Origin of the sequence: Acinetobacter sp. YH12027 (assembly GCF_013420085.1) — a bacterium.
GTDB classification, from domain to species: Bacteria; Pseudomonadota; Gammaproteobacteria; order Pseudomonadales; family Moraxellaceae; genus Acinetobacter; species Acinetobacter amyesii.
Genome location: NZ_VOYW01000004.1, coordinates 1 through 57,671 on the forward strand (window position 1 = coordinate 1; position 57,671 = coordinate 57,671).

At 38.9% G+C, this 57,671-nt stretch carries 47 protein-coding genes, 3 pseudogenes and 1 riboswitch (1 of these 51 running past the window's edge); of the genes and pseudogenes, 22 read left to right on the forward strand and 28 right to left on the reverse strand.

Annotated elements, in window-relative coordinates:
• Positions 1-398, reverse strand: a 398-nt coding sequence (locus FTT94_RS00995) for an IS5 family transposase (RefSeq protein ID WP_180170058.1), incomplete at its 3' end; no start/stop codon positions are given.
• A 62-nt stretch (positions 399-460) separates the two neighbouring features.
• Between FTT94_RS00995 and FTT94_RS01000 the strand changes: the two are divergent.
• From FTT94_RS01000 to FTT94_RS01010, 3 genes and pseudogenes are all read left to right on the forward strand, one after another.
• Positions 461-1,168 (forward strand): annotated as a pseudogene (locus tag FTT94_RS01000) (isopenicillin N synthase family dioxygenase); the annotation flags it as partial.
• Positions 1,165-2,046, forward strand: a complete 882-nt coding sequence (locus tag FTT94_RS01005; protein ID WP_180170059.1) for a hypothetical protein — start codon at positions 1,165-1,167, stop codon at positions 2,044-2,046. The pseudogene FTT94_RS01000 and the gene FTT94_RS01005, both read left to right, overlap by 4 nt.
• Positions 2,047-2,053: 7 nt before the next feature.
• Complete coding sequence (locus FTT94_RS01010; protein WP_117007380.1) at positions 2,054-2,383, forward strand: multidrug efflux SMR transporter; 330 nt, start codon at positions 2,054-2,056, stop codon at positions 2,381-2,383.
• Positions 2,384-2,523: 140 nt separating this feature from the next.
• Here FTT94_RS01010 and FTT94_RS01015 read toward each other — a convergent pair whose 3' ends face one another.
• The 5 genes from FTT94_RS01015 to FTT94_RS01035 form a co-directional block, all read right to left on the reverse strand.
• Positions 2,524-3,324 (reverse strand): sulfite exporter TauE/SafE family protein, encoded by an 801-nt coding sequence (locus FTT94_RS01015; protein WP_180170060.1) that lies wholly within the window; start codon positions 3,322-3,324, stop codon positions 2,524-2,526.
• Positions 3,325-3,543: 219 nt separating this feature from the next.
• Positions 3,544-4,038: a flavin reductase gene (locus tag FTT94_RS01020; RefSeq protein ID WP_111884696.1), complete on the reverse strand. Its 495-nt coding sequence runs from the start codon at positions 4,036-4,038 to the stop codon at positions 3,544-3,546.
• A 104-nt stretch (positions 4,039-4,142) separates the two neighbouring features.
• A complete protein-coding gene (locus FTT94_RS01025; RefSeq protein WP_078193780.1) occupies positions 4,143-5,171 on the reverse strand; it encodes a methionine synthase in 1,029 nt (342 codons plus the stop codon).
• A gap of 269 nt (positions 5,172-5,440) precedes the next feature.
• Positions 5,441-6,430 (reverse strand): putative oxygenase MesX, encoded by a 990-nt coding sequence (locus FTT94_RS01030; protein ID WP_121594132.1) that lies wholly within the window; start codon positions 6,428-6,430, stop codon positions 5,441-5,443.
• A gap of 471 nt (positions 6,431-6,901) precedes the next feature.
• The gene (locus tag FTT94_RS01035; RefSeq protein WP_180170061.1) at positions 6,902-7,789 is read right to left on the reverse strand and encodes an NAD(P)/FAD-dependent oxidoreductase; all 888 of its coding nucleotides are present in this window, start codon (positions 7,787-7,789) and stop codon (positions 6,902-6,904) included.
• Positions 7,790-7,896: 107 nt separating this feature from the next.
• Here FTT94_RS01035 and FTT94_RS01040 point away from each other — a divergent pair, with 107 nt between their 5' ends.
• Positions 7,897-8,337, forward strand: a complete 441-nt coding sequence (locus FTT94_RS01040) for an Rrf2 family transcriptional regulator (RefSeq protein ID WP_180116982.1) — start codon at positions 7,897-7,899, stop codon at positions 8,335-8,337.
• Between the two features lie 145 nt (positions 8,338-8,482).
• The gene (locus FTT94_RS01045; RefSeq protein ID WP_180116984.1) at positions 8,483-9,151 is read left to right on the forward strand and encodes an epoxyqueuosine reductase QueH; all 669 of its coding nucleotides are present in this window, start codon (positions 8,483-8,485) and stop codon (positions 9,149-9,151) included.
• A 96-nt stretch (positions 9,152-9,247) separates the two neighbouring features.
• Here the strand turns inward: FTT94_RS01045 and FTT94_RS01050 are convergent, their stop codons facing one another.
• Genes FTT94_RS01050 through FTT94_RS01060 form a run of 3 tightly spaced genes read right to left on the reverse strand, consistent with a single transcriptional unit; the run spans position 9,248 to position 10,915 of the window.
• On the reverse strand, positions 9,248-10,270 hold the full coding sequence (locus tag FTT94_RS01050) for an ABC transporter substrate-binding protein (RefSeq protein WP_180170062.1): 1,023 nt from the start codon (positions 10,268-10,270) through the stop codon (positions 9,248-9,250).
• Positions 10,267-10,464, reverse strand: a complete 198-nt coding sequence (locus FTT94_RS01055) for a hypothetical protein (protein WP_180035170.1) — start codon at positions 10,462-10,464, stop codon at positions 10,267-10,269. Before FTT94_RS01055 ends, FTT94_RS01050 begins: the two co-directional genes overlap by 4 nt.
• 1 nt (position 10,465) lies before the next feature.
• Positions 10,466-10,915 (reverse strand): ribbon-helix-helix protein, CopG family, encoded by a 450-nt coding sequence (locus FTT94_RS01060; protein WP_180170063.1) that lies wholly within the window; start codon positions 10,913-10,915, stop codon positions 10,466-10,468.
• Between the two features lie 449 nt (positions 10,916-11,364).
• Here FTT94_RS01060 and FTT94_RS01065 point away from each other — a divergent pair, with 449 nt between their 5' ends.
• Together FTT94_RS01065 and FTT94_RS01070 are read left to right on the forward strand one after the other, a co-directional pair.
• Positions 11,365-12,447 carry a putative zinc-binding metallopeptidase gene (locus FTT94_RS01065; protein WP_180170064.1) on the forward strand — a complete coding sequence of 361 codons (1,083 nt, stop codon included), beginning with the start codon at positions 11,365-11,367 and terminating at the stop codon, positions 12,445-12,447.
• Positions 12,448-12,869: 422 nt separating this feature from the next.
• Complete coding sequence (locus FTT94_RS01070) at positions 12,870-14,585, forward strand: triacylglycerol lipase (protein ID WP_306670669.1); 1,716 nt, start codon at positions 12,870-12,872, stop codon at positions 14,583-14,585.
• 8 nt (positions 14,586-14,593) lie between these two features.
• Here FTT94_RS01070 and FTT94_RS16555 read toward each other — a convergent pair.
• Positions 14,594-14,794: pseudogene (locus tag FTT94_RS16555) on the reverse strand (antitoxin).
• Between the two features lie 232 nt (positions 14,795-15,026).
• On the opposite strand from FTT94_RS16555, the gene FTT94_RS01075 reads away from it, so the two are divergent.
• Complete coding sequence (locus FTT94_RS01075) at positions 15,027-18,215, forward strand: hypothetical protein (protein WP_180170065.1); 3,189 nt, start codon at positions 15,027-15,029, stop codon at positions 18,213-18,215.
• A gap of 43 nt (positions 18,216-18,258) precedes the next feature.
• Here FTT94_RS01075 and uca read toward each other — a convergent pair whose 3' ends face one another.
• The 4 genes from uca to FTT94_RS01095 form a co-directional block, all read right to left on the reverse strand.
• Positions 18,259-21,864: an urea carboxylase gene (gene uca, locus FTT94_RS01080; protein WP_180170066.1), complete on the reverse strand. Its 3,606-nt coding sequence runs from the start codon at positions 21,862-21,864 to the stop codon at positions 18,259-18,261.
• Positions 21,865-21,868: 4 nt separating this feature from the next.
• On the reverse strand, positions 21,869-22,531 hold the full coding sequence (locus tag FTT94_RS01085; protein ID WP_180170067.1) for an urea amidolyase associated protein UAAP2: 663 nt from the start codon (positions 22,529-22,531) through the stop codon (positions 21,869-21,871).
• 11 nt (positions 22,532-22,542) lie between these two features.
• A complete protein-coding gene (locus FTT94_RS01090) occupies positions 22,543-23,280 on the reverse strand; it encodes an urea amidolyase associated protein UAAP1 (protein ID WP_180170068.1) in 738 nt (245 codons plus the stop codon).
• Between the two features lie 29 nt (positions 23,281-23,309).
• A riboswitch (guanidine-I (ykkC/yxkD leader) is annotated at positions 23,310-23,421 on the reverse strand.
• Between the two features lie 197 nt (positions 23,422-23,618).
• A complete protein-coding gene (locus FTT94_RS01095) occupies positions 23,619-24,512 on the reverse strand; it encodes a LysR substrate-binding domain-containing protein (RefSeq protein WP_078190935.1) in 894 nt (297 codons plus the stop codon).
• 190 nt (positions 24,513-24,702) lie between these two features.
• On the opposite strand from FTT94_RS01095, the gene FTT94_RS01100 reads away from it, so the two are divergent.
• A complete protein-coding gene (locus FTT94_RS01100) occupies positions 24,703-25,404 on the forward strand; it encodes an HAD family phosphatase (RefSeq protein WP_180170069.1) in 702 nt (233 codons plus the stop codon).
• Positions 25,405-25,493: 89 nt separating this feature from the next.
• Here FTT94_RS01100 and FTT94_RS01105 read toward each other — a convergent pair whose 3' ends face one another.
• The 4 genes from FTT94_RS01105 to FTT94_RS01120 all read right to left on the reverse strand — a co-directional run bounded on the left by FTT94_RS01105 (position 25,494) and on the right by FTT94_RS01120 (position 30,717).
• Entirely contained in the window at positions 25,494-25,811 is a 318-nt protein-coding gene (locus tag FTT94_RS01105) for a hypothetical protein (protein ID WP_111884393.1), read from the reverse strand.
• Positions 25,812-26,034: 223 nt separating this feature from the next.
• A complete protein-coding gene (locus tag FTT94_RS01110; protein ID WP_180170070.1) occupies positions 26,035-27,534 on the reverse strand; it encodes a succinate CoA transferase in 1,500 nt (499 codons plus the stop codon).
• Between the two features lie 133 nt (positions 27,535-27,667).
• Positions 27,668-28,837: a thiolase family protein gene (locus tag FTT94_RS01115; RefSeq protein WP_078193795.1), complete on the reverse strand. Its 1,170-nt coding sequence runs from the start codon at positions 28,835-28,837 to the stop codon at positions 27,668-27,670.
• 101 nt (positions 28,838-28,938) lie between these two features.
• Positions 28,939-30,717 carry an acyl-CoA dehydrogenase C-terminal domain-containing protein gene (locus tag FTT94_RS01120; protein WP_180048936.1) on the reverse strand — a complete coding sequence of 593 codons (1,779 nt, stop codon included), beginning with the start codon at positions 30,715-30,717 and terminating at the stop codon, positions 28,939-28,941.
• Between the two features lie 606 nt (positions 30,718-31,323).
• On the opposite strand from FTT94_RS01120, the gene FTT94_RS01125 reads away from it, so the two are divergent.
• Complete coding sequence (locus FTT94_RS01125) at positions 31,324-31,929, forward strand: TetR/AcrR family transcriptional regulator (RefSeq protein WP_078190941.1); 606 nt, start codon at positions 31,324-31,326, stop codon at positions 31,927-31,929.
• A 67-nt stretch (positions 31,930-31,996) separates the two neighbouring features.
• Here FTT94_RS01125 and FTT94_RS01130 read toward each other — a convergent pair whose 3' ends face one another.
• From FTT94_RS01130 to cysK, 5 genes and pseudogenes are all read right to left on the reverse strand, one after another.
• A complete protein-coding gene (locus FTT94_RS01130) occupies positions 31,997-32,191 on the reverse strand; it encodes a heavy-metal-associated domain-containing protein (protein WP_078190942.1) in 195 nt (64 codons plus the stop codon).
• A gap of 66 nt (positions 32,192-32,257) precedes the next feature.
• Positions 32,258-32,677 (reverse strand): Cu(I)-responsive transcriptional regulator, encoded by a 420-nt coding sequence (gene cueR, locus FTT94_RS01135; RefSeq protein ID WP_111884371.1) that lies wholly within the window; start codon positions 32,675-32,677, stop codon positions 32,258-32,260.
• 1 nt (position 32,678) lies between these two features.
• Positions 32,679-35,117 (reverse strand): copper-translocating P-type ATPase, encoded by a 2,439-nt coding sequence (locus FTT94_RS01140; protein ID WP_373686010.1) that lies wholly within the window; start codon positions 35,115-35,117, stop codon positions 32,679-32,681.
• Positions 35,118-35,141: 24 nt separating this feature from the next.
• Positions 35,142-35,351: pseudogene (locus tag FTT94_RS16875) on the reverse strand (heavy metal-associated domain-containing protein); the annotation flags it as partial.
• A gap of 570 nt (positions 35,352-35,921) precedes the next feature.
• Positions 35,922-36,920 carry a cysteine synthase A gene (gene cysK, locus FTT94_RS01145; RefSeq protein WP_180170071.1) on the reverse strand — a complete coding sequence of 333 codons (999 nt, stop codon included), beginning with the start codon at positions 36,918-36,920 and terminating at the stop codon, positions 35,922-35,924.
• A 282-nt stretch (positions 36,921-37,202) separates the two neighbouring features.
• Here cysK and FTT94_RS01150 point away from each other — a divergent pair, with 282 nt between their 5' ends.
• From FTT94_RS01150 to gcvH, 11 genes are all read left to right on the forward strand, one after another.
• A complete protein-coding gene (locus FTT94_RS01150; protein ID WP_078193801.1) occupies positions 37,203-37,520 on the forward strand; it encodes a helix-turn-helix transcriptional regulator in 318 nt (105 codons plus the stop codon).
• 303 nt (positions 37,521-37,823) lie between these two features.
• Positions 37,824-39,560 carry a SulP family inorganic anion transporter gene (locus FTT94_RS01155; protein WP_180170072.1) on the forward strand — a complete coding sequence of 579 codons (1,737 nt, stop codon included), beginning with the start codon at positions 37,824-37,826 and terminating at the stop codon, positions 39,558-39,560.
• A gap of 204 nt (positions 39,561-39,764) precedes the next feature.
• Positions 39,765-40,958, forward strand: coding sequence for a serine/threonine transporter SstT (gene sstT, locus FTT94_RS01160; RefSeq protein ID WP_168377527.1), 1,194 nt, complete (start codon positions 39,765-39,767; stop codon positions 40,956-40,958).
• A 34-nt stretch (positions 40,959-40,992) separates the two neighbouring features.
• Positions 40,993-41,667 carry a YoaK family protein gene (locus tag FTT94_RS01165; protein ID WP_168377528.1) on the forward strand — a complete coding sequence of 225 codons (675 nt, stop codon included), beginning with the start codon at positions 40,993-40,995 and terminating at the stop codon, positions 41,665-41,667.
• Positions 41,668-41,679: 12 nt separating this feature from the next.
• Positions 41,680-42,216, forward strand: coding sequence for a DUF2058 domain-containing protein (locus tag FTT94_RS01170; RefSeq protein ID WP_168377529.1), 537 nt, complete (start codon positions 41,680-41,682; stop codon positions 42,214-42,216).
• A 241-nt stretch (positions 42,217-42,457) separates the two neighbouring features.
• Entirely contained in the window at positions 42,458-43,714 is a 1,257-nt protein-coding gene (locus tag FTT94_RS01175; RefSeq protein WP_373686006.1) for a mechanosensitive ion channel family protein, read from the forward strand.
• A gap of 635 nt (positions 43,715-44,349) precedes the next feature.
• Entirely contained in the window at positions 44,350-45,630 is a 1,281-nt protein-coding gene (locus tag FTT94_RS01180; protein WP_180170073.1) for a GGDEF domain-containing protein, read from the forward strand.
• A 98-nt stretch (positions 45,631-45,728) separates the two neighbouring features.
• The gene (locus FTT94_RS01185; protein WP_180170074.1) at positions 45,729-47,603 is read left to right on the forward strand and encodes an ABC transporter ATP-binding protein; all 1,875 of its coding nucleotides are present in this window, start codon (positions 45,729-45,731) and stop codon (positions 47,601-47,603) included.
• Entirely contained in the window at positions 47,581-48,030 is a 450-nt protein-coding gene (locus FTT94_RS01190) for a MaoC family dehydratase (RefSeq protein WP_180054813.1), read from the forward strand. Before FTT94_RS01185 ends, FTT94_RS01190 begins: the two co-directional genes overlap by 23 nt.
• A 149-nt stretch (positions 48,031-48,179) precedes the next feature.
• The gene (locus tag FTT94_RS01195) at positions 48,180-49,208 is read left to right on the forward strand and encodes an AraC family transcriptional regulator (protein ID WP_078190954.1); all 1,029 of its coding nucleotides are present in this window, start codon (positions 48,180-48,182) and stop codon (positions 49,206-49,208) included.
• Between the two features lie 72 nt (positions 49,209-49,280).
• Positions 49,281-49,655 carry a glycine cleavage system protein GcvH gene (gcvH, locus tag FTT94_RS01200; protein WP_078193810.1) on the forward strand — a complete coding sequence of 125 codons (375 nt, stop codon included), beginning with the start codon at positions 49,281-49,283 and terminating at the stop codon, positions 49,653-49,655.
• Positions 49,656-49,752: 97 nt separating this feature from the next.
• Here gcvH and FTT94_RS01205 read toward each other — a convergent pair whose 3' ends face one another.
• Both FTT94_RS01205 and FTT94_RS01210 read right to left on the reverse strand, forming a co-directional pair.
• Positions 49,753-50,943: a PilT/PilU family type 4a pilus ATPase gene (locus FTT94_RS01205; RefSeq protein WP_180170075.1), complete on the reverse strand. Its 1,191-nt coding sequence runs from the start codon at positions 50,941-50,943 to the stop codon at positions 49,753-49,755.
• A 270-nt stretch (positions 50,944-51,213) separates the two neighbouring features.
• Positions 51,214-52,296 (reverse strand): 3-deoxy-7-phosphoheptulonate synthase, encoded by a 1,083-nt coding sequence (locus FTT94_RS01210; protein WP_180170076.1) that lies wholly within the window; start codon positions 52,294-52,296, stop codon positions 51,214-51,216.
• 700 nt (positions 52,297-52,996) lie between these two features.
• Here FTT94_RS01210 and FTT94_RS01215 point away from each other — a divergent pair.
• Positions 52,997-54,577, forward strand: coding sequence for an ATP-binding cassette domain-containing protein (locus FTT94_RS01215; protein ID WP_180170077.1), 1,581 nt, complete (start codon positions 52,997-52,999; stop codon positions 54,575-54,577).
• 123 nt (positions 54,578-54,700) lie between these two features.
• On the opposite strand, the gene FTT94_RS01220 is transcribed toward FTT94_RS01215, so the two are convergent.
• The 3 genes from FTT94_RS01220 to FTT94_RS01230 form a co-directional block, all read right to left on the reverse strand.
• On the reverse strand, positions 54,701-55,870 hold the full coding sequence (locus FTT94_RS01220) for an acyl-CoA desaturase (RefSeq protein WP_180170078.1): 1,170 nt from the start codon (positions 55,868-55,870) through the stop codon (positions 54,701-54,703).
• 35 nt (positions 55,871-55,905) lie between these two features.
• Positions 55,906-56,925 carry a flavin reductase family protein gene (locus tag FTT94_RS01225; protein ID WP_180170079.1) on the reverse strand — a complete coding sequence of 340 codons (1,020 nt, stop codon included), beginning with the start codon at positions 56,923-56,925 and terminating at the stop codon, positions 55,906-55,908.
• Between the two features lie 292 nt (positions 56,926-57,217).
• Positions 57,218-57,671 carry the 3' portion of an S-(hydroxymethyl)glutathione dehydrogenase/class III alcohol dehydrogenase gene (locus FTT94_RS01230; RefSeq protein ID WP_168377538.1) on the reverse strand. 662 nt of this gene lie beyond the right edge of the window, so 454 of the gene's 1,116 nt are visible here — the last part of the coding sequence; its start codon lies beyond the right edge, outside the window; its stop codon occupies positions 57,218-57,220.

Consider the following 57,671-nt stretch of genomic DNA (forward strand, 5'->3'; position numbering starts at 1 on the left):
AATTCAATAGGATTACCATTTGAATCGATTGCTAAATGTATTTTTGAACTATTACCACCAATACTTTTGGAAATACTTTGATTCTTAATACCAGCTGAATGTTGATGCGCTCGTACATGGCTCCCATCGATAAAAATCCACTCTTTATCAGCATGCTGGCTGAATAATTTAAAAATATTCATAAACTTACTATTTTTAGACCATCGATTATATTTCTTAAAAATAGAATTTGATTTACCAAACTCTTGAGGTAAATCACGCCAAGGACAGCCTGTTCTAATTCGAAATAAAATCGCTTCAATAAAATTCCGTAAATTTAATTTGAGATAAATATTAAAGTGACGGAAAATAGCAAGTAACTTGGACCAGTGTTGATCATTTAGCATTGTTCGAGGCATAGCGAGTGTAAAATTGGGTTTGGCGATTTAATTTTACTATCTCGCTATTTTTTTAATCAACAAATGTCAACAGACCCTATCATGGCGAAACTAAGGCATTTCCTTTAATTGGCCCTACTTTATGGCCAGATGATGCCACATTTAAAAGTACAGTCAGTGATTATTACCACCATTTACGCAGTATTAGTGAGCAGATTTTTCAGGCCTTTGCTTTAGCATTGAATGTTGATGAGCATTTTTTTGATCACAAAATTACTCATCCGACCAGCCAACTGCGTCTAATCCATTATCCCTATAACCCTGAAGTACAAGATGCAGAAGGCATTGGCGCACATACAGACTATGAGTGTTTTACACTGCTCTTGCCGACAGCGCCGGGTTTACAGGTATTAAATAAACAAGGTGAATGGATGAATATTCCATTGATTGAAAATACCTTGGTGATGAATATTGGCGACATGATGGAAATTTTGTCGAATGGCAAATATCTGGCCACCAAACACCGTGTTAAAAAAGTCTCTGAAGAGCGCTACTCTTTTCCTCTGTTCTGTGCCTGTAATTACGACACGATCATTGAGCCAGTACATTCTACTGACGCGCCCAAATATCAGCCCTTAATTGGCGGTGAGCATTTATTTAATCAAACCGCGCAAACCTTTAGTTATCTCAAAAAACGTATCGCTTCAGGAGAGCTGAGTCTAAGAAATGCTGTGCCTTTGTCATCATTTGGTATGGATGAAAATACAGAAGTACAAGGAGCAAGCGCATGAATCTATTTCAGGCTTTAGCACAGCTTCCAGCCAGCCAAGAGGTTTCAGGTCCTATTCCAGACTATTTGTATGGTGCTTTTCGCCGTAAAAGCATTAGTTTTTCAAATGGTTTAACGGATGAAAAAACCATTGTGTATTGGTTTCAGTCACGTAGTTTCACCATCGATCTACGTTTAAAAAGCCAAGAAAATACGCCAGTAAATGAGCGTCAAGGCTGGATTGGCAACACTCTTTGGGATGCTAAACAACAATTATTATCTTGGGACGTTAAAGCACACTCAAATTATCAAAATCATGTGCAATGGCCAGAACCTGCCAAGTTGCATGCGATTGGCAACTGTATTTTAGAATTCTCTCCAAGCAATGCGTATGTCGAAGACTGGCGTCAGCAAGTTCATGAAGGGCTGTTTTTAGGCCTGCGGTTGCAGTCAGCCCTCGATGTAGAAAATCATCAACCTTTGCAGATGGATGGCGGTTTAATTATTTGTGATAAGCATGTGGCCTTTGCACTGAGTCGTTTACCTGCAGATCAGCAAACAGTTGCCAGCATCAACATATCATCTGCACCTACTATATATGAAAAGGTGATTGAAAGCTTTGAAGTATCCATCGCTGTAGATGGTCTGCATAAGTACTATACAACGACTTCCTCTCAGCAAGATCAATCACTTAATTTTGATCATTTTGAATTTATTGATGAAACACATTTAAAGCAAAACCTAATTATTAACGGTCAAGCAATACAGCTGATATTTGAGGTGGATATTTATGTTCCACATTATGCATTTCAGCATCACACTGATACCACGACAGAAAGTACAGATTGGTTACGAAATGAAAAACAGCATCTCTTACATCATGCAGTAGAATGCCTATAGGAAATCAATGTCGTTTATTTATTTGCTTATTGCAATCATTGCCGAAGTGATTGCTACATCCGCCTTAAAAGCCAGTAATGGCTTTACTGAACTTGTGCCGATTATTTTTACCGTGTTGGGCTATGCCATTGCGCTCTTCTTTTTAGGTTTGACCTTTAAATCGATTCCCATGGGCTTAGCCTACGCCATGTGGTCCGCTGCAGGCATTGTGCTTATTTCATGTGTGGGCTGGGTTGTGTTTAAACAAAATTTAGACCTGCCTGCCATGATTGGTTTGGCCTTTATTTTATTAGGTATTGTGATTATCAATGTTTTTTCTAAGAGTACAGAGCTTTGAAATGTCAGTTTTGTAATGTAGTTTTTAAATAATATCTCTGAAATTTTAAAGACTTAAATTACTATAGATAAAAATGCTCTAGCTTGCTGTTGCACACTAGAGCATACGTTTCGAATGAATTAACTGTGATCAGTCGGCTTCTATAAAATGCCTTTCACTAGAAAAAAGCATCCAACAATACATAACAGCACAGCAAAACATTTTTTCAGTACTGCTGGTGAAAGCGCATGCGCAGTTTTCGCGCCATATTTAGCCGTAAAGAAACTCATCACACTAATGCCCAAAAAGGCATAGATATGAATAAAGCCAATGGTATTTGGAATTTCAACTTGCTGTTGCATACCAAAAAACATAAAGCCTAATGCACCAGCAATGGCAATGGGTAAACCGCAAGCGGCAGACGTCCCGACCGCTTTTTGCATCACCACGCCATTTGCCGTTAAATACGGCACCGTAATACTGCCGCCGCCAATCCCGAAGATGGCAGATGCAACGCCGATACCCGAACCTGCTGCAATTTGTTTAGCTGTAGATGGCAGTGTTTTGTTGGGATGGACTGGCTTTTTTGCTCCCATAAACATGGTATAAGCCACCCAAAGTAAAAACACGCCGACAATCATTTGCAGATGTAAACCTGACAGCCATCCTGCAATGCCGGCGCCTGCAAAACAGCCAATCGCCATTGGCGGAGCTAAATTTTTAAATACAGGCCAAATCACAGCGCCATTTTTATTGTGCGCCATTAAGGAGCTGATCGATGTCACCACAATCGTAGCCAAAGATGTACCAAGCGCCAAATGCATAATCACATCAGGGCTATAGCCCATTTGGCTAAAAACAATATAGAGCAATGGCACAATGATAGTACCGCCACCGACGCCAAACAGCCCTGCAGCAAAACCAGCAAATGCACCAATAATTAAGAAAGTAATGAGTTCCACAATATACCGATTTAAAATGAAGAGAAATCTTGTATAAATCAAATATGTACTATCATTCGGTGAATAATGAATGTTCCCTCTCTTTTTTAAAGGATGAGGAACATGCTCCTCATCACAAAGGGAGAAGCAACTTTTAGTTACTCATTTAAAATCACATTCTGAATGTTTTTTGACTTTGGCAAGAAATCTAATATTGATTATAAATAATTTACGAAGTGATTAAGCCAACTCCACTTGACCCACAGCATGATAAGCACGGTTGAAATACACCAAGCTTTCCTCCTGCTGACTTTGCTTGATTGCGACCACACGGCACATAAACACGCTGTGCGTACCCACTTCTTGAATCTGTTCAATCTGACAGTCAAAACTGACCAAAGCATCTTTTAATATTGGTGAACCTGTTTCTAATGTGGTCCAAGAACCCAATTTAAACCGCTCTTCCGAATTGAATTTGCTTGAAGCAAAAGCATTGGAAATCTGCTCATGCTGTGCGCCCAAAACATTGACAGACAGAACTTTATTTTCAAGAAAATGCGCATGAGAACGAGATGATTGATTCATACAAACCAGCAAAGTTGGCGGTGTATCTGTCACACTGCATACTGCTGATGCTGTAAATCCATGCATGCCTGCTTCGCCCTCAGTCGTAATCACGTTGACTGCAGTCGTCAATAAAGACATTGCATTTCTAAAATCAGTTGCTTCAATCATCTCTTCAATCTCAATGGTCTATATGGCTTATCTCTTTCTCAGGTTTGGGCAATAGCAAATTTAATTTCCTTATTGCCCTTACATGAAATTGAGTCAGCTCGAATTTATGCGGTCAATTCTTGGCGAATAATGGCAGCGCCTGCGCTTAACGCATTTAGTTTGCCTTGCGCCACTTGGCGAGGTAAAGGCGCCATACCGCAGTTTGTTGAAGGATATAGCTTGTCGGCATCTACAAACTGCAATGCTTTGCGTAATGTATTAGCTACTTCTTCTGCTGTTTCAACCTGATTGGTTGCTACATCAATTGCGCCAACCATCACTTTTTTACCGCGAATCAGTTCAATTAAATCCATCGGTACACGAGAGTTTTGGCATTCAAGCGAGATAATATCGAGCTTAGATTGCTGCAGTTTCGGGAATGATTCTTCGTATTGGCGCCATTCATTACCCAAAGTCTGTTTCCAATCGGTATTGGCTTTGATGCCATAACCATAGCAAATGTGAACAGCAGTTTCACATTTCAAACCTTCAAGCGCACGCTCTAAGGTCGCAATACCCCAGTCATTGACTTCATCAAAAAATACGTTAAACGCAGGCTCATCAAATTGAATAATGTCTACGCCTGCCGCTTCAAGCTCTAACGCTTCTTGATTCAGGATTTTAGCAAATTCCCAAGCCAATTTTTCACGGCTCTTGTAATGACCATCATACAAAGTATCAATCATCGTCATTGGGCCAGGCAGTGCCCATTTGATCGGCTGATTGGTTTGGCTGCGTAGGAATTTTGCATCATCAACAAACACTGCTTTCTTACGCGATACTTCGCCCACCACAGACGGGACACTTGCATCATAACGATTTCGAATACGCATCGTTTCACGCTTTTCGAAATCTACCCCTTCAAGATGTTCAATAAATGTGGTCACAAAATGCTGACGGGTTTGTTCACCATCACTGACAATATCAATGCCTGCATGGATTTGTTCATGCAAAGATAATTTCAACGCATCACGTTTTGCATCTAATAATTCTTCGCCTTCAAGTTTCCATGCTGACCACAATTTTTCAGGTTCAGCCAGCCAAGATGGTTTAGGTAAGCTGCCAGCAGTTGAAGTTGGGAGTAAAATGGCCATATTCGATCTTCTATCTCTATATTCTAAATTTCGCAAAAACAAAATGTCATCAATTGATTATTAAATTCATATTGAGAGTCCCTTCTCCCTTTGGGATGAGGAGCATGCTCCGCAAGAGGATGAGGGAGATTTTCATATAAATCCTCTCCCTAACCCTCTCCTTAAAAGGAGAGGGAAATTTCTTTATGAAATAAATATTGATCACAAATTAACTGATGCATGAAACATATTCTTTAAAACAGCTGCTTTAAATCACTCATGATTTAAAATTAAGCTGCATCTGCATTTTCAATACTAAAATTAGCCGCCCACTCATTCAGAATGTCTTTATATGGCTGGATAAAGTTCTCTTCTGTCCATTTGCCCTGTTTAACTGCTAACTGACCACGTTCAACACGGTCATACACAATACGGGTTAGTGAGTAATCGCCAAAGCTTAAGCTTGGTTGATACACCAAGCCTGCAGCCGCATTGGTATTGTAAATTTCAGGACGATAGATTTTTTGGAAGCTTTCCATGGTGCTGATCGCGCTGATCAGTTCGAAATCTGTATAGTCGCTGAGCAAGTTATTTGCTGAATAAAATGCCAATGGCGCAGTCGCATTTTCAGGTTTGAAGTAACGAACGCTTAAGCCCATTTTTGCAAAATAGTCATCGGTACGTGAATGATCATCATTGGTGTATTCCACACCTAAGATCGGATGCACATTTGCAGTACGGTAATAGGTTTTTGTCGTTGAAACACTTAAGCAAATTACAGGTTGTTTTTTAAATTCAGCTTTGAATACATCTGAATTGATCAAATGTTGATATAGCTTGCCATGTAAATCGCCAAAATCTTCAGGTTTTTCATTGAACTTGCAGCCGAGTGCCGGTAATACCACACTGAAGTCATAGTCACGTACATACGATGAAAAACTGTTGCCGATCATGCCTTCAATGCGTTCATTGGTTTTATGGTCGATGATGGTGCTTTTTAAAGTTTCAATAAACGGGAAAGTTTGACCATTACCCTCTACATCGAGTTCAGCGGAAATGATGTCAATTTCAAGTGAATAACGATCCGCATTTGGGTTATCACAGCTGGCCAAAGTATTGAAGCGGTTATTGATCATTGCCAATGTACGACGTAGATTTTCTTCACGGTGCTCACCGCGCGCCAAGTTAGCAAAGTTCGTTGTTAAACGTGTATTGTCAGCTGGTTTATAGTTTTCATCAAAGCGGATACGTTTGATTGAACATGCAAATTTATTACTCATGGAGATTCACAACCCTAAAATTAAAATAATCAAAATTTCTGTATGGAGTAATTTATACGTGAATCTTAAGATGAATAAAAATGATTTAACCTCAATACAAAGTGAGTGAAATTCATGTTTGGTAATTTTATAGGATGAATATATTTCAACTTGGCTCGATGAGAGCATTTTAAAAATAATCTGGATATAAATAATTTTAAAATAAATTAAATATAAACAATGCTTTATGATATTTTTTAATAAGTATTCATATCTATATTCTACTGATTTTTTAGGATAAAATGAAAATCATCGATAAGTATGTCCGCTTTTAGAATATGATTATTTATCGTTCTAAGTGAATTAAACTCAGCTTAAACTGAGAAAAGATCAAATTATTAACTGGATTTTCATTTCTTATATTTAGGTCCAAGTACCCAAATTTATCATTTAGATACTTGCCCTATATTTGTAAATTGCTATGCCAATACTTTAAAAAATAAAAGATTTATGCACGACAATCCCTGTCATTGCTCCATCACCTACAGATAATGCAACTGAACCGCCAGAACGGGTCACATCACCGCAAGCATAGATCCCTTTAACATTTGTTTCCTTGGCTGGCGAAGTTTTAATGGCCTCGCCATATTCATTGCAGTCAATCTCTAAACCTAAATGATGAATCCAATCTGCTTGCAAACGAGTCACAGTTGAAACAAACAAACCGTCAAGCACTGTTTTTTCACCATCATCAAAAATTACCTCACAAAGCCCTTCGATACGTGAAATTTTGCGCGTTTCAATCTGAATTTGACGTTTTGAAAGCTTCGCTAATAGCTCATCATCCAATTGATCTGCACTAATGGCATCATTTAAAAACAGCGTTGTATTACCCCAATCTGGTAGCATCAATGCCATATGTAACGAATGCATACCCGATACCAGCATGCCGACTTCACCTAAATTTAGTTCATAACCATCACAATATGGACAGTGATAAACAGATTTCCCCCAACGTTCGGCCAAACCATCAACTTGAGGCAATTCGTCACGTACGCCAGTGGCAATAATCATTTTTTCAGCTTGAATGTGCTGATTACCTGCAACAATTAAATATTTTCCATCAAGCGCTTTTACATCTGTAACCGTTTCAGCAAGCCATGAAATCGTGGAATACTTTTCTAATTGTGCTTTAGCTTCTGCTGCAATAGCACTTGGTGATCGGCCATCTTGCGTCAAAAAATTATGTGAATGTTCAGCAAAACGATTACGACGTTGCCCTGCCTCAATAATTAAAATACGGCGGCGCGCACGTGCTAAAGGTAAAGCTGCAGAAAGCCCTGCATAACTACCACCAATAATCACAACTTCATAATTCATATTCATAATGCCTATATGTAACTTTAAAAGTTACTATATCACTTAATATGCTTATAAGAAACTTTTAATGTTACAATCTATTAATTACCCTAATCATCTATTTCCTCATGCGTAAAGACAGTAAACTTTCACGAATGCTGCATGTCCTGCTGCACATGGCACGTGAAAATAAGCCTTTCACTTCAGATCAGATTGCCGAAATGCTGGAAACAAATCCTGTTGTGGTGCGTAGAACCATGTCTGGCTTAAAAAAACATGGATTTGTTGATTCTGAGAAAGGCCCTGGTGGCGGCTGGAGTTTGATTAAACCTCTGCATGACATTTCGCTGTATGACATTTACCTTGCTGTCGGTGAACCTTCTATTTTCGCCATTGGCAATGAAAATATGCAGCCAGATTGCTTGGTAGAACTGGTGGTCAATCGGGCACTTGATCATGTCTTTTTTGAAGCGCAAGAAGTGCTGATTAAAAACCTTAAAGCAACTCAATTAGACCAATTGGCGCATGATTTTCAGATTGAATGGAATCAGCAGATGAACACTAAATAAAATAAATGCATCTTCAAATTGATTTCAATTTTAAGTCGCTATACTGAATCTGACTCAGCTCCAACTTAGAAAAAATCAGCATATTCGAGCTTTGATATGTCCATGAATCGCTAAAATATAAAGTTTATACTTATAGCTTATGATTATGTCTAACAAACTTGACCGTCAGAAACTGACGCTCCCAACAGGTCATGACAAGCTTTTATTGCATTCTTGCTGTGCGCCCTGTTCTGGCGAAGTCATGGAAACTTTAATTGAATCTAGTATTGATTTTTCGATCTTTTTTTACAATCCCAATATTCATCCAGTAAAAGAATATGAAATCCGTAAAGAGGAAAATATCCGCTTTGCAGAAAAACACAATATTCCGTTTATCGACTGTGATTACGACACAGACAACTGGTTTGAACGCGCCAAAGGCATGGAAAATGAGCCTGAAAAAGGTATCCGCTGTACCATGTGTTTTGATATGCGCTTTGAACGTACGGCATTATATGCAGCAGAACATGGCTTTAGCCTAATCAGCAGTTCACTGGGTATTTCACGCTGGAAAAATATGCAGCAGATTAATGACTGTGGTCATCGTTCGGCTTCACATTATGACGGAATAACCTATTGGGACTATAACTGGCGTAAAAATGGCGGTGCTGTACGCATGCTGGAAATCAGTAAAAAAGAAGAATTTTATCAGCAGGAATACTGCGGCTGTGTGTATTCACTGCGCGATACCAACCGCTGGCGTATGAGCCAAGGCCGTGACCGAATCAAATTGGGTGTGAAGTTTTATTCCAATGCGATGGATGAAGAAGCTTGAGTTCTGCCCTTCGTTATTTTTTATGGATATTAATTTGATGTTGTTAAGCCCTGAAATTTTTACATCATTCAGGGCTTTTTTTAGCTATATTTCAACTTATTTCAGTTCTTCAACCAACGTTGGATAGATTGATCCATCGACATCCATTTCGGTTTTATAAATGCCATTGGCAACATTAAATTTGTTCACGTGATAACTCGAGCCATAAAGTGAATCAAATCCTGTACCTTTTTTAAAGACTTGTTTATTGGCAGCCAAGTCCAATAAATGTGTGCCTCCAATAAACTGTTCATATTGTGCAGGGTCAACACCAACTCGGGTTGACATGATTTTCACTGCATCGGCATGCGTTGCAGGGTCATTGATGTATTTAACCGTTTTATCCCAAACTTGAATGATTTTTTTCCATTCTTCTTTGTTGGCAGATAAATGCGTCATATTGACGGTTAACGTGTCGTAAATCAGACCGGCTTTATCTTTCGATGTATAAATGATTTTAGAGCCAGCAACTGCTTTCAGCGCTTGATTTGCAACCGGTTGCCACACGGCAATCGCTGCAATATCAGGACTTGCAAATACTTGTGGTAGCTCATTAGTCATGGTGTTGACCAACTTTACTTCAGAGGCTTGAATTTTTGCATCATCCAACGCAGTCGCCAAAAGCAAATGATCAACCAAGCCTTTTTCTGTCGCGACACTTTTTCCTTTTAAATCAGTTAAGCTATTGATGCCATCTTTAGCAATGATGACATCATTACCCGCAGAATAGTCCGTCGCCATAATCATGACGCCTTTTGTGCCGCCAGAACCTGTGACTAAGTTGTCACCATTGGTGACCAAAACGGCATCCAACTGATTTGCAGCAAATGCAGATAGTGAGGCTGAATAATCAAACCATTTAAAGTCTACATTGACACCGGCTTCTTTTAACCAGCCTTTTTCAATAGCAACTTGCCATGCGACAAAACCAGGCCAGTCGCTATAGCCGATCGTGATGGCTTTTGTATTGACTGTGCCTTCTGCTTGCGCGTTTGGTTCAGGTATTTTGGCTGTATTGTCACACCCCCCCAGTAAGATAGCGGTCACAACGGATGCAGATAAGCAGGATTTTTTGATCATAGTTCGATTTCCCCGATGGCATTACAGTTAAATTTGGTATTGGTGTTCAAAAACGATGGTGTATTCGGATTACTGACAGATTGAGCATTACGCTTTGCACGATTTGGTCTATGGTTGGCTGCATTAGCATGTGCTTGCTTTTGGTTTGTGATTTGATCTTTAAACTGATCTTGTGATCGATATAATTGGCCCATTTTAAACTCCTAAATCCTTTGCATTTTGCGGAATTGGCGGCATTACAGCGTCCATCAACTCCAAATGTCCTTTAATCACACCTTTAAGTGCTGAAAAATGCTGACTGATAACTTTGAGCTCTGAACTGACGCCTTGCAGAATCATGACTTCTAAAATTTTGTGGTCATCGAGTTGAATATGCAGCGAACTCACCACTTGTTCTAAAAACTGCTGCTGTAAATCTAAAAGCTGAATACGTAGCGCCGTACTACTTGCGTCATAAAGTAAGGTAAACGTGCCGACCATCACTTCATTGCGTAGCTCCTGATCGGCAATCAGATGCTTATTGATCATGTCGACAATGGCCTGAGAACGGCTTTCATAATGCTGATCGACAATTTTTTGATCCAAAGCATCGACTGTTTTTTCAGGCACAGTAATACTGATACGCGCCAGCTTTTGTTTAGGCACTGTTGTTCCTTATTTTTTTTGCTGAATATAGAAACCCGCACGGGCGCTCAGTAGCTCAATAAAAAATTGCTTTAATTGATGCAGAAATGTTGCAGATTGATGGTGGTTCATATGCATCTCCTGTTTGAGTAATACAAAATATTTATTTCGTAATATCGTTAGAAATGCAGAAACTGTGCCAAGTGAGGAATATGAAAAATGATCGATTCTTTTGGACTTTTAGCTTTCTTTTAGATTTTATTGTTCATCATTTGTGCAAAAAATGCACTCGTAGAGACCCCTTTGCACTATTGCTGCGATGTGTCTTTTGATGAAGGACTATTTCTAAAAAATCGTTGTTCTTAAACAAGAGCATTGACCGACATGCAACAAACTCGAAGTTCAATTTATTTCATCAACATTGAACATCATTTATACTGATTGATCATTCTATTAATCACTCAACGCCTATGAAGTATTTCAGTTGCGCGGTATGTTCTAACCAAATCTTTTTTGCCAATTCACACTGTGTCAATTGTCAGACTGCGCTGGGTTATATTGCCTCTGAAAAGCAAATGGGCTGTTTTGAAAAGCACAGCACTACGCTGTGGCTTGCGTTAAATCCTGAAATAAAGGGAAAACGCTTTAAACCTTGTCATAATTATCAGCATCATCAGGTATGCAACTGGATGGTGCTTGCCGACAGTGAAGAAATTTATTGTGAATCTTGCCTACTGACACATACCATTCCCAACTTAGATAACCCAGACCATATTGTGTACTGGGCACGATTGGAACATGCCAAACGGCGTTTTTTGTATTTAATGCAGCAACTGAATACCATGCCGCGTCCTAAACGCAGTCAAGATGACCGTTTTGGGCTGCGTTTTGATTTTCTCATGCCCACGGAAGATGCGCCGGTGATGACCGGTCATGCCAATGGCATTATTACCTTGAATGCCAGTGAAGCAGATGTGATTTACCGTGAAACAACGCGCATAAAAATGGGTGAAAACTACCGTACACTTCTAGGTCATTTTAGACATGAAAGCGGTCATTATTATTTTGATTTGATCAAACATTTACACCCAGAGCTGATTGATGAATTTCGGGAACTATTTGGTGATGAACGACAAGATTATAGTGAAGCTTTGAAACGACATTATAATGACGGTGCGCCACAAAATTGGGCGGATTACTATGTCAGTTCATATGCCAGTACGCATCCTTGGGAAGATTGGGCGGAAACATGGGCGCATTATTTGCATATGATGGACACCCTAGAAACAGCCTATTATGCAGGATTAGTGGTCAAAACCAATAAGTCAAATTTGAATAATTTAGAATTAAAAGAAAACCCGATTGGCGCTCAGGATTTTGACCTACTACTGCAACACTGGATGACCTTGACCTTTAATTTAAATGCGTTGAACCGCAGCATGGGCTTAGATGATGCATATCCATTTACATTGTCGAATCCAGTATTGGATAAATTACGATTCATTCACCACAAACTGCTCAACATGACCTTAAAAAATCAGCAGCACAATTAGATTAAATTTAATACGTGATATTGTTTGAACCTCAGATCAACTTTTCTGTATTACAGCATTCGTACATTAGCTTATAGAAAGGATGTATACGTAGTAATTTTCTTGGATTGAGCGCTGTAACACCTGCCCTATTTTTACTATTTTATAAAGGTTAAAATAACAAAAAATAGATGCCTGTGACCTTTCCAATGATGCCTTTCACGCATTTACCCGCTCGTTTTATGTGTATCATCAGCCTGAGTTTGCTCAGTGGATGCCAATTGGTCTAATTACAAGAAAATCAACTCAGTGCGTCACTAAATAATAAAACAGACAGCATATTAACCCATCAAAAGCTCAGTACATTTAGCCATCAAATCCTGTTAATGGTGAATGAAAGCGACCAATCTTGTTTAAATGCGCTTGAAAACTGTATTCACAAAATGCGTAACAATGAAACTTTAGATATTGCTCAAGTCTATGCCGCAGCAAGTGAGCTGTACATGGCACGTGCTTTAAGCGCCGATCAAAATCCACAATGCAAAAAAAGCTTAAAACAACACAGCGGAAAACTCGCATCAAGCAAAATAAAAATGTGTATGGATCAGCAGTTTGCAGACTTTGATTTCAGTCTGCGCTACAGCTATGTCTATCTATTTAAATCCGCTCAAGCCCCAGAGGAACGCTTATTTGATTTGCGTCAGGGACAAGTCCGCACCTTTTATAATGTGGCTTTATCACGTTTAATCACCTCATCATTTACCCGTTTTGACTATCAGCAAATGCCTGAAAGTTTAATGCTGGGTTCATCGCTTTATCATTTTAACTATGAGCATTATCCTGAAATCAAAAATGCGGACATTGATAAATTACTGTCGAGCTATAATTTTAATTTTTCAGGCTTAAAAACCATTAACCGTCAGGAAGGCATTGGTTCTGAATTTGTCTTAGTCAAAAAAGCTACGGATCTGTCTGCTGCGCAGCCTTTTGTACTAGATCCTGAACAATATTATTCAAATAAATCCAACCCCAATATCCATACAGCACGCTATTTATCTGTCAGTGCGATCGCCGAGCCTGCCAAGACCAATAGCAGCATTAGTGAAATTTTGTCGCCGCAATCAGACTTTAAGGTTGAATTATTTAATCCCTATCAATTTAAAAAGGCAAAAATTGAATCTCAGTCCTATACGCTAACAGCCAATTATTCTGTGCCTTATGGACTTTGGTTAGCCGAAAATAAATTAGGACAATCTGGCTATTGGACACTTCTGAATAAAGAAGAACATTTGCGCATGCCACATGTGTTTATGTTAGAGCCCTATCAACCCAATAAAAAGATTATTGTCATGGTTCACGGATTAGCCAGCAGTCCTGAAACGTGGATCGGCCTGACCAATAATATTATGGGTGATCAAAAACTACGTAATCATTACCAAGTTTGGCAAGTGTTTTACTCAACCAATATGCCAATATTTGAGAGTCGTTTTCAAATCAATGCTTTACTCAAACAGGCATTTGCAACTGTTCAGCCCAATACGCCTTCGGCTCAAGATGCTGTCATTATCGGACATAGTATGGGCGGCATCATCAGTCGTTTATTGGTTAGTGATGCAGATATTTCCGCTCAAGCTATTCCACTCATGAACTATGAACAAAATACACAGTTACAACGTCATCCAATTATCCGCGATCGTTTTGTCTTTAAACCATTGAAGCCAGTTAGTCGTGCAATTTTCATTGCCGCACCGCATCATGGTACTGACTATGCAGACCGCTGGTTTACCAATTTGGCGAAAAAAATCGTGGTATTGCCTTTAAGTTTTTTAAATGATGTCAATGTTGAAATCCCAAATGCAAAAAATTCAACTATGGGTCTGATTAAGTCTGGGCCAGCAGATTTAAGTCAAAAATCACGTTTTATGCTGTTGTCTGCTGACATCATGCCAAATAAAGATATTCCCTATCATTCTATTATGGGGAATCAGACGCAAAGTACTGAACCGAGCAAAATGTCGGATGGCATTGTTCCCTATACAAGTTCTCATTTAGATGGCGCGGTGTCTGAAAAGATTTTCTATGGTGGACATTCAATTCATGAGTCTGCGGATGCCATTTTAGAGTTACGACGCATTTTGAGAGAACATTTGGATAAATAAGCGAAATTTTAAGCGCGGTTTTTGTGAACTCGACCTCGTAGGTCTTTTAGGCTTACCTTTACGGTTTTTTCTGTTTGTGCTTCTTCAGCAAGTTTAAGCAGTTTTTTTGTCTTCTATTAAATCCATAAGGCGTCCGCAGGGACACAATTAAATGCTGGATTGTTACGGTTGAGAATCGCAACTGCTTCGCCAAAGCCGTTTTTGACCACTTACATTGGGATCTTTTTTAGGTCTGAAACGCTTGCGACAAAGCGTGAATGGATAATATTGTTCATATTGGCAATGTCCTAGATATGCAAACAATAGTCAAATACCAACCAATTTAAAGACCTTTTAAAAGACATGTAATTAAATTTAATCAATGAGTTGCTTACAGCATAAGCCATTGAATTAAATTATATTATTACTTATCATAATATTAATCTGACAATAACATTTGCTATGAATACACTTAATTCAAAAGTTAGAAAAGACCTAAAAGATACTTTATTTAAAAATAAGACTTATATAAAGACCAAATGGTGCTTTCCAGAAGGGAGTATCATCCTGTGGTCAACATTCTATAGAGTATACTTACTTATTATTACTTTACTTTTCCTGACATTAACTCTATATTTAAAATTGTGTTTCAATTTTAAATATGAAAACAACTACTCTGATTTATTTAGAAGCTGGAGTAATTTACTAGAATGGCAAGGAACAATCCTAAGTGGTCAATTAACAATAATTGCTATTGTTTATCCTCTAGTAGTTGGCTTTATAAGCATATTTTTTAATAGCAAACACTCTAACAGTGTAATTTTTCCAATTTATAAAAAATATTCTGGCTTTATGTTTGCAGGGTTAAGTGGTATAGGGCTTTCTCTTTTTATTTTATTTGGTTTTCTTCTAGAACCCATTTTAAGTACCATTGATTATTTAGCTTATTGTTTAGCCTCAATCACTTGGTTTGCTTTTAATATTTTACTAACTGCATGGTTTTTCACAAAAACATTTAAAATACTAAATGACTCAACTCGAGAAATTATTATAAAAAGATTCTCAATACAAGTGGCATGCTATAATGATATCAAGCATCGGTTAAAAAACAATTTTATTAAAAACTCTATAAGCTTAGGTTTTATCAAGAATAAAAATGAAGATTTATTAAAAATAAGCCAATTCAGTTGGAATGATAAAAATAACACATATACAGTAAACAAAAAGCTAGATGAAGGTTATGAAATATCCAACATAAATTTTTCACTTATTAATTTTTGTATTAATTTTCAAACTTACTTAATTAAGAGGAATAAGTTAAAAGATTGTGAGTTGATTCTAGAATATGGTTACAATAATACAGGATACTTTACTTTAGCAAAATGTAAAAATTTTAAATTCAACAAAATCTTACAGTATATTTTTAAATTAAGTTTCTCATTCAAAAAAACTACATACAGAGATAATGATGAAGATCTACTAAAAAATTTCGATACATTCATTGAACCTGCATATTTAGCTTTGAAGGACAATGATTTTCGCTCTTTTTCTAAATCTATTAACAGTATTGCTAATTATCATACGGATATAGCAGAAACTTTATCATTTAAAAATGATAACAACGAACCTGACAATTGGCTTTTATTGTCCTCTGGTGAGTTATTCGGACGTACTTATTTTAACAACCTTATGAAAGAGTATCACCATTTAGCTCAGCAATCTGTGGAAAAAATAAGTATAAACACTGAATTTTATAAAGAAATTTTATATCTATATAAGAGATTGTATGGTTACAGAAGTTCATTGACTCAATTGGAAACAACCACTTTTCTTAAAGAGAGCTATAATATGTGGGTACTACTATTGAAGTGGCGCTCATTTGAAATAAAAAGTAATACTAAATCAATAAATAACTACGAAGATATTCTTTATACTTTTGTCTCCTCTTGGGAAAGTTGGATTCAGCATTATATTGAATATAAATCAAAAAGAAGTTATGGAGACAATCAAAAACTTTTAGCCTTTACTACACATTTACAACTAACTGCTTCCACAGTTATATCTGCCCTAAGTTTTGGTAACACACAAGCAATCCAATGGGGAGTAGATATGCTCAACAATTGGCTTGAAGGTTTTAGTAGCCGTGAGTATTTAAATGATGAATATAATTGGAATATGAATTTAATAAATTTCTTTTTATTAAATCAAGAAAAGGATAATAAATTTTGGTTGCCTATTCTGAATGGTTCAATTTTCTCTATCAACAGTGCTTATGAATTAGCATTTCAAAATCTCCAAATTGATCTAAGGATTTTAACAGCATGTTTTATATTGAGATATAAAAATAAACTTAAAAAAAATGATGCTAAAAAATATATAACTGCTTTACTAAAAGGCGATCGTTTCCATCTAACGAGTACTGTTCTAAAAGAAACAAAAACTATTTCGAATGCCGGAGAAGTATTAGGTATCTTTATTCGACAAAGAGATTATCCATTTTATGGACATTCATCGTATGGCGACTGGTTAAATACTACTGTAGAAACTCTGAATGATATATTCAAAGAAAGAATAATATCAGGTCGGGTATATATGGGTGAAGTAGCAAGTATTTATAATTTAAAAATATATTTTGTCGAATTAGCCTTGTCACTTTCTATATCTAAATGGGATTTACCAAGAAAATGGTATTCTTCAATTTTTAGTAGTTTTTACCGCCATCAAGATATTGACTCAATCATCGCTGATCTCAACTCATGGAAACAAATTATTAATGCTCATTTTAATGAATCTCATAATTTTACGCTTATAGAAAATGCAGATTATAACTTATTAAAAGATAACTTTATGCATTCTATCGACTTAGTCATTTCTCAATTACAGTATCAAAATGATCAAAGAATTATTGATGCAGAAATAGATAGGGAACGCTTAATTGAAATGGAGATCCTCTCTTCTCATATATTCACTGCGGAAAATAACCAATTTTTCCCACTATCTCTTTTCAAAGATATTCAGCAAGTATCATCCATACCAGATCAGCAAGCCTCAGGATCTTTATCAATTAACAACTACCAAAAACAATATATTGCTAAGGGAATCGAGGTTTCACATGTTTCAAATGAAGAAGAATGGATAAAAGATGCTGTTCAAAATAATGTCAAGAATACTATCCTTGCTAAAGTTATGAATCTATCTGAAACATTTGATAGATCATTTAACTCCATTGATGATCTGCTAAACGTTGTACTTTCAGTATCGCAATCTATGCCTAGTCCAATTTTCTTCGTCGGTGATCCAGAATTAAAAAAATATTTAAGAAAACTTCAATGGGAAAACAAAGATCATTTAGCTAATTTTATTACATTTAAAAATAATCAAGCTAGCGAATATATTTGTAATATTGGAAGTTGCGAAACTTTCAGCACACCATTTACTGATATGAGTTATTGTATTTTGACTTCAAAGGATATCTTCGATAAATTAATAGCTTACAAAAATGAAAACGGAAATGTTGTCCAAACAATATTTGAACTGATTGAACCCGATCAACTAGAAGGCAAATTAATCTTTAAATACTGGTTAGATCTTTGTTTTAAACAAGATGTGCAAATTTTCAAACTTATATTAAATCTAACCACAGATAGCTAAACCTAAAAAAGACCGCCTAAGCGGTCTTTTAATTACTATCTCATCAAGCCACTGGCGATAACGTAAACAACACCTGTCCTGTTTTCACCGTTTGCCCTTTTTCAATGGTAATGGCTTCAACCTTCATACGTTCAGGTGCGATAATTGGAATCTCGATCTTCATCGCTTCAATCACAGCAAGCGTTGCACCTTCTTCCACAATATCGCCTGACTTGCATTCAATTTTCCAAATACTTCCCGGCATGTGCGATTCCACTGCACAGCCACCTTCTGGAATTTGAACATCACTATCATCGGTCACAGCATCTAAGCTTTCAGAAACATATTCTGCAAGCCCGGCTTCATGCCAACGACGACGTTCTTCATCAAAATTGGCTTGTTGGATAGATTTAAATGCTGAGATAGATTCGGCATTTTCAGTCAAGAAGTCATTGTATTCTTTGAGGTTCAATACACCTTCTTCTACATGCAGTTTTAAGCGACCTGCTTTAAAGTCCTCACGCATTTGCATGAGTTTCTCTTCAGACACTTCATAAAACTTAATTTGGTCAAAGAAGCGTAATAACCATGGCTTGCCTTGTTCAAAATCGGCATTTTTGCGGTAGCGTGACCACATTTGCGTGGTACGACCGACAAACTGATAGCCCCCTGGACCTTCCATGCCATAGACACACATATATGCACCGCCAATACCGACAGCATTTTCAGGTGTCCAAGTTCGTGCAGGATTATATTTGGTGGTGACTAAACGCTGACGCGGATCAAGTGGCGTTGCCACAGGTGCGCCTAAGTACACATCGCCCAAGCCCATGACCAAATAACTTGCGTCAAACACCACATCTTTAACAGCTTGTTTGTCTTTTAAGCCATTAATACGACGGATAAATTCGATATTGTCTGGGCACCACGGTGCATCTGGACGCACCGTTTGCATATAACGTTCGGTTGCCAGTTGGGTTTGTGAATCTTCCCAAGCCAGCGGTAAATACACCGTACGTGATGGAACTTGCATTTCTGTGACATCAGGCAATTCAGCTTCAGCAACTTGTAATAAACGCAGTAAATCAATTTGATCAAGCTTGATCGAATCAAAATGGATTTGTAGCGAACGAATCCCCGGTGTCAGGTCAATAATCCCTGTGATATTTTGCTTTTGAACCCATTGCATGAGTGCATGAATACGGAAGCGTAAGTTTAGATCAAGCACCAACTCACCATATTCCACCAACATGTAGTTATTGCCCGCAGGACGATACACCACATCAGGCGCACTATTTTCACCTTTTAAGGTATCAAGCACAGCATTTTTCAGGGTAGATAACTCAGGATAAAATGACTGATCAAATGCCACAGCCTGCGTATCAGATACTTCTAATTGCGTATGATATTTTTCATTTAAGAGCTTAGCTTGATGATAACTCACAGGGATAAATCTGACTTTGTCTCCTGCTTTCAATTGACCGAGTTTCCAAAGCTCAGAATTAATCACCACGGCAGGACAAACGAAACCACCGAGACTTGGACCATCTGGACCGAGAATAATCGGCATATCACCGGTGAAATCAATCGCACCAATGGCATAAGCATTGTCATGAATATTGGATGGATGCAGACCTGCTTCACCACCATCCTCACGTGCCCATTCCGGTTTTGGTCCAATCAAACGGATACCGGTACGGCTTGAGTTAAAGTGAATTTCAAACTCGTTGGCAAAGAAGGTATCAATGTCTTTTTTAGTAAAGAAGTCTGGTGCACCATGCGGGCCGTACATCACCGCAATTTCCCATTCATGACTAAACGTTGGCACTTGTTCAGGCGCAAGTGCTGTCACTTGTTCAGATGTAAATGCCGTGATTGGCAACATATCTCCAATCAATAAATTACGACCAGCATGACCACCAAACTGACCAAGGGTAAAGGTCGCTTGTGAACCTAAATATTCAGGCACATTCAGACCACCTTTAATCCCGATATAGGTGCGACAACCTGTGGCGATTTTGCCACATTTGAGCACTTGACCTTTGCGCACATTCACGGTTTTCCACATTGGCACAGCCACACCATCAAGGGTTGATGGCATATCACCACCCGCCAATACAATTTGGCTATCACAGTGGAATTTTAAGCTTGGTCCTTGCAAAGTACATTCAAGCCCTGCAGTGTTATAAGCATTGCCAAGCAATTGATTCGCAACATTAAGTGACAGTGGATCAATTGCACCAGATGGTGGCACACCGACATCCCAATAGCCCAAACGACCTGTCACATCTTGCACAGAAGTTTGAATGCCTGATTGCAACACTTCAATTTTTTGGGTTTTCCACTCAAATGTATTTAAGAATCGTGTGGTTTGCGTACCGGCTTTAAATACATCACAATCGATAATATTTTGTAGATATTCAAGATTGGTTTCGATGCCTGCAACCGATGTTTTGGCGAGTGTTTCGGTCATGGCTTGAATTGCTGAATCGCGGTCATCTGCCGTGACAATGATTTTGGCAATCATCGGGTCATAAAATGATGAGACATTTGAACCGGTTTCTACCCAAGTTTCATTGCGTGCATTGGCATCAAACGCAACATGTGTCAGTAAACCAGCACTGGGTTGGAAGTTTTTAATTGGGTCTTCTGCATATAAACGTACTTGAATTGAATGACCTTTCGATTCAAGTTGTGCTGTTGGTGCAATCCAATCACCACTACCGAGAGTGATCATCCATTCCACAAGGTCTACACCAAACACTTGCTCTGTCACACCATGTTCAACTTGCAGACGAGTATTCACCTCTAGGAAATAGAATTCTTGCGTGTCGGTATCCATGACAAATTCAACGGTACCTGCCGAACGGTAATTCACCGATTGCATCAACTGAATCGCGACATTTTGAATATACCTACGTTGTTCATCGTTTAAGTGCGGTGCAGGCGTTTCTTCCACGACTTTTTGGTTACGACGTTGCACCGAACAATCACGTTCCCCGAGTGCTAACACCAAGCCTTTCCCATCACCAAAAATTTGCACTTCGATATGACGGGCATTTTGTACAAATTTCTCAAGGTACAAACCTGCATCTTTAAAGTTGGCTTGGGCAAGATATGACACTGTAGAATAAGCATCTTTCAGCTCTTCTTCATTCCACACCAAACGCATGCCAATACCGCCACCGCCTGCGGTACTTTTCAGCATCACAGGATAACCAATACGATTGGCTTCAAGCAGTGCTTCAGCTTCATCTGCCAAAAGCTGACTGCCCGGCAATAAAGGCACATTTGCTTGAATCGCGAGTTCACGCGCGGTATGTTTTAAGCCAAAGGATTTCATTTGCGCCGAATTTGGCCCTAAAAATACGATGCCTTGAGCTTCACACAGATCACAAAATTCCGCATTTTCAGACAAAAAACCATAGCCGGGATGAATCGCTTCTGCGCCTGTTTGTTTTGCGACTTCTAAAATTTTATCGACATTTAAATAACTTTGGCTGGCAGGACTATCACCAATAAATACCGCTTCATCCGCCAAGGTCACATGCAAAGAATCACGATCTGCTTCTGAATACACCGCAACAGATTGAATGCCTAATTTTTTGAGTGTACGGATCACACGACAAGCAATTGCACCACGGTTGGCAATGAGGACTTTATTGAACATAGTATTACTCCTCGCCTTCACGGATGATCAGCTGAATTTTTGTTGGGTTATAAGCATTACATGGGTTGTTTAGTTGTGGGCAATTTGAAATGAGGACGATGAGATCCATTTCGGCTTTAATCTCGACATATTTTCCCGGTGCAGAAATACCGTCATCAAATTTCAAATGTCCCTCAGCGGTCACAGGCACATTCATAAAAAAGTTAATGTTTGGGCCGATATGGCGCACATTTAAGCCATGTTTTTTTGCTATCGGATGTTGTGACAACGCAATCATGAAATTATTACGGCAACTGTGCATTGGAAATTTGTCATGTGCATAGCGAACAGTGTTGCTTTCACATGAACATGCACCGCCTAAGGTGTCATGACGACCACAGTTGTCGTCATGGATGGTGGCAATTTTGTTGCCAAAGTTGGTATATAGCGCTGTGCCTTTTTCTAAATAGATCTGTTGGTTAATCGCTAAAGTATCCGTAGCGCTATAACGTTCTTCAGGGTTTTGGCTCGAGATAAATAGTGTATCCACCGCTTGATTGCCTTCGAGGTCAATGATACGGAAAAACTGCCCTTTTTTCACTTCGCACATCCATGCTTCACCGGCAGGACATACTTCGCTTAACACTGATTTTTCATGATTTTGTGTTGGGTTTACTAATGCTGTCATGATCATTCCCCTCAAGCCGTTAAAGCGTAGTAGCGGTTATTATTTTGAAAAGCACGTTGATTTTGCGGGCAAGAATCACGGCATACATCTGTTTCAGCTAAAGGATTGGCTTTAAATAAGCTTAGTTGTACATCAGCAGGTTTATATTCTTCTGCTTGAGATAATCCATGTGGTGCACTAGATAAAAACACCAAACAATCCATTTCAAAGCGCAGTTCAATCACTTGATTTGTATTGTCCGAAGCAACATAACTTAAGTTACCGTTGTCATCAGGTTGAACTTTAGAGAATAAATTTAAGGTACTGCTGAGGTCAGTTGCAGATAAACCAAACTTGGTCATTTCAAGCAGCAAGCTATCCTTTCCGCTGCGGTACATATCGTTACGGGCATCTTGGAAAGTTTTTGAACCAAATTGTTGTTCGATTTGTTCTGCTGTACTTGGTGCACAAAAAGCATCATTCCAAGCGTGATCATCTTTCACAATCGAGATCATGGCACGGCCTAAATCCGATGCCAAAATATGACCCGTACTTAAATATGCCGTGTGCTGCCCTTTAAGACTATCTGGCATGTTGTAGCGTTCAAGCTTATCTTCACTATTTACACAGTACAGTGCCACATTGGCATTTTGCCCTAGCGATTTAAGCTGTAATACTGCCCCACGCTGAATACGCGCTGACCAGTGGTATCCACCCGGTAAAAGTTCAGTCCATAGTGCTTTATCTTCATGATAATGTGTTGTGCTCATTGCAGCCTCTGCCTAATTCTTAACTGTTTACCTCCCGGGCTTTTATCCCTCCGTGCAGCTTTGCTTTGAATTAAAACGAAGCCGTGAACTCTCGGTCGCGGTCATACATGAAGATGTATCGGAACCCTAGATCACTTTATGATGTATGTAGAAATGCAAAGGCTGTGCCAATTTAGTATTACCAATTTATATAAACGTAATACTGCTATTTATTAGACTTTTTTATAGTATTGAGCTATAGCATGACCAAATCGGGTGCAGCCCATGCACAAAATTGCTGCAAAAATTGCAAAAAAAAAGCCCAAAATCATTTTTGGGCTTTATGTAATGCATAAAAATTATTTTACCAATATCTCATGGAACATATGACGTAGCCATTGATGGCTGGTTTTATGATGGCAAGACATATGCCAATATTGCTTCACGCCATAGGTTGGAAACGCAATCGGCGCATCAAATATTTTTAAGTTTCCGCGTGAAAGCAATACTTCACTCAAGTAGTACGGCACAGTAGCAATCGCATCAGTGTCTTGCACGACTAAGCCTACACCTAAATAACTAGGTAAACGCATCAAAATATCACGTTTTAAATCAAGGTTAAGCAGCTCATTTTCAATATGGTAGTGCCCCATCCCTGCATCAATATCAATGTGCGACTCTGATAAATATTGCTCAGTTGTAATGGTGTCACCCGTTAATCGTGGATGGTCCTTGGCTGCAATCACCACATAATATTGCTCAAACAGTTTTTGCTGATAAAAGCCGCTTTCCAAATGCGGTAAAAACCCCAGTGCTAAATCAATTTCACCATTCGCCATCTGATAACTGGTTTCAGTGGTAATCGGGCGTACATTCAGACGTATTTGTGGCGCGTGTTTTTTTAGATATTGGCTGATTTTAGGCAATAAAACCAAATGCGAAACATCGGTCATGGCCAAAGTAAATTGTTGATCTGAAATAGCTTGATCAAAATTAATCGTAAAATTATTAATGGCTTCAACTTTACTCAAGGCTTCGCTGACTAAAGGAAATAATTGACGCGATAACTCCGTAGGCACCATTTCATTGCCGATACGTAAAAATAAGGGGTCGTTATAATGCTGTCGTATTTTATTTAAAATATTACTGACTGTAGGCTGACTCATTTGCAAGTGTTCAGCAGCTTGCGACACATTTTTGTACTTATAAACATGAAAAAAAATGCTAAGAAGTTTACAGTCCAATTCAAACACGAAAGATTTAGTCCCTAATTAAATATTGCAAGTTATGCTGTGCATCATCTGCTGAATTATACAAAAAGCCAATAACGAAATATTACTTTTATTGCAGATGAAACGCCAGTTTAGCCTGCTCAGTTGCAATCAGCTTTTCAACACTCCAATCCGTCCGCATAATAGACACAGCTCGAATTTGGATATCAACATGCTTCAAGGAAAAAAACTGGTTTGTTTTGATTTAGATGGCACACTTATCGACTCTGTTGGCGTGTGGAATCAGGTCGATGCAGATTTGATTCAACAGTTAACTGGACAAACCATCCAACTGGATTTCATTCAACGTGAACGTGACATTCAGCTACAATTATTTAAAAACACACCAGACCCTTACTTAATGTACTGTAACTATCTAAAAGATACTTATAGAATTGAACAACACTCTGCAGATCAAATCAAACAGCAACGATATGCCATTTCACAGCATTTTTTAGAACATATCATCTTGCTTAAACCACATGCAGCATTATTTGTTCAACAGCTCATTCAGCAAGGCATTCAGGTGGCAATTACCACCACGACCAGCCTGCAAAATATTTATCGATATCAAAAAAATATCCACATTTATCCAAAGCTGCATTTTGAAAATAGCTTTGATCTGATCCTGACCCGTGAAAATGTCAAAAATATTAAGCCTCATCCTGAAGTCTATTTACAGGCGATTCAACATTTTGCAGTAAAACCTGAAGAATGTTTAATTTTTGAAGATTCACTCATTGGTGTAGAAGCCGCAAATGCTGCGGGTATTGAAGTCGTTGCCGTGTATGATGCATATTCAGAGCACGAAATTGAGCAAATCAAAAATAAAGCGGATTATTTTATCCATGATTTCTCTTCGGTTCTGAACTAAGTTAAAGTAAATAAACGTTCGCTTAAAAGTTAAAAAGCAGCCCAACTTAGAGGCTGCTTTTGATATTTTTGCATCTATAGATAATTGATCTATTTTACTTTTTTATAAATGGATCCAGACCCAACTAAATTTCCAGTTTTTTCGTCAATTGCAAATTCAACAGCACCTGTCCCAGAGTTTACAGCCAGTAAACCAGATTCAGCGACAGATGCAGGTACAGGATTTTTCTTTTCAGATTTACCACTTTGTTTATCTTTTAAAGTATTGGTAATGAAATAGTTTTCACCATTTTTACTAATAATCAGCGCATTTTCAAGTTGCGGATCTACTGCGGTATTTTGCCATGTTCCAGCATAATCAGGCGCTGGACTTTGTTTACATGCAGTGAGGAGAACTGCGAACAACATCGCAGAAAATAATTGAATCTTTTTCAAAATACTGACCTTCTTTGTCAATGAGTTTTGCATTATAGAAAGCCTTGAAGAGAACTTAAGACCGTTCATGTTGTGCAAAAGTTGCAAACCAAGTCCTGCTGTTTTTCTTTTGTCATGTTTTGAAACATTTGTAGTCTTTCATAATAAATAAGCCCACTTGATCGTGGGCTTATTTAAATATTTTCAATCTTTAGATTTATACGATTTGACGCATTGAACCGGTTTCTTCAAAAGTGGCATGCCAAGACAAAGCCTCTTTTAAAATATGCGGCGTTTGACCACCACGCTCACATGCGCGTTCAAAGTAGCTCAACAATGCTGCGCGATAATCTGGATGTGCACAGATTTCAATGACTTTACGTGCACGCTCACGTGGTGAAAGACCACGTAAATCTGCCAAGCCCTGCTCTGTAACCACGATATCAACGTCATGGTCAGTATGGTCTGTATGACTCACCATTGGCACGACAGATGAAATCGCACCGCCTTTTGCAATCGACTTGGTTACGAAAATGGCAATGTGCGCATGACGAGTAAAGTCTCCTGAACCACCGATACCGTTCATCATTTTCGTACCCGTCACATGGGTCGAATTTACGTTTCCGTAAATATCAAACTCAAGCGCCGTATTAATCGCGATAATGCCTAAACGTCGAATGATTTCAGGGTTATTAGATAGCTCTTGTGGACGTAACACAATTTTGTCTTTGTACTGATCAAAATTGTTCATCACGTGCTGTGCACAAGGCTCAGACAATGTCATTGAACAGCCTGAGGCAAATTTCATTTTTCCAGAATCAATTAGCTGGAAAGTACAGTCTTGTAGTACTTCTGAATACATTTCCAAATCATGAAAATTAGAATGCTCAAAACCTGCGAATACAGCATTGGCAATCGAACCCACACCTGACTGTAGCGGGCCTAAATTTTCAGGCAAACGCCCTGCTGCCACTTCACCTTCAAAGAAATCAATCAGGTGCTGAGCAATCGCTAGGGTTTCAGCATCAGGTTCATCCATTTTAAACTGGGTATCTGGCAGATCATTCAACACAATAGCTGAAATCTTATCGGGGCTGACATTGATCCCAATTGTACCAATACGTTCACCGACCTGAGTCAGTGGAATTGGCCCACGGTTTGGTCGCGCTTTCGGAACATATATATCATGTACACCTTCGAGCACTGGGTTAATCGTGTTATCAATTTCAATAATTACATGATCTGCCATTTCAATGAAATTTGCTGAGTTACCACATGAACCTGTCGGAATAATTTGACCATCTTCGGTAATTGCAGTCGCTGCAATAACTGCCACATTAATGCGCGGTAAATTATGATGACGAATATTATCGGCCATTTCAGACAAGTGTTGGTCAATATACATGACCTCGCCAGCGTTGATGGCTTTACGTAAACCTGGATCTGCCTGATACGGATAACGACGTTCTATCGCATGTGCCGCATTGAGACGACCATCGATACTATTTCCTAAACTAGCACCCGTTGCCAAAGTGATACGAAGAGGATGTGAAACTGCATGATCTGCAAGCGCCAAAGGAACCGTCTTTGCCTCACCTGCACCACCAAAACCACTTAAACCAACCACTGAACCATCTTGAATTAACTCAATCGCTTTTTCAGCAGACATCACTTTGTCGCGAAGGGAGAGTAAGCGAATGCGATCTAAACCACTCATAATTAAATCTCAAAAAATAAATATCTCAAAATAAACATCTTTTTTCGCCATCCCAGCGAACTGAGATAGCGTTTGTTATTGCTTATCTAAAAACGTACTTATCTAAAAGCTTACTTATATAAATTGAGGCAAATTAAATCAGTTCAACCGCAATTGCAGTTGCTTCACCGCCACCAATACACAGTGCTGCGACACCTTTTTTACCGCCAGTGCGTTTTAAGGCATGAATCAGCGTCACAATAATACGTGAACCTGATGAACCTAGTGGGTGACCAAGTGAGCAAGCACCACCATGAATGTTCACTTTTGCTTCATCTAAGTTAAATCCATCAATCGCCAGCATTGTAACCATAGCAAATGCTTCATTGACTTCCCACAGGTCAACCTCTTGTGCATCCCAACCCGCTTGTGCAAGCACTTTCTCAATAGCACCGACTGGAGCAATCGTGAACTCTGACGGATGCTGTGAATTTGTAGCATAAGCAACAACTTTTGCTAGTGGTGTTAATCCACGTGCTTGAGCCGTTTCTTCTGATGTAACCACCAAAGCTGAAGCACCGTCAGAAATTGAGCTGGCATTGGCAGCTGTGATCGTGCCGTCTTTTTTGAATGCAGGACGCAGTGTTGGGATTTTTTCAGGCTTAGCACTTAATGGCTGTTCATCTGTGTCAACAACGACGTCACCTTTACGGCTTTTAACAGTAACTGGCACGATTTCATTTTTGAAGAAACCGCCTTGAATCGCTGCAACGGCTTTATTGAGTGAGTTGATGGCAAAAGCATCTTGTTGTTCACGGGTATAGCCTTTTTTATCTGCCATATCTTGTGCCAGAATACCCATCGATAAACCTGTCTCAGCATCTTCCAAGCCTTCTTGAAACATGTGATCTGTGGTTTTACCATGACCCATACGATAGCCTGAACGCGCTTTTTCAAGTAAATATGGCGCATTTGACATCGACTCCATACCACCAGCAACCACAATATTAGCAGAACCGGCTTTAATCGCATCAGCTGCTTGCATCACTGCCTTCATGCCTGAACCACAAATTTTATTAATCGTGGTGGCACCCGTTGTATCTGGTAAGCCTGCTTGACGCATCGCTTGGCGTGCAGGACCTTGTTTAAGACCAGCCGGTAATACACAGCCAAAAATAACTTCGTCAATATCTGTAGGTTCTAAACCTGCACGTGCAACAACAGCCTGAATCGCTGCAGCACCTAAGTCTGGGGCTGTACAAGATGAAAGTGAACCCTGAAAACCACCCATCGCTGTACGTACGCCATCTACAATTACAATCATTTCTTATTTCATCCTGTTTTAAATCTTTTAACCCCGAGGAACCATGACTGGTTCCTCAGATTTTCCATCTTAATGTTTTTCACAGTGGTTTCGATGAAACCTTAAGATTGAGCGGTGAAGTATTCTTCAGATAGCTGCATGATAAGTTCAGAACCTGCTTTAATGCGTTGAGCACGGGCAGCAAGGTCAGGTAGAACTTTCTCAACATAGAAATCTGCGAGTACCAGTTTGTTTTGGAAGAAGCTCTCTGGTTTTGCAGCCGCAGCTTTGCTAATACGCGCAAACATATACACAAAGCTGAGTAAACCAACAGCGTGCAGGTAATCGACTGCCACCGAACTGCTAAAGTCTGGGGTGGTCTTAGATTGTTCTACAATGAATTGCGTTAATGCTTCAACTTCGTCAGAAACTTGCAATGCTGCAGATTTAACTTTTGAATCAGCCATGGTTGCAGCAAAGTCACGAATTTCAGCAATGTATTCGGCAATAAATGCACCATTACATTTCGTGGTTTTGCGTCCAATTAAATCAATCGCTTGTACGCCATTTGTGCCTTCGTAAATCTGTGAAATACGTAAGTCACGAATGCATTGCTCCATACCCCATTCACGGATATAGCCATGACCACCAAAGCACATTTGCGCTTCTAAAGTAGCTTGTAGGGCTGTATCTGTTAGGTAGGCTTTTGCAATAGGTGTCAATAAAGCCACGCGGTCATTGGCTTTTTTCACAGCAGCTTCATCAGTTGAATATTTTGTAATATCCAGTTGCTGACCAACATACACAGCAAATGCACGAGATGCTTCGTTGTTGGCGCGTACATTCAACAACATACGACGTACATCACCATGTACCAAAATAGAGTCTGCTGGTTTTTCAGGAGATTTCACACCTGTCGCAGAACGACCTTGTAGACGATCAGTCGCATACTGTGCAGCATTTTGGTAAGCAAATTCTGCAGCACCAATCCCTTGGATACCCATCGATAAACGTTCATAGTTCATCATGACAAACATCGCCGCAAGACCTTCGTTTTCTTTACCAACGATATAACCTTTGGCGCCATCAAAGTTCATGACACACGTTGCAGAACCTTTAATACCCATCTTGTGTTCAATTGAACCCGCTGAAACAGCATTGCGTTCACCGACTGAGCCATCGGCATTGACATGGAATTTTGGAACGATAAACAATGAAATACCACGTGAACCCGCAGGTGCATTTGGCGTTTTTGCTAACACAAGATGGATGATGTTTTCACACAGATCATGTTCACCACTGGTGATGAAAATTTTCGTGCCTGTAATGTTAAATGAACCATCTTCATTCGGCTCTGCTTTGGTTTTAATGATCCCCAAATCAGTCCCTGAATGTGGTTCAGTTAAACACATAGTGCCTGACCATTCACCCGTATAAAATTTTGGAAGATAGGTTTCTTTTTGCTCTTGCGAAGCACGGTCATTAATCGCCATACCTGCACCCACAGTCAGTAGTGGATACAACATAAATGATGGATTGGTACTCCAAATCATTTCGTCAGCAAGTACCGTCAACATTTTCGGCATGTTTTGGCCGCCCCATTCTTCAGAAGCGCCTAAACCAACCCAACCACCTTCGGCGAATTGTTTAAAAGCGTCTTTAAACCCTGTAGGCGTAGTAACAATACCATTACTAAACTGCGCACCACCTTCTTCATCGGCTGTACGGTTCAAGTCTAGAATAACGTTTTTAGAAAACTTAGCCATTTCTTCTAAAATAGCATTTGCAGTCGCCATATCAATATGAGCTAAGTTTTCATTTGACTGCCAGAACTCATCTGCATTGAATACATCATTTAAGATGAAGTCCATGTCCTTTAACGGCGCATTGTATATTGGCATTGTACTTTCCTTTTCTACAGGCTTTGTCAGCGTCTTTGACAAAGTACTTTTTTAAAGTTGCACGCTCCCGCACAAAATCATCAAATCAATTTTGTGTGGATTTTTTTAAAGATCTGTTTTTTCAGATAGATATCTAAAAAGAATATAGATAATGTGTTTTTACCGACAAGTGAAAAATAACCACCTGATATTTTGAGCAGCATTATTTTATTACACTTAAATAAATTTATTGAGTTGACTAAATTTATAATTGGTAATTGATTAAAACCAAACATAATAGTACCCATAATCATGTTTAATTTAGGTTGTATTAATAACATAACAACCAAGACCGTTTTGTTAAATGCTGCTTTTGTTGTAAAAGCGAAAAGACAATAAATTAAAAAAAATAAAAATGGAATTTTATTTCAAAAAAATGACCTCAAGGGTTCAGTTTTATTGACATTAATTTTATGCTATGAATTCTATATGCTTTACGCACTCTACTAATGTGTTTATTTTTAAACCAATTTATGTAATATTTGAGACCATAGTGGAATGTAAGATTCACAAGATTTAGCTTAAGCTAGGCTTGTTCACCCTCAAGCTGTTTATGGAACAGGTATCATGAGTTCAGTACGCCAACAAAATTTTATCCTTCGCAAGGAAAAAATTTTAGCCATGGCAGAAACCCTGCTATTAGATAATAATCAAGACATCACCTTAAGTGAGTTAGCTTGTGAACTAGATATTGCCAAAGGCACGATTTATAAACATTTTAAAAGTAAAAACCAATTATATTTAGAACTGATTATCTTAAATGAAAAACGATTATTAGAAATTTCAAAAAAATATAATCATGATATTAAAACTTATGTTTCACAATATATGCTTTATAATATGTTGAATTCTAATAGAACTATATTATTACATGTCATTGAAGAACGCTTAACCAATAATGAGCGTAAATTAAAAGAGTTATTTGAAGAGCTCTATCGTGTTCGTGAAGAACGTATTATTGAAATTAAGGATATGACCAGTGATTATCTAAAATCACTTGAAAGCGCAATGTCGATTCGTGATTATTTATCCTATATTTGGACGGTCACTTATGGTGCATCCCTACTCCTCAATTCAACGCATTATCAAAAATCAATCGGTTCACGTGAACGTTTAATCAAGCTATATATTAATCAGGCGCTGATGACGCCAGATAAAATTTCAGCCGTATAAAATTGATTTATAAATAAAAAAGCCGAACAATTGTTCGGCTTTTTTTATTCATTAGACAATATCTAGGTTATGCAATCACAGGTGGGAAACCATCTTCGGTTAAAGCGCTAATCAATTGCTCTGCACTAGCACTAGATTCAACGTCCACTAATTTTGTAGCTACATCAATAGTGACTGTTGCATTTTCGTCTAAGTCTTTAATCGTTGCTGTCACGCTACGTGCGCAACCACCGCATGTCATATTATCAATACGAAATTTCATGATATTCATCCTTCTTTTCTAATAACAACACTATAAACCTTGCCACGATTGTAAGGTCAAGCGGATTTAAATCTTTGCTGTATGGCAGCACTCAGCCATGCCCGTTTCGATTTGATTTAAAATCGTACAATCGGCTTGATCATTACCGGCACAGCCATCTACAGATTGTTGCAAGATCTCAACCATGGCCTGTAAGTCTGCGATTTTTTGATTTAAGGTCTGGATATGTTTTAACGCCAATGCTTTAACTTCTACACTTTGCCGACTTTGATTTTTCCAAAGCCCAAGTAAATCTTTCATTTGTTCAGAAGAAAAACCTAAATCACGCGCATGTCTTAAGAAACTCAAGGTTTTAATATCGGCTTCCGAGTAAACTCGATAGCCGGCATCGGTGCGCTGCGCATTATTTAACAGCCCAATCGATTCATAATAGCGGATCATTTTTGCAGAAATGCCCGATGCTTTCGCTGCTTGTCCAATATTCATCTCAAGACTCCTGAAAAACTGGCCCTTTAAATGCTTTTAAACGCAAGGCATTTGACACAACAAACACCGATGAAAGTGCCATTGCACCTGCGGCGAACATAGGTGAAAGCAATATGCCAAAGAATGGATATAACACACCTGCAGCGACGGGAATCAATGCTGCATTGTAAATAAATGCCCAAAATAGATTTTGGCGAATATTATTCATCGTCGCAGTACTCAGTGCGATTGCTGTCGGTACCATTTGTAAATTACCCGACATAAGCACAACGTCCGCAGCCTCTATCGCCACATCTGTCCCTGTACCAATAGCCATGCCGACATCTGCTTGCGCAAGTGCAGGCGCATCATTAATGCCATCGCCGACAAAACAAACAACACCATGTTCTTTTTGCAATTGTTGTACAGATTGCACTTTTTGGTCTGGCATTACTTCAGCGATCACATGATCAATCTTCAACTGTCGTGCTATGGCAGTGGCAGTATGTCGGTTATCGCCTGTAATCATGGCCACTTTCAGCCCTAAATCATGCAAAGCTTGAATGGCTGCGAAGGTTGTAGCTTTGATTGGGTCGGCTACAGCAACAATGGCAGCAAGCTGTTGATCGATCGATACATAGAGCGGGGTTTTCCCTTCATTGCCCATGCGTTCTGCCAGTGCTGAAAAGATTTGTGTTTCTAAACCAAGTTTATGCATCAAATGATCTGCACCAATATAAATGCTTTGTCCTTCAACAACCGCCTGAATCCCAGCACCAGTCACGGAATCAAACTGTTCAACTTCTAAAAGTTGCACTTGCATCTCTTTCGCAGCTTGTACAATGGCATAGGCAATCGGATGTTCAGATTTCTGCTCTACAGAGGCCAATAACTGAAATACGCGATCTTTATCAAAAGCTTCAGTGACTTCAAAATCTGTCAGTTTCGGTTTACCTTCCGTCAATGTCCCTGTTTTATCGACTGCAACCACTTGAGTATTTTTGAGTTGTTGTAAGGCTTCACCTTTACGGAACAATACTCCAAGCTCTGCACCTCGCCCTGTACCGACCATGATAGATGTTGGCGTTGCCAAACCCATTGCACATGGACATGCGATGATCAGTACTGCTACAGCATTGACTAAGGCATAGGTTAAACTCGGTTCAGGTCCAACTACATACCAAACTAAAAAGGTGATCAACGCCAACGCCATTACCACCGGTACAAACCATAACGTGACTTTATCCACCAAAGCTTGAATCGGTAATTTTGAACCCTGAGCCTGTTCGACCATATGGATAATTTGTGCCAAAACAGAATCTTGACCTACCGCAGTGGCTTGTATTTTCAAGGCCCCATTTTGGTTAATCGTTCCACCGACAACTTGATCACCGGCTTTTTTCTCGACAGGAATTGGCTCGCCACTGATCATGGATTCATCAATATAACTGTTCCCAGACACTACAGCACCATCGACTGGGCAACGTTCACCAGGCCGTATTTCAATCAACATACCTGTTTCAACATCACTAATCGGCAAATCTATATAGCTACTAGATTGCTCAACACGTGCTGTTTTGGGTTGCATGCCGACTAAGTATTGAATAGCTTGCGAGGTTTTACCTTTGGCTTTCGCCTCCATAAAACGACCCAAAAGAATCAACGCCACAATTACTGCGGCTGCTTCAAAGTACACATGAACCGTACCTTGCGGTAATAATTGCGGAGCAAATGTTGCAACACAAGAAAAACTATAAGCAGATAAAGTCCCGACTGCGACCAAAGAATTCATATCTGGGGCAAGTCGCGCAAGTGCTGGTATGCCGTGCTGATAAAAGCGTCTTCCGGGTAGGATTAACACCAAAGTGGTTAATATAAACTGAATATACCAACTATTTTGTGTCCCTAAATTATGTGCAATAAAATGATGAAAAGCTGGAATCATATGTGATCCCATCTCCAAGATAAAAACAGGAACAGCGAGTACCAATGCGATGATTAAATCACGTTTGAGCAACCGAGCTTCATCGGCTTTTTTTTCTGCCATTGTCGGTTGTAGTTGTGTAGCAACGGTCGCACTGTATCCCGCTTTTTTAACTGCCGCGATCAATTCCTGTGTTTTTGAAACTGGCGCCTGAACAAAGGCTTTTTCACTGGCTAAATTTACCGTTGCTTTATTGACACCGTCTACAGCGTTTAAGGCTTTTTCAACCCGTGCCACACATGAAGCACAGGTCATTCCATCAATATTTAATTCAATATTGGGCTGTGCAATATGAAAACCTGCTTTTTCTACAGACTTCGCCAATGCAGAATTTTCAACAGATGCCAATGCCGTAATCGTGGCTTTTTCAGTTGCCAAATTCACTTTTGCATCGATGACTTCTGGAACTACCTTTAAGGCTTTTTCAACACGTGCAACACACGATGCGCAAGTCATTCCTTCAATTTCAAGTTCAATCTGCTTTTGTGCAACGCCAAAACCTGCCTTTTCAACGGCCTGAATTACAGCAGAATAATCCACATTTTTATCACTCTGAACATGTGCTGTTTCAGTGGCTAAATTCACTTGAGCATCAGTGATGCCATCGACTTTTTTTAAGGCTTTTTCAACCCGTGCCACACAAGAAGCACAGGTCATCCCTTCAATAGCAAGTGTGCCATCAAAAAGTTTGCGTTCTGTCGAATCTGTCATGGCAACATCCCAATCATATGTGCTTGTTTTAGGCTATAGCTTAAACTTTACCACAATGGGAAGGTCAAGTTTTTCTGACTCACAGCAAGGCTTTTCTTTAAGGTATAAAGAATTGCGAAGATTTAAAAACATAATCAATAATATTGAATAATGATTATTCAATTAGTTTATTTTTCTGATATTAAAACTACACCTTTCCTCATTATTCAGTAAGATAGAGATTCGTGACCACCAAACGAATTACTCTCTTTCGCATGTACAAACTGTCGAACATTTGCTTTAACTGCGCATATTTGTGTGCTTTTTTATTTTTAATTTTAAGTTGGAGTCTAGATCATATTGATGTTTGGCTCACTCAAGTGGTTATCCCTGCTGTCACGATATGCATACTCTTAGGCTTCCTGTTTAAATATATCGCTCGAAAGTTAGGATATGAACCGCCTAAACGAAAAATTAAACAAAAAATGCCAAAAACGATGATCAAGACGCGGCTTAAGACAAGTATAAATAACAAAATCATCAATAAAAAAGCCCATTCAAATGAACGGGCTTTTTTTCATGTCAGACCTATTAGTCAGCACTAATATCTTCAAATAAAACTGACGAAAGATAACGTTCACCACCATCCGGTAAAATGACCACAATGGTTTTGCCTGCATTCTCAGGACGTGCAGCAAGTTTTGCCGCAGCTGCCATTGCCGCGCCACTAGAGATACCCACTAAAATACCGTCATGAGTAGCCGTTTTACGCGCCCACTCAATTGCTTCAGCACTTTCAATACCGATCACTTCATCAACAAGGTCTAGATCTAAGTTACCCGGAATAAAGTTAGCGCCAATCCCCTGAATTTTATGCGGCCCAGGAGTCAGTGTTTCGCCTTTTTTCGCTTGGGCGATAATCGGGGATTCAGCCGGTTCTACCGCAACAGAATAAAGCGGCTGATTTTTCACTTTTTCAAAATAACTTGAAATGCCAGAAATCGTACCACCTGTACCTACACCCGATACTAAAATATCCACTTTACCACCAGTTGCTTCCCAAATTTCTGGGCCAGTGGTCAATTCATGAATTTTAGGGTTTGCAGGGTTTTCAAACTGTTGTGGTAAATAATACGTTTCAGGATGTTCGGCAACGAGGCGCTGTGCTTCTTCGACCGCACCTTTCATGCCTTTAGCAGGTTCAGTCAATACGAGATTTGCACCAAAAGACTTCAACACCATACGGCGTTCGATACTCATACTTGCTGGCATGGTTAATGTAATTGCATAACCTTTCGCAGCTGCAACAAATGCCAAAGCAATCCCTGTATTACCACTTGTAGGTTCTACAATATGCATACCCGGTTTTAATAAACCTTTTTCTTCTGCATCTGCAATGAGAGCTGCACCTACACGACATTTCACTGAAAATGCTGGGTTACGGCTTTCAACTTTAGCCAAGACCGTTGCATCTGACTGAATCGCACGATTAATACGAACCAAAGGTGTATTACCAATCGCTTCAGCGTTATTACTATATACTGCGATACCTAAATTACTCGTTGCTGGAAAAGCTGAATCTGTTGTCATGACTATTTATCCCTTGTGTATTTATTGAATACGATCTTTAGATGATACAATTATTTTCAAAGTGTGCATGATTTTTTAAGCTAATGTCTTATATTTATGTGCATTTTGTGAAAGCTTGCACTAAAATCAAGCAATAAATTTAACTGATTAACTAAATTTAAACTTATAAAAATTAATGATATTTGATTTCATAAAAAACCATAGAAATTGTCTTATTTATTCAATGTATTAAGCCGTGATATCCGTATACTTGAGCTGTTGTTAATCGTATGGACATATCCAATGAATACCGATCTGGAAATCACTACTATGCGTGATTCTGCCGAATTAGTCGTGGGCGTTTTAAAGTCGCTGGCAAATACGGATCGTCTACTAATTTTATGTCATCTAGCACAGCAAGAATTGAATGTGTCTCAGATTGAAGAAATCACTGATATTAAACAGCCAACCCTCTCACAACAACTGATGATGTTACGCAAAAGTGATGTTGTGACCACGCGTCGTGATGGAAAGCAAATTTATTATTCAATTAAAGATGCAAATTTAGTTCAAGTTCTCAATACTCTTTACCAATTGTATTGCAACCAATCTTATAAATAACACTCAGTTATTTTAAAATTTCAAGCCAGACATGCTGTTCTTGCACCACTATAGATGAATTATCGCAATGGGCAGCAATTCAATATCTCAATTTACCCTCCAAACTTCTTCAAAATATCTATATTTATATCGAATATCCAAAGCTTTAAATCAGCTCATACTTTTCATTAATTCATTTAAAATGATGGCTTCTTAAATATCCCCTTAAATTTCCTGCAATGTTGTACGCTCAAAATTTATTGCACAAGACTTCTTAGCATTTTTTATGCATAATATATATGAAATTGTGATTTAGATAAGTTTATGTCAGATTTAAAACCTCATTTCTTACAGAAATTTCCTGCTTGGCAGTGGTTACAGCACTACAGCACTGTGAAATTTAAATCTGATGTACTTGCTTCGCTAATCGTGATTGCCATGTTAGTCCCTCAAGGTATGGCGTATTCCATGCTGGCAGGTTTACCCCCAATCATGGGTTTATATGCCAGTATTTTACCTATGATTGTCTACGCCCTCATTGGTGGAAGTTCAACCTTATCTATAGGCCCTGTGGCAATCATTTCGATGATGACCTTCGCCACGCTCAATCCGCTATTTGAAGTTGGTTCGCCTGTTTATATTGAAGCCGCTACACTTTTGGCCTTAATGGTCGGGCTGATTTCTCTGCTGCTAGGTGTACTACGTTTTGGTTTTTTAATTCAGCTGATCAGTCATCCTGTCATTAAAAGCTTCATTATTGCCTCGGCTCTGCTCATTGCGCTCGGTCAGTTTAAGTTTCTTGTCGATGTCCCGCTAAAAGCCAACAACATCCCTGAGTTTGTTTTAAGTTTGTGGGAATACCTGAGTTTGACTCACTTTGCTTCACTCATTTTTGGTGTGCTGGCCATACTGTTTTTAATCTATGTACCGAAAATATTGGCGACTCAATCAATTCAATCTAGATTCGGCTCTACTGCCTTTCTAAGTAAAGCACTGCCACTGATATTAGTGGTGATCTCGATTGTATCGGTGATGTTATTTGACCTGCAAAATGTCGGCATTAAAACTGTCGGTGAAATTCCTTCAGGTTTTCCACCCTTAAGCTTTCCACATTGGAACTGGGAATTGGTACAAACCTTACTGCCCGGTGCAACAATGATTGCCATGATCAGTTTTGTTGAGTCACTTTCTATTGCTCAAGCTACTGCCTTACAACAACGCAGCCAACTCAATAGTAACCAAGAGTTGATCGCTTTAGGTTTAGCCAATCTAAGCGCAGGTGTTAGCTCTGCCTTTCCTGTGACGGGTAGCTTATCGCGTACAGTTGTTAATGCAGATGCAGGTGCAAAAACACCGATGGCAGGTGTGTTGTCGTCATTGCTGATTATCGTTGTCAGTCTCTACTTCACTGGTTTTTTCCAAGACTTACCTTTAGTGATCTTGGCGGCCACAATTATTGTTTCCATTTGGAAATTAGTCGACTTTAAACCTTTTGTGGATACATGGCGTTATTCAAAAGCTGACGGGATTGCGATGTGGGTGACCTTTTTCGGTGTGGTGTGTATCGATATTTCTACAGGTCTCATTATTGGCATCATTTCTACTTTTATTCTGTTGTTATGGCGCATCAGTCGTCCACACATTGCGGTGATCGGTTTAGTCGAAGGCACACAGCACTTCCGCAATGTACAGCGTCATCATGTCTATACCGCACCACATATACTCTCGCTCCGTATAGATGAAAATATCTCGTTTTTAAATGCCAATACGCTTAAAGGTTTCCTGATCAATGAAGTCAGTCAAAATATTGACCTAGAGCATGTTGTTATCAATTGCTCAAGCGTCAGTTCAATTGACTTAAGTGCCTTAGAAATGTTGGAAGAGTTAAATGCTGAATTATCAAAATTAGATATTCGACTGCATTTTTCTGAAGTCAAAGGTCCTGTCATGGATAAATTGCAGCACTCAAAATTACTCACTCATTTGAGTGGTCAAATTTTTCTCACCCATTATCAAGCCATGACAGAGCTTGCTACAGCCAGTTCTGAATACCAAATTTAAAGGTGTATTCGCTCACTGTTTAATCAAACCAAATTTGATAAACAGTGAGTTTTGAAAGGCTTACATTTTAATACACAAAAATAGATTATAAAAAACAAAGATTTATTTTTAAATAAAATTATTTTATAAGCATTCTATATTTTCGTATAAAATACAGCACTAATTTTCATCATTTTGTCATTGTAATTCTGACAAGGCTCTCCTATGTTTTCAGCATTTACACGCTTGAGTTTAGTAACCCGAATTATTATCGCCATTATTTTAGGTGTATTGGTTGCTGTTGTGGCTCCGGGCGTTGCACCCTATTTAAGTTTGCTTGGTGATTTATTCATTAAGGCATTGAAATCCGTAGCACCGATACTGGTCTTTGTACTTGTACTGTCATCCATTGCAAATTTCAAAGTGGGTAGCAGTAATTCTTACATTAAACCGATTATGTTGATGTACGCTATTGGTATGTTCCTTGCTGCTTTAAGTTCAGTAGTAGCAAGCCTTTTATTCCCTAGTACATTAATTCTTGATGTTGCTGCAGAAAACCTTGTGCCGCCAGGCAGTCTTGCTGAAATATTGAAAAACTTATTATTAAGTTTTGTCGCAAACCCTGTTACAGCAATTTCTGAAGCAAATTTCATTGGTATTTTGGCTTGGGCTGTTACCTTAGGTATTGCATTTCGTCATGCATCAGAGAACACCAAAGTCTTTTTATCTGACGCTGCTGATGCAGTGAATAAAGTGATCCGTTTAGTGATTAACTTTGCACCTATTGGTATCTTCGGTTTGGTTGCTGTTACATTTGCCGACTCAGGTCTAAAAACGCTTGTTAGTTATGCGCACTTACTTGCGGTATTACTCGGTACCATGTTCTTTGTAGCTTTGGTCATTAACCCACTAATGGTGGCATTTATGACTCGCTCAAACCCGTTCCCATTGGTTTTCCAATGTCTACGTGAAAGTGGTATCACTGCATTCTTTACACGTAGTTCCGCTGCAAACATTCCAGTTAACTTAGACCTTGCAAAGCGTCTTGGTGTACCAGAGTCAACTGCAAGCGTAGCGATTCCTTTAGGTGCAACTGTCAATATGGCAGGTGCATCGGTCACAATTACAGTCCTCACACTAGCAGCAGTTCATACTTTGGGCATTTCTGTTGATTTCAGCACAATGTTGATTTTATCAGTCGTTGCTACCGTTTCTGCATGTGGTGCTTCAGGTGTTGCTGGTGGTTCATTGCTGCTTATTCCAGTGGCTTGTGGCCTGTTTGGTATTTCAAGTGATATCGCGATGCAAGTTGTTGCCATTGGTATGGTTATTAGCGTACTTCAAGATTCAACTGAAACAGCTTTAAACTCTTCGACTGACGTATTATTTACAGCTGCAGTCGACCGTGGTTTAAGATAATATCCTGATATTGGATACTTTTTAAGGCGAGGCCATGCCTTTTCAGACTTTACCGCTTTGGATACAACTGGGTGCTTTTTTTCTCGCAGTGAATGCAGGAATGATTAATGTACTCGGCCTGGTGACGATCTTGCACCAGTCGGTATCTCACATGACGGGTAATGTCAGTATGTTAGCCATGGCTTTAATTGCATGGCAGCCGGCTACAATTATTTATTTGATTTTAGTGTTGCTCTGTTATGTGATTGGCTCATTTTATAGTGGGCTAATTCTAGGAAATAGTCACTTTAGCTTAACGCGACGTTATGGCGTCCCATTAAGCTTAGTGGCTTTTTTTATTGTCCTGTGTTGGATGATATTGCCCTATTTTCCACGTTACGCTTTGCTTTGGGCATGCGTGGCGATGGGTGTACAAAATGCAATGGTCAGCCACTATAAAGGTACCATTATTCGTACCACACATCTCTCTGGTGTTTTGACGGACTTAGGTTTAGCTTTGGGCTATAAAGCTCGCGGATTGCCTGTTGAGTCTAAACGTGTAGTTTTACATGTATTAATTTTGGTTGGATTTATCGTTGGTGGCATACTTGCCAGTTGGCTTTATCCTTATTTAAAATTAAACGCATTCCTAATTCCTGCCGCACTCAGTGTAGTTATGAGCGCAGTATATTGGATCATCTATTTTCATTATCGACATATACACGATTAGTTGGAACGTACTATGGTTAAAAATGCATTACAGGCGCAACTGCTTAAAGCAGGTCTGGTCGATAATAAAAAGGCAAAAAAATTGTCTAAACAAGCCGTACATGAAAAACGTACTGGTGAAAGTAAAGATGCTGAAATCAAGGCGAAAATTGAGCAAGATCAGCAGCAGAAAATGGCCAAAGATCATGCTTTAGAGCAAGATCGTAAAGCAGTTTTGCAAGAAAAAGAATTAAAAGCTGCCATCATGCAAATGATTAATCAGCATAAAATTCGTGATACCGATGGCGAATCGACCTATCAATTTATCGATGATGCCAAGATTAAAAAGCTTTATATCAATCAGCAAATTTATAATGCCCTGGTTGCTGGCAGTCTTGTTATTGCACGTGAAAATAGCAACTATGCTTTTTTACCAAAAGAATTAGCCGACCGTATTAATGCGAAAATGGAAGGTTTTATTATTGTGAATAACTCTGAAGTCAATGAACAAACCACGGATGAAGAAGATCCGTATGCAGCTTATGTAATTCCTGATGATTTAATGTGGTAAGCACTTCAAATCGCCAATGAAGCTCCCGATTCGGGGGCTTTTTTTTATCAACATTAATCTTTTTCAGTCCATAAATATCGGTTATACCTTCAAAAAATCATTCCTTAGCACCCAATAAGTAACATTATGGACTATACATGTCGTAACTCCGTAAATTTTACGAGTATAAAATTGCTTATATAATCACCACAATTACAATAGTTTGATCATTAACCCTTTCATTTACATCAATAAGAGTAGAATGATTTTGGAAAAATTTCAGTTCATTAAAAATATTCAAGACTGGTCAGATCAATATCCGTGGCTAGAAATGCTGACTTCGCTCAGTCTTATTATTATTTTTGCCATTATCGCAAATTTTATCGCCAAGCAAATTGTGGTACGTGGTATTCGTAAGCTCGTGTCTAAAATGGCATTTAGCCACAGTCAAATTTTGTCAGAACATAGTGTGATTAAACGCTTTGCCAACATTGTTCCAGCAATTGTAATCTTAAATGGCATAACCACAGTCCCACATTTATCTGTGAAGTTTATCTCAATCGTTCAAATGGCTTGTCAGGCCTTTATCTTCCTGACCATTGCTTTAGCCATTTCTGAATTACTAAATATTTTTAATCTGATTTATCAACGTAATCCAAAATCTAGAAACAAACCAATTAAAGGCTATTTGCAGTTGGTCAAATTGATCATCTTTTTGGTTTGTGGCCTAATGATCTTAGGTACTTTTCTGAAAAAAGATGTATTTACATTACTCGCAGGCTTTGGTGCTATGGCGGCCGTGCTCATGTTGGTTTTTCAGAACACCATTTTGTCACTGGTGGCTTCGGTACAAATTTCTTCTTATGACATGGTGCGAATTGGTGACTGGATTGAGATGCCTTCGCTTAATGCGGATGGCGATGTCATTGATATGTCATTACATACTATTACCGTGCAGAACTTTGATAAGACCTTTACCACGATTCCAACCAATAAACTGGTGACTGACACCTTTAAAAACTGGCGTGGTATGGCACAGTCTGGTGTGCGCCGCATCAAACGCTCGCTTTATATTGATCAAAGCTCTATTCATTTCATGACTCAGGATGAGCAAAACAAACTCAAAGAATTTTTATTATTAGATCAATATCTTGATCATAAGCATGAAGAGCTTGCTCAGTTTAATCAGCAACTTTCAAATCAATCGAAATATAATCAGCGCCGTTTAACCAATCTTGGGACCTTTCGTGCCTATGTAGAATTCTACTTACAACAGCATTCAGGCATTGCCCAACACCAAACGATTTTGGTGCGTCAGTTACAACCCACGAGTGAAGGCATACCTTTAGAGATTTATGCTTTTAGTAAAACCATTGCATGGAAAGATTATGAAGCGATTCAATCTGATATCTTTGACCATCTGATTGCAATCACACCTGAGTTTGGTCTTAAAATCTATCAAGCCCCTTCTAGTGCCGATTTTAAAACCCTCGTTCAACCAAATGTTGATAAAAGCTAAGACTTAATTGCGCATCTCCCCATGTATATTTGAAGAAGAAATTCTTTAGGTTAAAGAATTCACAATGTCGATTGAATATATATTGGGGGCGTTTTCTTTAAAAGCTATTCGACATCTGCTAGTGCTTGTTTATCGCGCAATGCAAGGATTTAGAGCAGGCTAGATAAATGCGCTGATCGTATAATTTCCTAAAAATATAATGCATCTGAAACAACTAAAAATAATTAACTGATGTTACGCACATAACAGTAATTTCACATTTTAAAAATGATTTTTAATTCTATTCGACGGAGTCTTACATCTAGGGGGTGAATAAAGGGATTAGCCTTCGGCTGGAGGTACTTTTGTTTTGGCAAAAGCACCCAAAACCATTGTCATCCGCAAAACTCGTTCACTAGCGTCAAATTATTCAAAGTATCGCAAAAACATTTTTGATTAGAAGAAGTGCTGTCTCAAACACTTGCGGATGACGTTACCGCGTATCATACTTTTATTTAAATCAAATTACGCTTCTAGTGTTACTGCGTAACATCAGTAATTAAAAAAACCCAAACAAATACTATACAAATGTAGACAATTTTAGATACTATTTGTTAACAGTTGCATAAAAACGCTTCTAAAATAGGAGCTTGGTCATGGAAGGCCCCAAGAAACCTTCTCAGAAATCAGTTAAAAACGAATCACAATTACTCATAGAATCGATTAATCGCACTTCTGCCAAACATACGCTCATACAGGCAGAAGCATGTGACTTAGAGAATCGTGTCCGTATTGAGCGTGCTTTATCCGACCCGATTGCACGTATCCCGGCACAGTTTAAAAATGCTTATTACAAATTTTTGTACTACAACCAGAAAGACTATTTAAAGCAGGTCAACTATTTCGCTCAATTGGCATTTTTAATCTATTTTTGGGCAGATCGCTATGTTCTGCCTGACATAGAAGTACTGTCAGGTGTGATTCGTATCATTGCTATTATTGGTGCATTTAGCCTGAACTATGTTCTGTTTAAATATATCAAACAGATTAAATTGCTCGATTTAATATTACCACTAGCGACTTGCCTTTCTGCAATCCTCTGGTTTGAGATATTACTTCAGTCGAAAAATGAACTGGTTCATAGCTATCAATATGCCGCCATTATTTTGATCGTATTGGGTAATTTAAGTATTCATGTGCATTTTCGCCCTTCGATTATGACCTCAGCCATGATCACGGCAGCGATCCTTTTTGGCGCATGGCGCATTAATGATTTTGGTGATTTTACAATATTTTTATTGGTGTACGTTCCTGTGCTGCTGTTCAGTATGTATATCTGCTGGAACTCTACGCTCAACTCTCGTAAAACGTTTCTAAGAGCGCTGCTAGATGACTGGAACTTTCATACCCTGCGCAAAATTGCCCATACGGATGAATTAACCCAGTTAAGCAATCGTCGCCAATTTGTACATGCTGCCAATAAAAAAATCCAAGAAACCCCAATGACGGTCTGTACCAGTCTTTTGATTTTTGATGTCGATCATTTTAAAGCGATTAATGATCAATACGGACATGATGTCGGCGACCAAGTGCTATGCCAAATTGCTGAAATTGCGCGTAAAGAAATGCGGTTTTACGATATGTTGGCGCGTTTCGGGGGTGAAGAATTTATTGTACTTTTGCCTTTTACCGTCCCAGAAGATGCATTAAAAATTGCTGAACGGTTAAGACATAAAATGGAGCAACATCAGTTTCATATGGATGGTCAATTGGTGAAATTTTCGATCTCCATTGGTGTTTCCAAAATTGACCCTGACCACGCCAAACTCGATCAGTTAATTAAACAAGCCGATATTGCTTTATATGAAGCAAAACGCCAAGGTCGTAATCGGGTTGTACATTTTAATTTTATGAATTTTTGCAGCCAAGCTTTTTAATAAATAAACAAATCAAAATGGAGAAAAACCAGCGAATCCATTACACTCAGAGCGGAAGAAAGAAAGATTAATTACAGTAAAATTCTCAGGTTATCTGCATGCTTAAATGGTTTGAAAACTTAGTTGACGCTTATCCTGAACAGGACTTGAATAAACCATTGCCGACAAAATTTTTCCCCTTTGTATGGCAAGCTGCAACGGGTGTAAAAAAATACCTATTGATATTGGTACTCTGTACAGCTGGTGTAGCGAGTTTTGAAGCACTGCTTTATGCCAAAATTGGTGAATTAGTCAATTGGATCAGTAAGTCTCAACCTGAAACCTTTTTACAGCAGCACCAGACCAATCTGACCATTTTAAGCTTTATTTTATTGGCAAATATCTTCTTTTCTTGCCTTCAAACCATTATTAAACATCAGATTTTATATAGCACCTTTCCAATGCGTCTACGTTGGAGATTTCATAACTTATTACTGAAACAAAGTTTAGATTTCTTCCACAACGACTTTGCTGGTCGTTTATCTGCCAAAGTCATGCAAACTTCACTGGCTGTACGTGAGTTTTGGATTATTCTTGGGGATATGTTGGCCTATGTCTTCATTTACCTGATTTCGATCACCGTCATTTTAGGTGCTATATCGCCACTGTTGATTGTTCCGTTATTACTTTGGCTGGCTTTATTTATTGGTTCTGCATGCTATTTCATCCCAAAATTGAGCAAAATTTCAAATGAACAAGCCAATGCACGCGCAGTAATGACTGGTCGTGTCACCGATGCTTACACTAATATTCAAACGGTGAAATTGTTTGCCCATGCGGGCCGCGAAAGCCAATATGCCAAAGCCTCAATGAAAGAATTTATGGTGACGGTGTATAAGCAAATGCGTCTTGCAGCAAAATACAACATCGCGACGAATTTGCTGATCATTGTTTTATATGGTGGCGTACTTGGAACAGCCGTTTGGCTTTGGATGGATGGTCAAGCTGAGCTTGGGGTCATTGCAGCAGCGACCGCTATGATTTTAAAACTCAGTAGTATTTCCGAGTTTATGATGTGGCAAACGTCTGCCCTATTTGAAAATGTCGGGACCATTCAAGATGGGATGAAAACCATGGGTCGCCCAATTCAGATTCAAGACAAAGCTGATGCAACCGACTTAAAAGTACCGCAAGGCGAAATTAAATTTGAGGACGTCAGTTTTGCTTATAATGATAAAAATGTCATCGATCAATTTAATTTAACTATTCGACCAGGTGAAAAAATTGGTATTGTCGGGCGTTCGGGTGCCGGAAAATCAACACTAATTCAACTTTTACTCCACTTTTATGATATCAACCATGGTCGTATTTCGATTGATGGCCAAAATATAGAAGATATTACCCAAGATAGCTTAAGAAAAAATATTGCTTTGGTGACTCAAGACACCTCGTTATTGCATCGTACGGTCGAAGAAAATATTAAATATGGTCGCCCGAATGCAACAGATGAAGAAATGTATGATGCAGTGCGTAAAGCGAAAGCTGATGAATTCATTCCTCAATTGATCGACTTACGTGGTCAACGTGGTTATGACGCATTTGTCGGTGAACGTGGCGTAAAATTATCAGGTGGTCAGCGTCAACGTATTGCGATTGCTCGAGTATTTTTAAAAGACGCACCGATTTTAATTTTAGATGAAGCCACAAGTGCGCTCGATTCAGAAGTCGAAGCCGCGATTCAATCGAGTTTAGATGATTTGATGCAAGGTAAAACTGTGATTGCCATTGCGCATCGACTTTCAACAATTGCGCAAATGGATCGCTTGATTGTCTTGGATCAAGGACGTATTGCTGAGCAAGGCACCCACGAAGAGCTTGTTGCTTTGAATGGTATTTATGCACACTTGTGGCAGCGTCAAACCGGTGGATTTTTAATAGAACAACATAAAGTAGAATCAAAGGAAGATGAAAATGCTGTATCTGGAAGACCTTAAAGTTGGTGATCACTTTAGCAGTCGTGAATATGAAATGACTGTTGAAGAAATCAAGCAATTTGCCAACGCTTATGATCCTCAGGAATTTCATACAGATGAAGTCAAAGCCCAACAGCACCCGATCTTTCAAGGATTAGCGGCAAGTGGTTGGCATACCGCTGCTGTAACGATGCGCTTATGGACTGAATGTTTCCCTGTGGCTTATGGCTTAATTGGCTCTGAGTCAAGTCTGCGTTGGCCATGCCCAACACGTCCGGGAGATAAAATTCGTGTAGAAGTTGAAATATCTGCAATTACTCCGTCGAAAAGTAAGACAGACCGCGGCATTGTGACCTATGTTACGCAAGCGCTTAATCAGCACAATGACGTTCTTTATATGTCTACGACCAAAATTGTGGTCTTTTCCAAAGATTTTAAACCGAATTAATCCTTAACGGCCTACTTTACAACGCTAAGGTAGGCCGCTATAAATAGTTGAGCCTAGTCAGTTTGTCCAACAATTTTTGTGGGATACAACACGGAATCATGCCAATATAACCTTGAACAGAAGAAAAACCCGCATTGCAACGGAACGCTATGAAAACAATTAATTCCCGTCAGGATCAGGGTATTCCCGGAGTGTATGGATTGCTCCTTTTAGATGTGGTATCTCGATGGGGCTACACTGCAGAAACATTATTTAGTCCATTCGGATTAAACAGCGAACAATTGGCTGAACCAGATTTCCGTATTCCAACACCCATCGCCAATCAATTGGTAGAGCACGCACTACGATTAACCGGTGAGCCCACTTTAGGTTTTCATTTGGGCAACCAAATGCGCATCTCTATTCATGGTTTTATTGGCTATGCCATCATGACGGCGAAGGACATAACCGATGCCTTAGTCTTGGCAAACCGTTTTATTCAGCTACGCATGCCCTTTTTACAGCTTTTTTTCTCGACTTTTGGAACCAAAGCGACTGTTCAACTACAAACAGACGTTACGATTGAGCCTTTACGTACTGAGATTTCGATTGCCTTAATTTTTGGCATGATCAGCATGGGCAAAGCAATTACCGGTGTGGATTATTCTGCTGGTGAAATTGATTTTGATTTCCCTCAACCTGAAGGTTTTGAGCGGTTTATTGCCAAATATCCACGGCACCAATTTAGATTTGATCAGCCACACCTTTTACTCAGTTTTGATAAGCAATATTTAACCAATAAATTGGTCCATGCAGACCCGATTGCCAGTCAAATCGCGATTAATCAATGTGAAGCTGAACTCTCCGCTTTGGGCGAACGTCACCGTATTGCCATGCGCGTTCGTGACATTTTAACCAACTCCGAGCAGCACTATTTAAGTATCGAAAGTGTTGCTGAACGGCTACACATGTCCGATCGAACCCTTAAACGCCAACTTGCTGCTGAAGGGACTTCATTTTCAACTTTGGTCGACGAAGTTCGCTACCGCCATGCTACTTCGCTTCTATCACGGACTGACTTTACCTTAGAGCAAATTGCTGATGAATTGGGCTATAGCGATGTTGCCAATTTCAGCCGTGCATTTAAACGCTGGAGTGGTCGTAGCCCAAGCAATTGGCGTAAAGATCCGTACTTATAAGTCTTTTGTTTTACGTAAAAAGCATGTATAACTCATGCCAAAAATGAATTTAATGGATTTAAGGAGTTATCAATGAATCATCCTTCAGATTTAAAGTACGCAAGTACACATGAATGGGTGCGAATTGAAGGTGACCTTGTTGTTACAGGCATTTCTGATCATGCACAAGACGCATTGGGTGATTTAGTTTATGTTGAAGCACCAGATGTTGGTCAACATATCACAGCTGGCGAACAAGCGGGTGTGGTTGAGTCGGTAAAAACTGCTTCTGATATTCATGCTCCAGTTTCTGGTGTGGTTGTTGAAGTCAATCCGGACCTTGAAGATGATCCTGATTTTGTAAATGATGCACCTTATAGCAAAGGTTGGATTTATAAAATTAAACCAGACAATATGGCTGATGTAGATGCTTTGTTGACAAGCGAGCAATACGAAGCTGGTCTGTAAATATTTCTAATATCAAAAAAATCAGCCCTCAGGCTGATTTTTTTATTTCAATATGATAGCTGAATTGGCTTATATACCATTTGCATAAATATCCAGCTTATATTTCTTCCGAAGCTTCGGTACTTTCAGGTTCTTCTTTCTTTTCTTCAACCATACTAAAAGATTGTGCAGCCGCTGAAGTACCATTTGCACGTGAACTTTTAAGTTTAATTTGCAAACGTAGTTCATTGGTTGAATCAGCATTTCTTAAAGCTTCTTCATAAGAAATAGCGCCGTCATTATATAAATCAAATAAAGCTTGGTCGAAAGTTTGCATCCCAAGTTCACGAGATTTTGCCATAATCGCTTTTAGTTCATGAAACTCACCTTTCAAAATCACATCTGAAATAAGCGGCGTATTTAACATGATTTCAACGGCTGCACGGCGTCCTTTACCATCTTCAGTCCGGATTAATCGTTGCGAAACAATCGCTTTCATATTGCTCGATAAATCCATAAGCAATTGATTTCTTCGCTCTTCTGGGAAGAAGTTAATGATTCGATCTAGGGTTTGATTGGCGTTATTTGAATGTAGCGTACCTAAACATAGATGACCTGTTTCAGCAAAGGCAATCGCATGTTCCATAGTCTCGGTATCACGAATTTCACCGATTAAAATCACATCTGGCGCTTGTCTTAGAGTGTTTTTTAAGGCGTTATGCCACGAATGACTGTCTACACCGACTTCACGATGTGTAATCATTGATTTTTTATGCTTATGCACATATTCCACTGGGTCTTCAACAGTGATGATATGGCCTGCGCTGTTTTCATTTCGATAATCAATCAACGCCGCTAAAGAGGTTGATTTCCCCGAACCTGTACCACCAACCACTAAAACCAAACCACGTTTTTCCATAATCACGTGCTTAAGCGAAGCCGGTAATTTAAGTTTTTCAAAATTTGGAATTTCTGCGGTAATGGTACGAATGACCATACCTACATGTAACTGTTGCTGAAATACATTGACACGAAAACGCGAAACGTTTGGCACACTAATCGCAAAGTTACATTCTAATTCTTTCTCAAATTCTTTGCGCTGCTTCTCATTCATCAAACTATAGGCGAAAAGCTTTGTTTTCTCAGCATCAAGTTCTTGCTGCCCAAAGGGTTTCATCATGCCTTGATGTTTAATACTTGGTGGAAAATCTGCCGTAATAAATAAATCAGAACCCCCATATTCAACCACTTTGGTTAACATGTGGAACATAAAACGGCGTGCTTCTTCCAGCAATTCAGCAGTGTACATCAACTTGCCCAATATAAAATTTCAAACACCCAAGCACAGATTGTCATTATTTCAGGCGCTGTATTGGGCTTAGATATTATTGTGCATAAAAAGTGTGATTCACTCAAACATAAAATACTGAATTATCAGTATATATTCTAGGAAATATGCCATTTTTCAATTTTTATATCGCAGTAAACAATAAAGTAAATTTCAAAATAAAAGCCTTAGAACAATCAATGTTCTAAGGCTTTGGGGTAAATCAATTCAGACTGAGTATGCTCTGGATTGTTAAGCACTACGTTTAATTTGTGATGCACGAAGTTCATTCGTAACCTGTTGAATCAAAGCAATGGTCTTATCCCAACCTAAGCATCCATCTGTTATAGATTGACCATAAGTCATGTCACGACTAATTTTTTGATTACCATCCACTAAATGACTTTCTAACATCACGCCACGCACTTGGGTATGCTCACGCTCCGCTACAATAGTGCGTAATACTTCAGGTTGCTTCATTGGGTCTTTATGGCTATTACCATGACTACAATCGATCACTAAAGCCGGTAAATCGCCTTTTACTTTACTACGAATTTTGTCTATTTCAGCCAAACTATAATTTGGACCTGTATTGGAGCCACGTAAAATCAAATGTGCTTGTGGGTTGCCAACAGATTCTAAAATACACGGTAAGCCGGCTTGACTCATACCTAAGAACTGGTGTGGATGGGACGCAGATTGAATGGCATCTAGAGCAATTTGGATTGAGCCATCTGTTCCGTTTTTGAAACCAATACTGTATGGCATATGACTCGAGATTTCACGATGAATTTGTGATTCGCTGGTACGCGCACCGATTGCACCCCACGCCAATAGGTCATCAAAATAACCTGTCGCCATTGGGCTTAAAATTTCAGAGGCGATCGGCAAACCCATTTCAATAATTTGTAAGTACAGCTCACGTGATTTTTCTAAGCCCAACTGCATATTAGATGAACCATCTAAACTTGGGTCATACATATAGCCTTTCCAGCCCACTGTAGTACGTGGTTTCTCAATGTATGCGCGCATCACAAGAAAAATTTGATCTGAAACCTGTGCCTGTAATTGTTTTAATTTTTCAGCATATTCCAACGCAGCAATTGGATCATGGATTGAACATGGGCCGCTAATAATCATTAGACGCGGGTCTTGACCCGTCAAAATATTTTGAATCGTTGCACGATGTGCAGCAATTTGCTCTGCAGCATGAACTGATAAAGGTAATTGTTGTTTCAATTGATGTGGCAAGCTCAAAAGTGTTTCTTTTGGCTGTGTAGATTTCTGAATTTCTGAATTTTGAGTTTGTTGTAAAGCTGTATTTAGCGCATTCATTGGTTCTATTCCTTTGGACTGTATACATTAACAGTCCGATCTTTTATCTGAGCGTTATGGGACTTTGGGACTTCAAGGCTTTAGACATAGACTGACTAAAGTAAAACCAATAACCGTTGCTAAAATATGAATTATTTACTGTAAACATGAGATTTCTCCAAAAATATTATAAAAATCAAGACATAAAAAAACCTGATCAGGGTTGCCGATCAGGTATAAACTTGGTGGGCAACCTTTTTCATGCCCGAACGCGTTCAGGCAATTATCTAAACTGCCAGAAGTAATAATATGCGTTTGAGATTAAAGGTTGCTTTAACATCTTGATTTCATCAAAAAGTATCTGTCTGAAAATTAAAATACGCTGTATTCATCGGTTTGACAATAGTTTTTTGCTATTTTGTTGTATTAAATAACTCTGCTGTCAATTATTGCGACCTCTTTTTAAAATTTGATGTATTGATTAATAAATAAACATTTATTAGACTGCACAAAATTAGGCTGTATAAAGCTTTTTTCCATTTTTTTTTAATTCGAGTATTTGCCAATGAAGTAAGCCCTGTTTTTTTCATCATCAAATCCATTTTTTTGATGTGCAAACACATGGCTAATGACTTCGACTGCATTTTCTCAATTATTGTCTTTTTTATAGAATAAAATTAGTTATTTGTATTGCGCATCTTTGCTATCGCAAGGTGCATCTATGACTCAAACGGCTTGTACAATTTCCAAATTAAGCTTGGAATTTCCCTCTAAAACACTTTTTAAAAACCTGAAATTTAACCTCAATCAACAACTTTCGGCATGTATTGGTCGCAATGGTTTAGGAAAGTCCTGCATCCTTAAAATCTTACATGCGCAAAATCTGAAAGATCTCCCCTATGAAGGTGAAATTTCATGGAATGTACCACATGCCTATTTATCACAATTTTCTCGACTAGAAGCTGACACGATTGCTTCTGCACTCGGTGTGGAAGATTTATGTAGCGCATTTCAACGTATCGAAATAGGCAATGCCAGTTTTGAAGACTTTGAGCTGACTGAAAACCAATGGTACCGTCCTGCACTATGGCAGCAACAACTTAAGCAGGCGTCACTTCCAACCGATTTAAATTTCCCAGTCGCTCAGCTGAGTGAAGGTCAAAAAACCAAATTGGCTTTGTGTGCATTATTTTTAAAAACTGACCATTATTTACTTTTGGATGAACCTAGTAACCATTTAGACGCGTCTTCACGCTTCTGGCTCATCGATCGTTTAAAAAACCATCCTGCGGGTGCATTCGTCGTCAGTCATGATCGAGAGTTGCTGCAACATGTAGAGCATATCTATGCTTTAAATGGGTTTGGACTCAGTCATGTTACTGGCAACTATGAAGACTACGTTCAACAAAATGATCTGCAAAATAAAGCCTTACAGCGTAATGTTTTACAGCAGCAGCGTGAGTTAAAACAACTCAAATCACAGCAACACAAAACACAGATGAACGCGCAAAAACGAGAACAACAAGGTCATGCACTACGCAAGTCAGGCTCCCAAGCCAAAGTATTACTCGATTTTAAAAAAGAACAAGCCGGTCAAAGCCTCGCGACAGTTCAAACGCAACAGCAGAAGCAATTGGAAGAAAAGAGAACCCAACTGATTCAGTCACAGCAACTACTTGAACATGTCAAAGAGCAGAAATTCGTTTTTCAACATCACGCTGAAAAAACAGGAGAAATTTTAAGAGTTAAACATTTTCATCGCAAAACATCTCAGCACCTTCCTTTCGATTTGGCCTTACAGGCAGGTGAAAAAATTCATTTAAAAGGAAAAAATGGTATTGGTAAATCTACATTTCTAAAATATCTGAGTCAGATCACATCACAGTCTAGCCATGAATTATTTTTGTCTGTGCATACCCTGTATTTAGACCAAAACTTGAGTGATTTATCACCTGAACTGAGTGTTTTGGACAATCTAGCAAAGTTTAATCGTGAGGTTTCCTCAACGGAATGGCGTAATCAACTCGGTCAACTTAGAATCCGCGGTCAAAAAGCGGAACTACCATTTCATTTTTTAAGTGGTGGTGAACGTTTAAAAGTGACGTTGTTGGGCTTAAATTATTTAACACCGAATATTGAGCTTTTACTGTTAGATGAACCTGAAAACCACTTAGATATAGAGTCTAGAGTGTTATTGGCTCAAGCCATCCAGCATTATACCGGTGCGGTGATTCTCGTTTCACATGATGCTTATTTTGTAGATTCTTGTGGCATTCAGAGTAGCGTACAATTAGTTGAATAGCTCTTATGTTTTAGAAAGATCTAAAAAAAGCCAAAGTAGATGAACGCTACTTTGGCTTTTTTAATGCTTTAGAAATCATCCATTGGAAGCATTAAGGACAATATTGCTTAACACTACTGTTTTTTAACGCCCGATTTTCTTCATGATTTTTTGTTTAAGGCGCTGCTGAAGTGATGCTGAGCGTTCCTTGAGCTCGGCTCTCCAGTCATTCGGCACTGAGCATTTCGCGAGGCGAACCCAAACGCTAGCAAACTGTTTGATAAAACTGGCTTCATTGTAGTGAATACCATATTCCTCACAGAGTGCTTTAATTTTAGGTGCGGCTTCTGCATAGCGATTCGCAGGCATATCTGGAAATAAATGGTGTTCAATTTGGTGACTCAAATTACCACTGAGTATATGTAACCATTGTGTTCCACTAAAATTACTTGAGCCACGAATTTGACGGAGATACCATTCTGCTCGAGTTTCATTTTCGGTATTGTCCATTTCGAAGTTTTCCGCATCTTCTGTAAAGTGGCCATTAAAGATGACAGCGGAAGCCCATAAGCTACGAATCACGTTGGCTACAGCATTTCCTGCAAATACCGGAATCGCATTGGGACCTGCAATAAGCGGGAAAAACACATAATCTTTAATCACTTGGCGCTTAATTTTCTGACGTACATCGGCCGCTTCATGCCATACATCTTTCCAAGTTTTGGTTTTATACGCAATAACATCTTCTAAATGTAAACGTTGAATGCCGACATACCACTCAAAGAAAACCATGAGTTGGGCAGCCAGTGGAATATTAAAAAGGAAACGTGTCTCCCACTTTTGCGATTCACTTACACGGATTAAGCCATAGCCGACATCATGGTCCATACCGACAATATTGGTATAGGTATGATGCACATAGTTATGGGTATATTTCCAGTCTTGACCTGTGGCAATGGTATCCCAATCATAATTAGCACCATTTAAACTCGGGTCATTTAACCAATCAAACTGACCATGCATCACATTATGACCGAGTTCCATGTTCTCTACGATTTTAGAAATACCCAATAAACCGGTACCCAGTAACCACACCGGTGGAATCCAGCCTGCAAACATCAACATGCCACGAGATGCGATCTCGCTATAACGGACAAAATTGCGAATTTTATAAATATACGCTGCATCTTTTTCACCTACACTCTGCATGATTTCACGGCGAATTTGCTCAACTTTTTCGCCAAATTCAGCAGTTTGTTCTGGAGATAAATAACGTGACTTACTATTCGGACGAATATATATCGATTGATTCATGATGATGCCCCTGATTTGTTTTTATGCGGCTTGGGTTAGAGTTGAATACGTACAGGTGAAATTGCCTGAGAAACACATAATTTTATTTGTGTGTTATTCGCATGATCTATTTCGCCGGTGAGTAAGTTTTTCACTGAACCCTGTAATTTTGTGCACGAACAGGTATTACAAATACCCATCCGACAGCCATGGGCTGGTTTTAAACCAGCTTTTTCAGCACTTTCCAGTAAATTACCCTCTGCCAAAAAATCCTGCTGGGCTAAACTAAAAGTAACAGGTTGAGCAGGCACTGAATCATCAGCAATCATCTGAAAATATTCAGTATTTAAACACTCTGAAAGCTTGAACTCACGATACAATTGTTCAATGCTTTGCATCATTGGCGCTGCACCACAGGCATAGCAATCTCGCTGCTTAAAATCAGGGACCATGTGATTTAGCACCTCTGGTGAGATATGCAATTTGGTTTTCAGCGTATTAATCGCATGTAAATGTGCATGGTTAGATTGCTTCGCCAGTTGAATCAATTCATCCAAATAAGCATCATCTCGATTGAAATAAATCAGGTCAACCGTACGCCCAAGCTGAATCGCTTGTTTAAACAAAGCCATGATTGAGGTAATACCACTACCTGAAGCAAGCAGTAAAATTGGTCGATCCGAATTTAGCTTTAGGCCAAACTCACCTTGCGGTTGCGATAATTCAACAACATCACCTGTTTTTAATTGCGTCAGACAGTTGGACACTTTGCCTTGTTGTTTGACTGCGATTACTACATGACCAGATGTATTGATTTCGACGATGCTATAGCTACGTTGATGACGTACACCATCTTTGACAACTGTCACCAGAACACATTGGCCTGGTCGATAATTTTCTGCTTTAAAATTTTGATTCGCTAAAAAACTCAGTTCATAAAACCCGATCCCCACACAACGTGATTTGACCAATTGTGCTTTTACACGTTTGTAGGCCCAAATTGCATCAAATTTTTCTGCAATATAATCAATAAAATCTTCCCGAATCCACTCAGGCTTGTAACTTGTAGTTGTCATTTTTTGCCTCGGATAATGCATTAATATACATTTGTTTTTTAAATTATGCTTACATTAAGTTTAGTGCTAATTCCCCACCATGTGAATTCGGGACAAAATCTATCATTTGGCATTTTTTATCATTTTATGTCTAACAATCTGTCACTTTTTGCAAATCCAAATTTGAAGTTCTGATTTGTCGTAACAACACAAATAAAAAAAACTAGGCCAAAGCCTAGTTTTTAAAACAGTGAAAGTTAACGCATTAATATTTAATGATTAGTAGATAAATCAATAATATTTAAATCAATGTTTAGTCTTCAAAATGCACAACAGAGCGAATTGATTTACCTTCATGCATTAAATCAAACGCTTCATTGATTTTATCCAACCCCATGGTATGGGTCACGAATGGTTCAAGTTTGATCTCACCTGACATGGCTTCTTCTACCATACCCGGTAATTGTGAACGACCTTTAACACCACCGAATGCAGTGCCTTTCCAAGTACGACCAGTAACCAATTGGAATGGACGGGTTGAAATTTCTTGACCTGCACCTGCCACACCAATAATCACAGATTGACCCCAACCACGGTGAGCACATTCCAAAGCAGAGCGCATCACATTGGTATTGCCAATACATTCAAATGAATGGTCGACGCCCCAGCCCGTCATTTCTACAATCACTTCCTGTACAGGACGTTCATAATCTTTTGGATTAACAAAATCTGTAGCGCCAAATTCTTCAGCCAGTTTGAATTTGTCA

What these genes read in the sequence shown, in the direction of transcription:
- FTT94_RS01005 (WP_180170059.1), top strand. Translation starts at nt 1,165, where the DNA reads ATGAATCTATTTCAGGCTTTAGCACAGCTTCCAGCCAGCCAAGAGGTT.
- FTT94_RS01010 (WP_117007380.1), top strand. Translation starts at nt 2,054, where the DNA reads ATGTCGTTTATTTATTTGCTTATTGCAATCATTGCCGAAGTGATTGCT.
- FTT94_RS01020 (WP_111884696.1), bottom strand. Translation starts at nt 4,038, where the DNA reads ATGATTGAAGCAACTGATTTTAGAAATGCAATGTCTTTATTGACGACT.
- FTT94_RS01025 (WP_078193780.1), bottom strand. Translation starts at nt 5,171, where the DNA reads ATGGCCATTTTACTCCCAACTTCAACTGCTGGCAGCTTACCTAAACCA.
- FTT94_RS01030 (WP_121594132.1), bottom strand. Translation starts at nt 6,430, where the DNA reads ATGAGTAATAAATTTGCATGTTCAATCAAACGTATCCGCTTTGATGAA.
- FTT94_RS01035 (WP_180170061.1), bottom strand. Translation starts at nt 7,789, where the DNA reads ATGAATTATGAAGTTGTGATTATTGGTGGTAGTTATGCAGGGCTTTCT.
- FTT94_RS01040 (WP_180116982.1), top strand. Translation starts at nt 7,897, where the DNA reads ATGCGTAAAGACAGTAAACTTTCACGAATGCTGCATGTCCTGCTGCAC.
- FTT94_RS01045 (WP_180116984.1), top strand. Translation starts at nt 8,483, where the DNA reads ATGTCTAACAAACTTGACCGTCAGAAACTGACGCTCCCAACAGGTCAT.
- FTT94_RS01050 (WP_180170062.1), bottom strand. Translation starts at nt 10,270, where the DNA reads ATGATCAAAAAATCCTGCTTATCTGCATCCGTTGTGACCGCTATCTTA.
- FTT94_RS01055 (WP_180035170.1), bottom strand. Translation starts at nt 10,464, where the DNA reads ATGGGCCAATTATATCGATCACAAGATCAGTTTAAAGATCAAATCACA.
- FTT94_RS01065 (WP_180170064.1), top strand. Translation starts at nt 11,365, where the DNA reads ATGAAGTATTTCAGTTGCGCGGTATGTTCTAACCAAATCTTTTTTGCC.
- FTT94_RS01070 (WP_306670669.1), top strand. Translation starts at nt 12,870, where the DNA reads ATGCGTAACAATGAAACTTTAGATATTGCTCAAGTCTATGCCGCAGCA.
- FTT94_RS01075 (WP_180170065.1), top strand. Translation starts at nt 15,027, where the DNA reads ATGAATACACTTAATTCAAAAGTTAGAAAAGACCTAAAAGATACTTTA.
- uca (WP_180170066.1), bottom strand. Translation starts at nt 21,864, where the DNA reads ATGTTCAATAAAGTCCTCATTGCCAACCGTGGTGCAATTGCTTGTCGT.
- FTT94_RS01085 (WP_180170067.1), bottom strand. Translation starts at nt 22,531, where the DNA reads ATGACAGCATTAGTAAACCCAACACAAAATCATGAAAAATCAGTGTTA.
- FTT94_RS01090 (WP_180170068.1), bottom strand. Translation starts at nt 23,280, where the DNA reads ATGAGCACAACACATTATCATGAAGATAAAGCACTATGGACTGAACTT.
- FTT94_RS01100 (WP_180170069.1), top strand. Translation starts at nt 24,703, where the DNA reads ATGCTTCAAGGAAAAAAACTGGTTTGTTTTGATTTAGATGGCACACTT.
- FTT94_RS01105 (WP_111884393.1), bottom strand. Translation starts at nt 25,811, where the DNA reads ATGTTGTTCGCAGTTCTCCTCACTGCATGTAAACAAAGTCCAGCGCCT.
- FTT94_RS01110 (WP_180170070.1), bottom strand. Translation starts at nt 27,534, where the DNA reads ATGAGTGGTTTAGATCGCATTCGCTTACTCTCCCTTCGCGACAAAGTG.
- FTT94_RS01115 (WP_078193795.1), bottom strand. Translation starts at nt 28,837, where the DNA reads ATGATTGTAATTGTAGATGGCGTACGTACAGCGATGGGTGGTTTTCAG.
- FTT94_RS01120 (WP_180048936.1), bottom strand. Translation starts at nt 30,717, where the DNA reads ATGCCAATATACAATGCGCCGTTAAAGGACATGGACTTCATCTTAAAT.
- FTT94_RS01125 (WP_078190941.1), top strand. Translation starts at nt 31,324, where the DNA reads ATGAGTTCAGTACGCCAACAAAATTTTATCCTTCGCAAGGAAAAAATT.
- FTT94_RS01130 (WP_078190942.1), bottom strand. Translation starts at nt 32,191, where the DNA reads ATGAAATTTCGTATTGATAATATGACATGCGGTGGTTGCGCACGTAGC.
- cueR (WP_111884371.1), bottom strand. Translation starts at nt 32,677, where the DNA reads ATGAATATTGGACAAGCAGCGAAAGCATCGGGCATTTCTGCAAAAATG.
- cysK (WP_180170071.1), bottom strand. Translation starts at nt 36,920, where the DNA reads ATGACAACAGATTCAGCTTTTCCAGCAACGAGTAATTTAGGTATCGCA.
- FTT94_RS01150 (WP_078193801.1), top strand. Translation starts at nt 37,203, where the DNA reads ATGAATACCGATCTGGAAATCACTACTATGCGTGATTCTGCCGAATTA.
- FTT94_RS01155 (WP_180170072.1), top strand. Translation starts at nt 37,824, where the DNA reads ATGTCAGATTTAAAACCTCATTTCTTACAGAAATTTCCTGCTTGGCAG.
- sstT (WP_168377527.1), top strand. Translation starts at nt 39,765, where the DNA reads ATGTTTTCAGCATTTACACGCTTGAGTTTAGTAACCCGAATTATTATC.
- FTT94_RS01165 (WP_168377528.1), top strand. Translation starts at nt 40,993, where the DNA reads ATGCCTTTTCAGACTTTACCGCTTTGGATACAACTGGGTGCTTTTTTT.
- FTT94_RS01170 (WP_168377529.1), top strand. Translation starts at nt 41,680, where the DNA reads ATGGTTAAAAATGCATTACAGGCGCAACTGCTTAAAGCAGGTCTGGTC.
- FTT94_RS01175 (WP_373686006.1), top strand. Translation starts at nt 42,458, where the DNA reads ATGATTTTGGAAAAATTTCAGTTCATTAAAAATATTCAAGACTGGTCA.
- FTT94_RS01180 (WP_180170073.1), top strand. Translation starts at nt 44,350, where the DNA reads ATGGAAGGCCCCAAGAAACCTTCTCAGAAATCAGTTAAAAACGAATCA.
- FTT94_RS01185 (WP_180170074.1), top strand. Translation starts at nt 45,729, where the DNA reads ATGCTTAAATGGTTTGAAAACTTAGTTGACGCTTATCCTGAACAGGAC.
- FTT94_RS01190 (WP_180054813.1), top strand. Translation starts at nt 47,581, where the DNA reads ATGCTGTATCTGGAAGACCTTAAAGTTGGTGATCACTTTAGCAGTCGT.
- FTT94_RS01195 (WP_078190954.1), top strand. Translation starts at nt 48,180, where the DNA reads ATGAAAACAATTAATTCCCGTCAGGATCAGGGTATTCCCGGAGTGTAT.
- gcvH (WP_078193810.1), top strand. Translation starts at nt 49,281, where the DNA reads ATGAATCATCCTTCAGATTTAAAGTACGCAAGTACACATGAATGGGTG.
- FTT94_RS01205 (WP_180170075.1), bottom strand. Translation starts at nt 50,943, where the DNA reads ATGTACACTGCTGAATTGCTGGAAGAAGCACGCCGTTTTATGTTCCAC.
- FTT94_RS01210 (WP_180170076.1), bottom strand. Translation starts at nt 52,296, where the DNA reads ATGAATGCGCTAAATACAGCTTTACAACAAACTCAAAATTCAGAAATT.
- FTT94_RS01215 (WP_180170077.1), top strand. Translation starts at nt 52,997, where the DNA reads ATGACTCAAACGGCTTGTACAATTTCCAAATTAAGCTTGGAATTTCCC.
- FTT94_RS01220 (WP_180170078.1), bottom strand. Translation starts at nt 55,870, where the DNA reads ATGAATCAATCGATATATATTCGTCCGAATAGTAAGTCACGTTATTTA.
- FTT94_RS01225 (WP_180170079.1), bottom strand. Translation starts at nt 56,925, where the DNA reads ATGACAACTACAAGTTACAAGCCTGAGTGGATTCGGGAAGATTTTATT.